This is a genomic window from Paraburkholderia lycopersici (assembly GCF_900096975.1).
Lineage (GTDB): Bacteria > Pseudomonadota > Gammaproteobacteria > Burkholderiales > Burkholderiaceae > Paraburkholderia > Paraburkholderia lycopersici.
On record NZ_FMYQ01000038.1, the window covers coordinates 1 to 57301 of the forward strand.

The following is a 57301-nucleotide window of genomic DNA, read 5'->3' on the forward strand; positions in this document are numbered from 1 at the left end:
ACGGCGTAGGCCGTGGTGATGTCGTCAGGGGCGATCTCGCCGCGCACTGGCGCAATCACCTCGCGCGACGCTTCCGCGTCGCGCAGGCGCGCGGCGAGTGCCGCGACGAGTTTCGAATCGGACATGATGATTCTCCGTAGTGCGTACTATCTATCAAGCCGCGTCGGGCGTGGCGTGCATGGTGGCGAAACCCGCGATCCACTCGGGAATCTCGCGGTAGTAGTCGAGCGAAGCGCGATACGGACCATAAGCGGCCAGTGCGCCGAAAGCCGCGACCCACGTGCGGATCTCGTGCGCTGACTTCCCGCCGTCGCGCGTGATGGCTGCGTTGGTCATGCCGTCCACGGCGCCCAGTTCGCCCGAAGCAAGGCACGCGAGAAATGCGCGGTCCCATTCAGGATTGAGCGGATGCAGCGGGCTGTCGCCCGCGGTGAACGACTTCGCGGCGGCCACGGTGCGCGCCTGGCGCGCGGCGCGCGAATCGGGCGTCGGGTTGCGGCCCGCGATCAGGCGCTCGGCCACTTCAGCGGTCGCGCCGCGCAGTTCGGGCACCGGCGGTTCGTGCGAAATGCCGCCCGAACCCACCAGGAGCACGCGCTTGCCGCTGCGCGAAAAGAAGCGGCCAATCGCATCGCCGAGCAGGCGCGCGCGGCGCAGCGTCGCCATCGGCGGCGCGACCGAATTGATGAACACCGGAATCACCGGATAGCGGTCGAGTCCGCCCGTGAGCACTTCCAGCGCCTGCGCGCAGCCATGATCGACCTGCATGCGGTACGAAAGCGCCACGTCGATGTCGGCGGCGAGCACGTTTTCCGCCAGCGTGTGCGCAAGGGCTTCGGGTACCGGCAGCGTGCCGGCCATGCTCCTGAAGTCGCCGATCGCCTCCGCGCGCGCGCCGATGCAGAACGGCGGCATCAAGTCATAGAAGAACCCGTTGTAGTGATCGGGTGCGAACGCAACGATCACGTCGGGGTTGAACGCTTCCACGCGCTCGCGCGCGGCGCCGCACACACGCTCGACCTCGGCCACTACTTCGGGCGCGGGATCGAAATAGCCGTGCAACGGCGTATGCGACAGACATTCCAGGTGAATCGGCATACTCATGCTCCTGCTGCATGCGCGACGGCCACGCCGCGCACGGGACGGATTTGCGGAGCCGCCGCGCTCGCTTCGCGCAGCGTGGCGTCGGTCATGCCGAGCTTGCCCGCGAGTTCAACGATCGCGTCGGAAACCTGCTGCGGCGTGCAAACGCCCGCGACGAAACGGTCCGGACGCAGCAGCACGACGGACTCGGGCAGGCGGCTGAACCACTCTTTCAGGCGGCCCTGCACGTCGCCGAGCGCAAGCACGCCCTCGGGCACGTCGTCGGCGTATTCGAGCTGCACGTCGGGCTTCACGAACACGAAGCGTGCGCCAAGGCGCTCCCACAGCACGCGCGCCTGCGGCGTCAGGCCGAAGGTCGGGTCCGCGCCCCACGCGAGCACCGCGAAGCCGTTGCCGATCGCATCGTCGAGGCGCACCACGCGGCCGTCGGCGAGACGCACGCGCGGCTGGATGAACATGCGGCCCACGGGCGAAGCGGCCAGCGGATCGCGGCCATACGCGAGACGGCCGATCAGCGAATCGCGCTTCTGGCTCATGAGGCCGAGCAGCCGCCCCGGCGCTGAGTTGCCCGAGCGCTCCAGCACGCGCGCGAACCATCCGCCCGTCTTTTGCGGCGGCGGCAACAGCACGACGCCCGCTTCGTAGCGCGGCATCGGCTTGAAGCGCATTTCCACGAAATAGCGCTTCACCGAAGGAAACACGTTCAGCCAGCGCACGAACGTGTCGCGAAAGCGCGCGCCGAAACGCGTGGTCGGCGCGAAGATGTCGCCCGCCACTTCGGAGAGGTGAATCATCGAGCGCGCGTGAGCGCGGCGCTCCACGGTATAGGAGTCGAGCAGGCGGCCATCGGCCTCGCCCTTCGCGACCATCGCGAGCTTCCAGCCCAGGTTGTTCGCGTCGCGAATGCCGCTGTTGTAGCCCTGGCCCTGCCACACGGGCATGATGTGCGCGGCGTCTCCCGCGAGCAGAACGCGGTCCACGCGGAACGTTTCTGCAAGGCGCGCGTTGTGCGTGTACACGCGCTTGCGGATGTAGTCGACCTTGTCGGGGTCGGCCACCACCTTGCGGATCAACGCGGCCATGTTCCCGGGCTTCGAGAGTTCCTCCTCGGTCTCGCCCGGCATCACCATGAACTCGAAGCGGCGAATGCCGTGCGGGAGCGCCGCCGAAACGTACGGCCGCTGATGATCGCAATGCATGTAGATGTGCGGCGAGCCGATCGGGTCGTTGCGCACGTCCACCACGATCCATTGATTCGGCTTCGTGCGGCCTTCGAAGGGCACGTTGAGCGCGCGGCGCACCAAGCTGTTGCCGCCGTCCGCGCCCACCATGTACGCCGCGCGGATCGTGCGGCGCTCGCCATTCGCGTCGCTCACGTCGATGGTCACGCCCTGCGCATCCTGCTCGAACGCGTCGACGGCGTGGCCGAACAGCACCTCCACGTGCTCGAAGCGCGCAAGCCCGTCGTAGAGCACGCGGTCCGCGAGCGGCTGGATGAACGCGTTGCGGCGCGGCCAGCCGAATTCGTCGGTGCGCGGCTCGATCGAGGCGAAACAGTGGCCGTCTTTCGTGACGAAGCGCATCCAGTGGTCGGGCGTGGTGTGCGGCAGCAGCGCTTCGGCAAGGCCGATCGACTGGAACACGCGCAATGCTTCGTCGTCCAGACCAATCGCGCGCGGGTAGTCGATGATCTGGTCGAGCTTCTCCACGAGCGTGACACGCACGCCCTGCAAACCGAGAATGTTGGCGATCATGAGGCCGACCGGACCCGCGCCGATGATGGCGACGTCGGTGGCGATCTGGCGGGGGCGGACGATATCCGTCTCCTGGGCGAGGGGGGTGTTCATGTGTCTCCTTCTCGCGCGACTTATGCGGCCGCTGCGGATGCTGTCAGGTCTTGCCTGCGTCGGATCACCGCGTCGGGGCGTTTTGCCGCAGTCCGGTGAATGGAAGCGAGTCTAGGGTCCGCCCGATGCGCGCTCAACATTTTTAGAGAAATGTGCATAGAATGCACATAATTGATTTTTAATAAATTTTCGATGACAAAGTATGCAAACGTGCGTGGCCTGGCGCGCGGCCTGCAGGTGCTCCAGGCGCTCAACGCCATGGAGAACGGGCGCGCGACGAGCCAGCAACTGAGCGAGGCGACAGGGCTGCACCGCACGACGGTGAGACGCCTGCTGGAAACCCTGGTCGAGGAAAAGTTCGTGCGCCGCAGCGCTTCGGACGACAGCTTTCGTCTGACGATGAACGTGCGCGGCCTGAGCGAAGGCTTCACCGACGACGAGCTGATCGCGACCATCGCACCGCCGATCATGGCGCAGATGCTCCAGCGCACGGTATGGCCGTCCGACCTCACGACGCCCGACGGCGACGCCATGGTGATACGCGAGACCACGCACCGCTTCAGCCCGCTGTCGTTTCACCGCGCGATGGTGGGCCGCCGTCTGCCGATACTGCTCACGGCCGCGGGCCGCGTGTACTTCGCCATGTGCCCCGAGGCGGAGCGCGAGGACATTCTGGAACTATTGCGCGCGGGCGCGGGCGGCGAGCAGCAGCAAAAGCTCGCCGCCGACGAGGCCTTCATCCGCAATCTCGTGCGCCAGACACGAGCGGACGGTTTCGGCTCGAATCACGGCGACTGGGCGGACCAGCGCAAGATCGGCGCGCTCGCCACGGCAATCGAGGCCCACGGGCGCGTGCTCGCGAGCCTGAACGTGATCTATCTGGAACAGGCCATCAACCCGGCCGAGGCGGTAAGGCGCTTCGTGCCCGAGCTGCAGCGGGCCGCGCAGGAAATGGTGAAAGCGCTCGAAGCGCAGGAGGAAACCACGAAGCGTTAAGCCTCGTTCTCGCGCACGAGTTCGAACAACGCTTCGAGTTCCGCCGAATGCGGCTCCTTGCGCGAGACCATCAGCAGGTCGATGGTGGGCGGCTCGCCTTCCAGCGGCCGCGTGCAGATCGCGCTGCTCGTGAGCGACGAAACGTACGCCGGTAGCAGCGCATATCCGAGCCCCATCCCCACCAGATTCAGGTTCAGCAGAATATTCGTCGCGACCTGCGCGACCTTGCGCTCGATGCCATGCGCCTCGCAATACGCCTCCACCACGCTATGCACCTGCCCCGAAAACTGCGGATGCGTGCTGATGAACGGCTCGCCGCTCAACTGCGCCGGCGCGATGCGCGGTAGCTTCGCGAGCGGATGGCCGCCTGGCAGCACGACGACAAGCGGCTCGGTCAACACGACTTCGCTGCGCAGCTCAGGCGAGAGAACCGGCCGCCGCATGAACGCCACGTCGATGTCGCCGCGCAGCAGCGCTTCTTCCTGCTCGGCCGTCGGCAGGCTGCGCAATTCCACGTTCACGTCGGGATAGCGCAACCGCAAGCGCGGCAGAATCACCGGGAAAACCCGGATTTCCGCGGCGGGCACGAAGCCGATCGTGACCGTCGCCCGGCCCTGCCCCACCTGGCGCGCACGTGCTACCGCACGGTCGGCCTGCGCCACCACGAGGCGCGCTTCGGCGAGAAATACCTTGCCCGCTTCGGTGAGTTCCACCTTGCGGCGCGTGCGCTCGAAGAGCGGCGTGCCCACTTCGTCTTCGAGATTGCGGATCTGCTGGCTGAGCGAGGGCTGCGCCGTGTGCAGCCGCTGCGCCGCGCGCGTGAAGCTCAGTTCGTCGGCGACGGCGATGAAGTAGCGCAGGTGTCTCAGTTCCATGCTCGGAGTTATCGTTCGAAAGTCTTAGTGCCAACAAACAAAATATTTCACAACGGGAAAGCCAGCAACGATCATCCGTCTGCGTTCTCCACCATAAGGAGAATGCTGCCACGGAGGAGACACGGATGTCCGCAATCATCGACATCGATGCACTCGTCGACGCGCAAAATGGCCGCGTCACGTCGTCGATCTATACCGACCCCGACATTTATGCGCTCGAGCTCGAGCGTATTTTCGGGCGCTGCTGGCTGTTTCTCGCCCACGTCAGTCAAATACCGAAAGCCGGCGACTTTTTCAATACCTACATGGGCGAAGACCCCATCGTCGTGGTGCGCCAGAAGGACGGCTCGATCAAGGCCTTCCTGAACCAGTGCCGTCACCGGTCGATGCGCGTGAGCCACGCCGATTGCGGCAACACGCGTGCATTCACGTGCCCGTATCACGGCTGGTCGTATGGCGTGGACGGCGCGCTCATCGACGTGCCGCTGGAGCCGCGCGCCTATCCGCAGGGCCTGTGCAAAGAAAAGTGGGGCTTGCAGGAAGTCACGCGCGTGGCCGTGTACAAGGGCCTCGTGTTCGGCAACTGGGACGCCGACGCGCCCGACCTCGAAACCTACATGGGCGACATCGCCTGGTATCTGGACGGCGTGCTCGACCGCCGCGAAGGCGGCACCGAGATCGTGGGCGGCGTGCACAAGTGGGTGATCGACTGCAACTGGAAATTCCCGGCCGAGCAGTTCGCAAGCGACCAGTATCACGCACTCTTCACGCACGCGTCCGCCATCGAAGTGCTCGGCGCGAAAGAAGGCGTGGCCGACAAGGCGCTCGGCGCGGGCCAAACGGCGCGCCCCGTGTGGGAGACCGCAAAAGACGCGCTGCAATATGGCCAGGGCGGCCACGGCAGCGGCTTCTTCTTCACCGAGAAGCCCGACGCCAACGTGTGGGTGGACGGCGAAGTTTCGCAGTACTTCCGCGACACCTATGCCGAAGCCGAAGCACGCCTCGGCAAGGTGCGCGCGATGCGCCTCGCTGGACACAACAACATGTTCCCCACGCTTTCCTGGCTCAACGGCACGGCCACGCTGCGCGTGTGGCATCCGCGCGGCCCGAACCAGGTGGAAGTGTGGGCGTTCTGCATTGCCGACAAGGCCGCTTCCGACGAAGTGAAAGCCGCTTTCGAGCGCAGCGCGACGCGCGCGTTCGGCCCCGCGGGTTTTCTCGAACAGGACGACTCGGAAAACTGGGCCGAAGTGCAAAAGGTGCTGCGCGGCAGCCGCGCGCGCAAGACGAAGCTTTGCCTCGAAATGGGGCTGGGCGGCGAGCGCTTGCGCGATGACGGCATACCTGGCATGACGAACTATATTTTCTCGGAAACGGCCGCTCGCGGCATGTACCGGCGCTGGGCCGACCTGTTGATTTCGGACACGTGGGAAGAAGTGAACGAGCGGACCGCACGCTACGAAGCGGAGGTGCTCAAATGAGTGACGTCCAGGAACTCGCTCCGGTTTTCACGCCTGCGCGCGTCGGCCTCGAACTGCATCACGAAATCGGGCAGTTTCTCTTTGAGGAAGCCGCGTTGCTTGACGAATGGCGCTTTCGCGCGTGGCTCGATCTGATGTCGAAGGACATCCGCTACACGATGCGCACCACGGTCAACGCGCAAACGCGCGACCGCCGGCGCGGCGTACAGCCGCCCACGACGTGGATCTTCAACGACACGCATTTTCAGCTCGAGCGCCGCGTGGCTCGACTCGAGACCGGCATGGCGTGGGCGGAAGAGCCGCCCTCGCGCACGCGCCATCTCGTGACGAACCTGCGCGTGCTCACCACCGAAACACCCGGCGAATACGAAGCTCGCCTGAACTACCTGCTCTACCGCTCGCAGAAGGAGCGCGACGAGACGTTCTACGCGGGCCGCCGCATCGACCGCGTGCGCCGCGTGGAGAGCGAGCAAGGCTGGCAGGTGTGCCGCCGCGAGATCACGCTCGACCAGGTGGTGCTCACTTCCCATAACCTGAGTGTGCTTTTCTGATCATGGCCCGTATTTTTGTCTGCCAGGACGACGCGTTGTCCGACGGCGAAGCGATCAAGGTGGACGGCCCGTCCGCCGCGATCGCCGTATTCAAGGTGAACGGCGAGCTTTTCGCGCTGAACGACCGCTGCTCGCACGGCAATGCTTCGATGTCCGAAGGGTATATCGAGGACGACGGCACCGTCGAATGCCCGCTGCATGCCGCGCGATTCTGTCTCAAGACGGGCGCGGCGCTGTGCCAGCCCGCAACGGAGGCGCTCAAGACGTTCCCCATTACGCTCGTCGACGGCGCGGTGTACGTCGACGTGCCGGAGGCGGCGTGATGAACGGCGCCAAAGGCTGGCTCGACAACGAAGTCGCGTTGATCACGGGCGGCGGCTCGGGTCTGGGCCTCGCGCTCGTCGAACGCTTTCTCGAAGAAGGCGCGCGCGTGGCCGTGCTCGAACGCTCGGCGGACAAGGTCGCGGCGCTGCAGGCGCGCTTTGGTGCGCAAGAGGTCGTCGCGGTGCAGGGCGACGTCACCTCGTACGCCGACAACGAGCGCGCCGTGCGCGCAGCCGTCGATGCGTTCGGCAAGCTCGATACTTTCGTCGGCAACGCTGCGATCTGGGATCACGCTTCGAGCCTCGTCGATCTCTCGCCCGAGCAACTCGACACCGGTTTTGGCGAGCTTTTCTCGATCAACGTGAAGGGCTATCTGCTTGGCGCAAAAGCGGCCGCGCGCGCGCTCATCGCGAGCGAGGGCAGCATGATCTTCACCCTCTCGAACTCGTCGTTCTATCCGGGCGGCGGCGGTCCGTTGTACACGGCGAGCAAGCACGCGGCCGTGGGCATCATCCGCCAGCTCGCCTATGAGCTCGCGCCCAGGGTGCGCGTGAACGGCGTCGGCCCATGCGGCATGGCGAGCGATTTGCGCGGCCCCGTTTCGCTCGGCCAGCAGGATCTGCGTATCATGGATTCGCGCTCGCCCGAGGCGATCGCAAGCATTCTGCCGCTGCAATTTTTCCCTCAACCTGCCGATTTCGCCGGCCCTTTTGTGATGCTCGCCTCGCGTGCGAACAATCGCGTGCTGAGCGGCGTGATGATCAACGCGGACGCCGGCCTCGGCATTCGCGGCATCCGTCACGCGGCGGGCGGACTGCACCTGTAACGGGAAACGCATCATGAAGGTTTCGACCATCGTCATCGTCGGGGCGGGCCAGGCGGGCGCGCTCGCCGCCGCCGAACTGCGCCAGCAGGGCTATGCGGGCCGCGTGGTGTTGATCGGCGAGGAAGCGCACGCGCCTTATGAACGGCCGCCGCTTTCGAAGGACGTGCTGCTCCAGCCGCAGACCGCCAGGTGCGCCATTCACGGCGAGGGATTCTATGCGGAGCAAAACATCGAGCTGAAGCTCGGCATGGCGGCGACCGCGTTGGACGCGCAGGCTCGCACCATCGCGCTCGCCGACGGCGAAACCCTCGCGTTCGACGCGTTGCTGCTGGCCACCGGCGCACGCGTGCGCCGCCTGCCGATGCTCGACGCGCTCGGCGAGAACGTCCATACGCTGCGCACGCTCGACGACGCGCAGCGCCTCCTGCCCGTACTGCAAGCGGGCAAGCGCGTGCTGCTGGTAGGCGCGGGCGTGATCGGCCTCGAACTCGCCTCGAGCGCGGTCGATCTCGGCGCGCAAGTCACCGTCGTCGAGCAGGCGTCGCGCGCGATGGCGCGCTGCGCTCCGCCGTTGCTGACCGATCATCTGTGCAACGTGCATCGCGCGCGCGGCGTGGCGCTGCATCTGGGGGCGCCGCTCGCGGCGGCCGCGCGCGAGAACGGCGAGATCGTGCTCACGCTCGAAAACGGCACGCGCCTCGCGGGCGACGCGGTGATCTACGGCATCGGCGTCGAGCCCGAAACCACGCTTGCACAAGCGGCGGGACTGCACGTGGACAACGGCATCGTGATCGACGCGCAGTGCCGCACCTCGCACGCGCACATCTACGCGGCCGGCGACGCCGCGAGCGAGCGGATCGAGGCAAGCGGCCACCATCGACGCCGCGAAACGTGGGAGAACGCGAACCGCCAGGCGCAAACGGCGGCGCGCACGATGCTGGGCCTCGCGCCCGAAGCGCGCGAGGCGGACTGGTTCTGGACCGATCAATGCGGCCTCAACATCCAGTTCGCCGGCGACATGGCCGCGCCCGAATGGATCGCGCGCGGCACGCTCGACGCGCCGCCTTGCGTGCTGTTCGGCCTCGATGACGACGGCGCGCTCGTGGGTGCGATCACCGTGAACCAGGGCCGCGACATGCGCAGCGCCAAGGCGTTGATCGGCAAGCGCGCCCGCATTGCCCGCGAAACGCTCGCCGATCCCGCGCAGAACCTGCGCAATCTGGCGCGCGAATTCGCATAGTTCCACGTGCCTCCACATGCATTTACGCGCCTTTGCGTACAAGCGCACCCGGACACAGGGCCCGTTTCATCCGATATGGGAAAAGCGCTTGCAAGCGCGCGCGAGTGTCTCTATAATTCGCGCCTCGACAGGCTCGTAGCTCAGTTGGTTAGAGCACCACCTTGACATGGTGGGGGTCGTTGGTTCGAATCCAATCGAGCCTACCAACGAACATGCAGTAAAGAAGCTGTACCTTGCAGCAACTTGTGAATGACGCATTCCCTCGCGGGTCTGCGTCATTTTCTTTGGGTGCCTTCTTTGTGCGCGCAAATCACGCGCATCGCTATCCATAGCATGCCAACGCACGCATAGCTTCGCAGAAATCGTCGGTTCTTCTCGCGGCGCAAGCCTGCTTGAATGGGCGCTCCACGTCCAGCCGAGGAGACTTTCGATGTCCGACGTTCAAACGCAGCGCCCCGCCGCCTCTGTTTCGTCCGCTCATCTGCATTCCGCCACGAATTCGCGTACCGACGCGAAGCTCGATCTCCATCAGGTCGCGGGCCGTATTGGCGCGCGCATCGACGGGGTGCGGCTTCACGCCGATCTCGATAGCGCCACGTTCGATGCGATCAGCGCCGCGCTGCTGCGCCACAAGGTGTTGTTCTTCCGCGGCCAGCAGCATCTCGACGACACCGCGCAGGAAGCGTTCGCGCGCCGCTTTGGCGAAACGGTCGCGCATCCCACGGTGCCCTCGGTGGAGGGCGGCAGCCTGCTCGAACTCGATTCGCTGCACGGCGCCCGCGCCAACTCGTGGCACACCGACGTCACCTTCGTGGACGCCTACCCGAAAGTCTCCATCCTGCGCGCCGTGGTGATTCCGCCGTTCGGCGGCGACACGGTCTGGGCCAATACGGCTGCCGCGTACGCGCAGTTGCCCGAGCCGCTGCGCGCGCTCGCCGACACGCTCTGGGCGCTGCACACCAACGCCTACGATTACGCCTCCACGCACGCGAACGCGGACAGCGCGCAGCTCAAGCGCTATCGCGAGGTCTTCACGTCGAAGCGCTATGAGACCGAGCATCCCGTGGTGCGCGTGCATCCGGAAACGGGTGAGCGCACGCTCGTGCTCGGCCACTTCGTGCAGCGGCTAAAGGGGCTTTCGGCATTCGACTCGGCGCACTTGCTGCAGGTCTTCCACGAACACGTGACGCGACTCGAAAACACGGTGCGCTGGAGCTGGCAAGCGGGCGACGTCGCGATCTGGGACAACCGCGCGACGCAACACTACGCGATCAACGACTACGGCGACGCGCGCCGCATCGTGCGGCGCGCGACCGTGCGCGGCGAAGTGCCGGTGAGCATCGACGGGCGTCAGAGCGTCGTCGTGCGCGAGGAAGGCGCGACGCTGCAATAACCGGCGGCGTATCAGCGGCCCGGCGCGAAGGCGTCGCCGTCGATCGGCAGTTCGCGCTCCGCCAGCAGATCGGCGAGCAGTTGCGCACTGCCGGGCGCGAGCGTGAAGCCGAGCGCGCCGTGCCCCGTGTTGAGCCACAGGTTGCGAAAGTGCGTTGCGCCGATCAGCGGCTTGCTGTCCGGCGTGGCGGGGCGCATACCGGTCCACGTCTGGATGGCGCCGTAGTCGCCGGCGGCGGGAAACGTGTCGCGCGCCTGGCGCGTGAGCAGCGCGATGCGGGCTTCGTCGGCGTGCGGGTTCATGCCCGTGAGGTCGACCATGCCCGCAACGCGCAGACGCTCGCCGAGCGGCGCGTAGACCACCTTGTGATGCGCATCCGTGACCGAGACGCGCGGCGCGCCGTGCGCATCGGCGTGGGGCAGCGTGAGGCTATAACCCTTGAGCGGATAGACGGGCACGTTCACGCCGAGCGAGGCCAGTATCGGCTGGCTCTGGAAGCCGAGGCACACGACAAAGGCGTCGGCCTCGATGTCCCCCCGCGAGGTTTGCGCGGCGAGCACGCGCAGCCCCTTCGTCCGCAGGCCCGCGAACTCGGTGGCGAGCTGCAGGCTCACGCCGTGGCGCTGCGCCGCGCGGGCAAGGCCGCGCGTGAACTGGCCGCAATCGGCGGCCTCCTCGCCCGGCGTGTGAATGCCGCCCACGATCTTCCCGCCGATATGCGCGAGCGCAGGCTCGAGCGCAACGCAAGCCGCGCCGTCGAGCGCATGCTGCACGCAGCCCAATTGCGCCTGATACGCTGCCTGGCTGCGCGCGCCCGCAAAGCTTTCCCGATCGCGATAGACCACGAGCTTGCCGTTGCGCACGTAGTCGAACGAGAGCGCTTCGCGCTCGACGACCTCGTGCATGAGGCGCTGACTGAGAAAGCCAAGCCCGAGCAGTTCGGCTGTGGTCGCGCGGCTGCGCGCGCGCGTGCAGGCGCGCAGGAACGCGAGGCACCAGTGCCATTGATGCGGATCGAGCCGCGGTACGAAGCGCAGCGCGGCGTCGCGCGAGAAAAGCCATTGCGGCAACTTGGGGAGCACCGAGGGATCGGCGAGCGGCGCGACATAGCTGTAGCTGAGCTGGCCGCCGTTGGCGTGGCTCGCTTCGCGCGCCACGTCCGCGTGGCGCTCGACCAGCGTGACCTCATGCCCATCGCGGGCAAGCGCGTAGGCCGTCGTCACGCCGATCACCCCACCGCCCAGAACGCAAACTCGCATAGTCCGTTGTTTCTCTTTCGCTTGCGGCCGAACCCTTGCGGCCTATGCCGCCAGTCTGGCCCGGAACGATGCGGAACTCAATTGCGTTTTTGCGCGCGCGGATAACCTCGGCTTAAGTCGTCGAACGTTGTCTCCGCAACGGCGCCGGAGCGCATGCTCAGGCCAGCGCAGGCGCGGCCCCGCGGACTGCCTGCGGGTCGGCGGCGGCAGGCGCCGGCCGCATGCCGGCCTGCCCCGCGCCGCCCAGACGGAACACGGCCACGGCCTCGCGCAGCACGTCGGCCTGCGCTTCGAGCGATTGCGCGGCCGCCGCCGCTTCTTCCACGAGCGCCGCGTTGCGCTGCGTGACCTCGTCGATCTGCGCGATCGCCCGGTTCACCTGCTCGATGCCGTCGCTCTGCGCGTGCGTCGCCGTCTCGATCCCGGTCATGATGCCGCTCACGCGCGCCACCGCGCTGCGCGCCTCGTCCATCGTGCGGCGCGCGTCCTCCACGAGGCGCGCGCCCGCGCCGACCGTCGCCACCGATGCGGAAATCAGTTCCTTGATCTCCTTGGCCGCCGTGCCCGAGCGCTGCGCAAGGCTACGCACCTCGCTCGCCACCACCGCGAAGCCACGCCCCTGCTCGCCCGCGCGCGCCGCTTCCACGGCCGCATTGAGCGCGAGAATGTTGGTCTGGAACGCAATGCCCTCGATGATGCCGGTGATCTCCTCCACCTTCTGCGACGAAGCCGTGATGTCGCTCATCGTCGCATTCACGCGCGCCACCACGTCGGCCCCGCGCGTGACCGTTTCGAGCGCCGCCTGGGCGAGGCCGCTCGCTTCCTTCGCGCCGTCCGTATTCTGGCGCACCGCCGCCGAAAGCTCCTCGATGCTCGCCGCCGTTTCTTCGAGCGCCGCCGCCTGCTGCGCCGTGCGGTCCGAAAGGTCGATGTTGCCCGACGCGATCTGCTTCGCGCCCTGCGTGATTTCGTGCATGCTGCCGCGCACGCGCGAAACGGTGCCGACGAGCCCGTCGCGCATCGTCTGCAGCGCGTTGAGCAGCTGCCCCATTTCGTTCTTCGAGCGCACCTTCACGTCCACGGTCAGATCGCCGGCCGCGATGCGCTCGAAGTGGCGAATCGCGTGGTTCACCGGCTTGACCACCGCGGCGGCGAGCCCCACGCGCGCGATCACGCCGATCGCCACGCCCACCACGGCGATCGCGCCGAACACGATGAGCGACATGCGAAAACGCAGCGCAGCCGTGTCGGCGTCCTGCTGCTGGCGCGCGGCTTGCCAGTTTTCGAGCGCCTCGATCGCCTTCGCGTACGCGCCGTAATAGCGGTCGGCGGTTTCGCCCTGGATCGTGCGGAAGGTGTTGAAGTCGTTGTCGACGAGCGCCCTGTACTCGGGCTCGAGCGCCTGGTCCACGAGCGCCTGGCGCGCGCTGCTCACGGCCTGCGCGAGGCGCGCCTCCCCGACGTCCTCGAACGGGCCGCCACCGTATTGCGCGAACTCCCGGTTCGAATCCACGAGCACCTTGTGCGCGTTCTCGAGCATGCCTTCGGTGGATTTGCCGACGCTGAAGAGCGTCTCGTAGCCGCCAAGCGCGAGGCGGACCTGGAGCAGGCGCTCGGAACTGGTCTTGAGGGCGTCGAGCGACTGCGCGCCGCGCTGGACATCGTGCAGGCTGTCGTTGGTGATCGCGAGCGCGCCGTACGACACGCCGATCACCGTCAGCAGGAACACGACGAAGATACCGATAACGAGCGTAAGTCCACGGCGAATGGTGATGTTTCCGAGCATGACGTCTCCGTAGCGTTTTTTATGTTCCAGCCGATGCGAATTCCGCGCGGCCCCATGCGCCTTCGCACCTCGTTTCGGGTATCGGCAGGTGCGACACAACGCTGCATAGGGGAAATCCATGAAGCCCGCACGGCTTCGCGGGTTGCGGCGAGAGTTTGCCGCAATGCGCTCGAAGCGCCGTCTGGTCCGGGTTGCGGCGTTGCCTGCGGGTTTGGCGCGAAGCCCGATCGCCTGCCCGGGAGGCGCCATCAGAACACGGGCGGCTAAAGTCGCGCGCGAAGCCCGCCCAGAGAAATGACGAAGGGCAAGGCGTTGCGCCTTGCCCTTTCCACACGATTCAGCGCTTTTACCGCAGCGCTCGTCTGCCTGGGTTTCCGCCTGACGGGGCGATCAGATCTTCAGACGCGAGACCTTGGTGCCCGCCAGCGAGACATCGGCCATGAGACCCGCGTTGGTGAGCACGAAGGCTTCCACCGGATTCGTGGCCGTGTTGGTATCGACCGTGCCGTTCGCGCCCACGGTCACGAGCGCCACCGAAGCGTCGGCGCCGGCCGCCCAGCCGTCCGTCGCGCGGAATTTGTCGAGCGCGTCTTGCGTCATGAAGGCAAAGATGAGCGCCTTCGATTGCGCGCCTGCCTGCAGGCCGAACGAACCGGACACGGTGCTGTAGTAACCCACCGTTGCGCCGCCCACGCGCAGCGCGCCCTCGCCATACTGCGCGCCCACGATGAAGCCGGCCTGCAGCACCTCGGGGAACACCAGCACGCCGCGCGACTTCGCGAGGAGCTCGTGCGAGCCGTGCACGGTCGAATAGAGCCGCGACAGGGTAGAGTCGACGGCCGAATCGATCGACTGCCGCTTTGACATGTTGCTCGACGCCGACGTATTCGAACCCGTGGTCGTGGTGCAGCCTGCGAGCGCGAGACCGCCCGAGGCAAGCGTCACCGCCGCCGTCAGCATGAAGTTGCGTCGTTGCATTTGGTATCTCCACACGAATGAGAGTGCGAGGAAGTCGCAGCAAACCGCATGCCCGACTTCTCCTCCAGTTGGCCAAAGCTGCTTTTCGGGCGACGCCGCCGGTCGCCTTGGCCTCGCCTTGGCCTGATTGTGCCCGAATAATGCGGTTAGCGTATATGAAGGCGCAATGTCAGCAAACACTGCGTCCGCACGGGTAGTGCGTTCGGCTCACGGTGTGGTGGCCTGCCACGACGCATCGGGATCGAACGCCTTGATCGCCGCCGCCGCTTGCGTGCCATTCGGCCCGAGGTTCTTCTGATAGAGCTGCCCGTCCTGGTTGACGATGAAGCTCATCACCCCGCTCTTGCCGTACTGCGCCGGCCAGGCCACGAGCGCGAAACCGCCGCTCAGCTCGCCGTTTTCGAGGTAACTGCGCGCGCCGCCGCCGGCGTGCGGTCCTTGCGCGGTGAGGATGCGGAAGTGATAGCCGTGATAGCCCTCCTTCGGCGTGATCTTTGCGTTATGCGGCATGGTTTGCGCGAGCGGCCCGAGCGGACTTTCGGCTTCGCCCGGCGCGGCTGGCCAGTAGAGCCCGTCGTGCGTGCCAGGCGTGCTTACCAGGCGCTGCGCGTAGTGCTGCGTGAGCTTGCGATAGTCGTTCTGCGCGTCGACGTAGGCGAGCGAGGTGAGCATGGCGGCCCGTTCGTTGCGGCCGATGCGGCGCGTGAGGATTTCGCTCGCGCCTTCGCGCGGGTCGAAACGCCAGCCCTTGCCCGTCTGCACGACGGGAATGGGCAGCGTCCAGCCGCTGTCGCCCACTTCGACGTGAGCACTCGCTTCGCCGGCAACGGGCGTGGCGTCGGGCACGATGCGATGACCCTTCGCCCAGGCGCCAAGATAGTCGTAGATATCGTCCTGACCGATGTTCCGGGTCGGAATGAATTCGGCGAAATCGTTGCCGAGGACGCGCTTCATGGCGCCCTCGTCATTGGTCGCGAGCGCGTCGGTGAAAGCGTTCGCGGCGGCCTCGGGCGTGGCGTAGACGGCTTGCGCGTACGCGGCCGCTCCGGCCAGCGGCGCCGGCAGCAGCACGGGCGCGGCAAAGAGCGCGAATGCCGTGCCGAACGCGAGCACGTAGTCGTGTGCGAGGCCGTGCAACAGGCAGCGTGCGGAAATGCGGATCATCGTGAGGCTCCTCATGAGATTCAACGTTATCGACGGCCGAAGTGACGTCCACCGCCGCCGCCACCGCCGCCGAACCCGCCGCCGCCAAAGTTCGCGCGAGGCGCCTGCGCCATGCCGCCGCCGCTGAAGCCGCCGCGATTCTGGAACGCTTCGCGGCTTTGCTGGCCGCGTTGCTGTTCGAGGCGCGCATTGGCGCCGTCGCCCGCGCCGCGCAACGCGTTGTCGCGGTTCATGTTCTGCGCGCGGTTGTTGAGATCGTTGGCCCGGTTCGCGTTTTGCGCGCCGTTTGCCGCGCGGTTGTTGAACGCGTTGCCGCGGTTTGCGTCGCCGTTTTGCCCGCGGTTGTTCAATTCGTTGCCACGATTGCCGTTCGGCCGCCCGCCGCCATTTGCGCCGGTGCGATTGCCGCCTTGCTGGATGTCGTGCAACCGCTCGCTCGCGTTGCCGCCCATGTTCTGGCCCGTGCGGTTTTCCAGCGTCTGCATGGCCTGCGCGCGCGACGGGTCGTAGCCGCGGTACGCGTTGCGCTGGCCGTTCATGTTCGCGTTGTTGAAGTTCTGCTGGCGACGCTCGACGTTGGCGTTGCGATTCCAGTTCGACGTTGCGTTATTCGTATTGATGCGGTTGTTGACGTTGATGTTGTTGTAGCGATTGACGTTGATGTTCACGTCGTGGTTGTTCCAGTTGAAGCCGCCCCACAGCGAGTTCGCCACCGCCACGCCCGCGCCGAACGCCAGCCCGCTCACGAAACCCGCTGCAATGGCATAGCCCGGAGGCGGCGGCATGTAGACGGGCGGATAGGCCGGATACGGCCAGGCGCCGTAAACCACGGTGGGGTTATAAGTCGGCACATAAATCACCTGCGGATTGGCCGGCTCGATCACGATGGTTTGCGTCGACGATGTGCTGGAGGCCGGTTGCACCACGACTTTCTGCTGCTCGTTCGACTTGAGGTTGCCTGCCTTCTGCGCCTGCGCGCGCAAGCGCTGCACCGAATCCATCACGTCGTTGGGCTGCGCGAGAAACGCATTGCCGATCTGCTGGACCCACTCGGGCTTCGAGGCCATCGTGGCGAGCACCTGCGGGAAGGCAACGAGCGATTGCACGCTCGGGTCCCACGGTTCGGAAGCCACGGCCTTCACGGCCGCGTCGCCCTGCAGGTTCGGATTGGACTTCGCCCACGCGGCGGCCGCCTGCACGTCCTGTGGAAACGTGGCGGCCATGAGCACCTGCGCGAGCAGCGCGTCGGGATAGAGCGCGACAGGTGCAGTGAGCGAATCGAGCTGCTGGTTCGAAAGGTGGCCCGCGTTCTGGGCCGACGCGGGCGTGGGTTCAGGCAGTCCGACGAAAAGCGGCGCGCCCGCGAGCGCGGCGCACACGAGCCAGGCAAGACGCTGGCTTGCACCGGATGTTTTCACGTGATTCCTCCCGCTTACGGAACGATGTGCCGATAGGTGCAGCGACCGGATATTTGCAAACCATCCGATTAAAAATGCTACGGGGTGCTACATAAAATAAGAGAGCGGGCCTTGCGGTGTCAATGAAAGACAAGGTTGCAGCACCATGATTACGCGACGCGCATCAATCGCGAACGAAACGACATCGAGCGCAACAATCGGCGCATTCGCGACAGCCGCATCAATCGCCGGCGTATCGGTCAGATCGCCCTGGAATGCGCCTGCGACTCGTGCGCACCCAGGTGCATGCGCACAAACCCCACATGTTCGCGCAGCACGTAAAACGCATCGGCATACGCGAGCGGCATGCGTAACGTGTTGAGCGAACGCTCGATCTCGTCGAGCTCATCGAGGAGCACGCGGCGTTGTTCTTCGTTCGTATGCTTGAGCGCGTCGCGCTCGATCGCGATGAGCGCGCCGTAGTAGCGATAAATGCGCGAACGCACGCGCCATCGATACAACGCCGGTATCGCGCGCAATGCGGGAATCACGAGCACCGCTACCGGCAGCAGCAGCACGAGCAGGCGATCCGTCACGCTTGCGAGCCAGAACGGCAACGCGCGATAGAGAAAGCTCTTGCCCGACTTGTAATAGCGCATAGCGTCTTCGCTGATGCGAAAATCGTGCACCGCCGGGCTCGGAAATTCGCCTTCTCGCTGCATGAGTCCAGGCGCGCCGTTCACCTCGCCCGCTGCTTCGATGAGCAGGTCGGAAAGCGCCGGATGCAGCGTGTCGCGCGCAACGAGTTCCACGGTCGGGCCGATGAGATGCACGGTTTCGCGCGGCTGCCGTCTGCGAAGGTCGAGCACGCCGGGCGGCAGGTCGATGTCTTCGAGGTAGGGAAAAAGCCGCGTATAGGCCGCAGCTTCGTCGAAACTCATCACCGAAACGCCGGGTATGTCGAGCAGACGCAGCATGAGCGTGCGCGTGGTCGAATCGCCGCTCAGCATGGCCGCTTCGACGCGACCGGAAACGAGCGCCGTAGCCGCCTCCATGCCGTCGAGCGGCAAGAACGTGGAGTCGCCGCCCGGCTCGATGCCGTTCGCGGCGAGCAGCTTGAGCGCGAGCTCGCGCGTGCCGCTGCCCACGCGGCCGATGGCGATGCGCTTGCCGTCGAGGTCGGAGAGTTGCGTGAGGCCCGAGCCGCGATAGAACACGACGATGGGCAAATAGGCCACGTTGCCGAGCGACATGAGCGAGCGCGTATCCGCGCCGTCGGCCACGCCGCCCTGCACGAACGCGAGATCCACGTGCGCCTTCGGATCGAGCAGGCGCTGCAGGTTCTGCACCGAGCCGTCCGATTCGAGAATCTTCAGCTTCACGCCGTTGCGCGCGAGGATCCTGCGATAGGCCTCGGCCATCTGCATGAAGGAGCTGTCGGCGGGACCCGCGCTGATCGTGATCGTGCGCGGCGGCGCCGGGTCGACGAGCCAGAAGACCAGACCGATGACGACTGCGCAGAACGCCGCTACGGGCAGCGTGGTCAGCAGGACATCGCGCCAGGCGGGATGCGCGTGGTCACGCAGAAAATTGGGCGGCGGCGGTCGATGTCGTCTCATGAGAACGCGGCGGCAAGCGTCAGACTCCGAGAGCCTGGTCACATGACAGGCCCGGCGTTCTCATGATGCCATTTTCGCGCCAGATCTGATCGCTGGCTTGCCGCCGTGCGCGAAGCGCTCACGACCCCCCGATACCGTAAGCCGCGCGTCAGCCACGCCTCCCTCGTGAGCATGAACAGCTCGGCCTGCCGCAGCGCAAAACGGTTGCATTCCTCGCGCGTTACCCGCTTTGTCGCCGTCATCGTCGTCCTCGCCCCTTCAGTCGGCCCGAAGTGGCACGGCCGTCATACTTTCCCGAAGGCGAGCGCGATACCCTGGCCGCCGCCGACGCAAAGCGTCACGTCGCCTTCGAGCTAGCGTGTCTGCGATCTCGCCGGCGCACGCGAAGTGGATAACGCCCGCAACGTTACGGCGCGGCCGTGAAATCCGCCCGGTTCGGCTGCGCGAACCGCCTTCATCGTTTCGGGCGCAAGGTCCGCGAACTTGCCCGCCAGCGTGTGCGCGGCAAGACAGTAGTCGCAACCCGCCACGTCGCTCGCCGCGAGTTCGATCGCTTCGATGCGACGCCTCGACGTTGGGCTTGTATATGTATATGCGCAGGTCAGCCGGTAATCGAACCTCGAACAAGCTTGCGCGCGGCATCACACTCTGGCCGCGCCGGCCATAACCACCTCACAGCCTTCATTCAGTCTTCGGCTTCGGGGGCGCCTCGCGCATCATACCGTCGAAAAACGCCGTGGCGTGGTCGATAAACGCGCGCACCTTCGCGGGCAGCAGCGTGCGCGTGGTGTAGGCGAGGCGAATCTCGATCTGCATGTCGACGATCGGGTAGCCGTCGAGCAGCGTCACGAGCTTGCCCGCCTCCAGTTCCTCCCTCACGAGCGCGGTGGGAAGAATGCCGATGCCGAAGCCTTCCAGCACCATCTCGCGGTTGAACTCCGGGTTGTTCGAGGCGATCTCGTGACGCAGCGGGATGACGATTTCCTCGTCGCCCTCGCGAAAGGCGATGGAGGGCTTGCGCATGGAAGGCGGCATCGGCACGAACACATGGTTGGCGAGGTCGGCGGGACGCTTCGGCGTGGAATGGGCGGCTAGATAGGCGGGCGTCGTGACGAGCGCGAGCGGAATGCGTTCGAGCAGTCGCGTGACAGTGGAGTCGTTGTTGAGCATGAACGGCAGCACGAGGCCGAGGTCGTAGCCGTCTGCGATCAGGTCGACGGGGCGCTCGGTGAGAATGACGTCGAGCGTCACTTTCGGGTGCGCGCGCTTGAAGCTCGCGATGAGCGGCACGAGGCGGTTGACGGTCGCCGTGGTGTGAGCGACGAGGCGCAGCACGCCGTTCGCTTCGCGCGTTTGCACGGTGGCGTCGGCCTCGAGGGCGTCGAGGTCGTCGAGCACGCGGCAGCAGCCTTCGTAGAAGCGCTCGGCCGTCTCGGTAAGCGACACCGCGCGCGTGCTGCGGTGAAAGAGCCGGCTGCCAAGGCGCTTTTCGAGCCGCGCGATCGCGCGCGAAACGACCGGCGTGGTGAGGCTATGCATGTCCGCGGCGCGCGTGAAGCTGCGCGCCTCGACGACGGAGCGGAAAATCCGCAAGCTGTCGATATAGTCCATGGTCGTGAGGCAGGTGGCGTTGGCGTAGCTTATGGCGTGGCGGGCGCGAATCGAAGCGGGGCGCGGTGCTACCCCTCGCCGAACACCCCTTCGCAAAACGCGCGGCCCTCGTCGGATAGGCTTGCCGTCCCCGTTCCGTCCTCGGCGTGCGTCGTCACGACCAGGCCGCTGTCCACGAGCGCCGTCAATTGTCTGCGCAATCCGCTCATCGGCACACCGGCTTGCTTGGAAAGCCTGGCGAGCGACCACGCGCGCGCCGGCTTCCCAGGCATTGCGCGCGCTTCGCGCTCTGCACGCCACAACTGTTCGAGCACGGCGACCAGCACAGGATCGACGCCCGCGTCGTCGGCTTCGCCATTGCGTTGTTCATCTGCGTTCATCGTCCGCCTCCTTGCTCATCTTCGCGACCATCTCGCCGAGCGTCTTCAGCGCCGCCTCGGTCTGCGCGGTCCATGGGTAGCTGTAGTTCAGCCGAATGTAATGGTGATACTCGTTGCGCATCGAAAACATGTAGCCGGGCCCGATGGTAATGCCCTGCGCGAGCGCCGCCTGATAGAGCCGCATCGAATCGACGCGCGGCGGCAATTCCACCCACAGCACGTAGCCGCCCTGCGGCTCGGACGTGCGCGTGCCCGCAGGAAAGAAGCGCTCGACCATCGCGCGCATGAGCCGGGCCTGTTGGCGATAAAAGCGCCGCACGCGGCGCAGATGCCGATCATAGCCGTCGTGACGCAGATAATCGGCGAGCGCTACCTGCGGCACGGAAGCCGTGGTGAGCGTATTGAGGAACTTGAGCTTCTCGACCTGCGCGCGATAGCGTCCCGGCAGCGCCCAGCCAATACGATAGGATGCCGAAAGACTTTTCGAAAACGACGCGCAATGCAACACGAGGCCGCGCGTGTCGAACTGCTTGAGCGTGGAAGGCCGCGTCTCTCCGAAGTAAAGCTCCTGATAGACGTCGTTCTCGATAACGGGCAGGTCGTGCGTCCCGGCAATCGCGACGAGCCGCGCCTTGTGCGCGTCGGGCATGCGAAAACCGAGCGGATTCTGGAAGTTCGGCATCACCATGCAGGCGGCCACTTTCTGGCGCGCGAGCACGCGCTCGAGCGCGTCGAGGTCGATGCCGGTGTCCGCGTGCGTACTCACTTCGATGGCGCGCATGCCAAGGCGCTCGATGGCGTGCAGCATCGCGTAGTAGGTGGGCGATTCCACGGCCACCGTGTCGCCCGGCTTCGCCACGGCCTGCAGACTCAGGTTGATCGCCTCCGTCGCGCCCACGGTAATGACGATTTCCTCGGGATCGACGCCGACGCCGTTTTCCGCGTAGCGCCGCGCGATCTGGCGAATCAGTTCGGGATTGCCGGGCGGCAGATCGTCGATCAGATTCCAGCTCGCGTGGCGGCGGGCGATGGCGTTCGCGTACTGGTTGATGCGCCGCCAGGGGAACAGCGCCGGGTCAGGATACGGCGAGCCGAGCGGCACCGCGTCCTGCGCGCCAATGCTGCGCAGGGTGGAAAGCACGAGGCGGCTCACGTCCACGTTGGCCGGCACGGGCTGCCTCGGCGCGCTCGCGCGGCGCGGCTTGCCTGTGAGCATGGCGTGGGCGCTCTCGTTGCCTGGCGTGCGGCGCCCGTGCGAGGCATCCATGCGCATCCGCACGAAATAGCCCGATTGCGGCCGCGACTCGATCACGCTGCGGCTCTCGAGCAGCGCGTAGGCGTGCAGCACCGTCTTGATGCTCACGCCGTATTGCTGGCTCGCGCGGCGCACGGAGAGGATGCGCTCGCCGGGGCCGAACACGCCGCGCCGCACGGCGGCTTCGATATCGTCGGCGAGTTGTTCGTATCGGGTCACGTTCGATTGAGCGAAAAGATTAGACCGCGCGAGCGGTGTCGATCCCCGCAAGTCTATGACAAAACGCCGCAACTGTATCCCTTGTCTTTTGGTTTTTCTGTGATCTCCGGGAGCACAGGAACACAGTAGCCTTGGCTCATCGGGCAAACCGCCCTTCGCATCGAAAGCCAACCGCACCACATCATGAAGAAGCCGCAAGGTCGCATCGAGCCGTATCACCACCCCGCCGCCGGCTGGGGCGCGCTCAAGCAGGTCGCCATCAACCTCATCAAGGAAAAGGTGACGGGCGGCAATTACCGCACGCTGCTCAAGCAGAACCAGCCCGACGGCTTCGACTGCCCCGGCTGCGCGTGGCCCGACCGCGAGCACGCCTCGACGTTCGAGTTCTGCGAGAACGGCGTAAAGGCCGTCGCGGCGGAAGCGACGAGCAAGCGCGTGACGCCCGGGTTCTTCGCGCAGCACACGGTCAGCGAGCTGATGGCGCAAACGGACTACGAGCTGGAGCAGCACGGCCGCCTCACCGATCCGCTCGTCTACGACGCCCTGCAGGACCGCTACGTGCCGATCGAATGGGACGCCGCGTTCGAGCTGATCGCGAAGCACCTCAAGGCGCTCGACGATCCGAACCGCGCCGCGTTCTACACCTCGGGCCGCGCGAGCAACGAAGCCGCGTTCCTCTACCAGCTATTCGTGCGCATGTACGGCACGAACAACTTCCCCGACTGCTCGAACATGTGCCACGAAGCCACGAGCCGCGGGCTGCCGGGCACGGTGGGCATCGGCAAGGGCACGGTCACGCTCGACGACTTCGAGCACGCCGACACGCTGCTCATCTTCGGCCAGAATCCCGCGACGAACCACCCGCGTATGCTCGGCGAACTGCGCGAATGCGCGAAGCGCGGCGCGACCATCGTCTCGATCAATCCGCTCAAGGAGCGCGGGCTGGAGCGTTTCGCGAGCCCGCAGCACACGCTCGACATGCTCTCGCCCAAGGGCGTGCAGATCAGTTCGGTGTTCATCCGTCCGCGCGTGGGCGGCGACTTCGCGCTCATCAAGGGCGTGGCCAAGCGCGTGATCGAACTCGACGACGATGCGCTCGTCAACGGCATCGAACGCGTGCTCGACGTCGATTTCATCGCGCAGCATACGGTGGACTTCGACGCATTCGCCGCCGACCTGCGCGCGGAATCGTGGGACACGATCGTCGCCGAAGCAGGCGTGCCGCTCGAAGACGTGCTCAAGCTCGCCGACATCTACGTGAAGGGGAAGGCCGTCATCTCGACGTGGGGCATGGGCCTCACGCAGCACAAGAATTCGGTTCCGACGATCCAGCTGCTGTCGAACCTCATGATGATGCGCGGGAACATCGGCCGGCGCGGCGCGGGCCTGTGCCCCGTGCGCGGCCATTCGAACGTGCAGGGCGACCGCACGGTGGGCATCGAGGAGAAGCCGACCCCGGCGTTCCTCGACCGTCTCGGCCAGGCCTACGATTTCGAGCCGCCGCGCAAGCACGGCTACGACGTCGTGGAGACGATCCACGCGATGCTCGAAGGCCATGTGAAGGTGTTCATCGGTCTCGGCGGCAACTTCTCGATCGCCACGCCCGACACGCCGCGCACGTGGGACGCGATGCGCGCCTGCGCGCTCACGGTACACGTGACGACGAAGCTCAACCGCAGCCACCTGATCCACGGCCGCGACGCGCTGATCCTGCCCACGCTCGGGCGCACCGAAATCGACCTGCAGAACGGCGTGCCGCAGGGCGTGAGCGTCGAGGATTCGATGAGCATGGTGCACATCTCGTACGGCATGAACCGGCCCGCCTCGCCGAACCTGCTTTCGGAGATCGCGATCGTCGCGCGCATGGCGCACGCCACGCTCGGCAGCGAGAAGGTGGACTGGCTCGGCCTCGCCGCCGACTACGCGAAGATCCGCGACGGCATCGAAAAAGTATTCGACGGCTTCGAGAACTACAACGAGCGCCTGAAGCATCCGGGCGGCTTCCACCTCGGCGTGGCCTCGCGCGAGCGCGTGTGGAAAACGCCGAGCGGCAAGGCGCAGTTCGTCGTGCATCCGATCGCGCTCGACACGCCGATCCACCGCGCGCGCGCCGCGCACGGCGAGCGCCTCATGACGCTCATGACCACGCGCTCGCACGATCAGTACAACACCACGATCTACGGTCTCGACGACCGCTATCGCGGCGTGTACGGCCTGCGCCGCGTGCTGTTCGCGAACCGCGACGACCTGACGATGCTCGGCTTCGAGCCGGGCCAGCACGTGGACATCACGAGCGTCTGGGACGACGGCGTCGAACGGCACGTCGAGGACTTCCTGCTCGTGGAATACGACATTCCGCGCGGCTGCCTCGGCGCGTACTACCCGGAGACGAACCCGCTCGTGCCGCTTTCGTCGGTCGCGGACGGCGCGGGCACGCCCACGTCGAAATCGATTCCGGTGCTGTTGAGCCCCGCCCGAGCTTACGCCGACACCCCGGCCATCGCAGCCTGAGCATCGGCGGTTCGTTCGCGCGCCCCGGCCATCGCGCCTGGGCCGTCCGCATTCGCGGCAGTTAGCCCGCGAGCTTGCGGAACGTCTCCAGCACGGCCTCGCCCTTGAACGGCTTCACGATCCAGCCGCGCACGCCGGCCGCCTTGCCGCGCTCCTTCATCGCCGGGCTGCTTTCCGTGGTCAGCATCACGACGTTCACGGCCGTATTCGCGAGTTCGCCGCGAATTTTCTCGACCATCGTGAGACCGTCCATGTTCGGCATGTTCACGTCGCTCACCACGAGCTTCACGCCGGGGTTCGAGCGCAGCTTGGCGAGACCGTCCTTGCCGTCCACCGCCGTGTCCACGTCGAGACCGTTCTTGCGCAGAAAACCCGCCACTTCGTCGCGCACCGTGCTCGAATCGTCCACCACCAGAATCTTTGCCATGCTGTCCTTCTCCTTCGCGCCGGGTGTGGCGCGTCTTTGATCAAAATAATTCGAGTTCGCCGCTGGCCTGTTCTTCTTCGGCAGCGGCGGCGGCCTGCGCGGCCGTTTCGTCAAACCCTTCGCGCGACCAGCCGAGGCTGAACACGAAACGCTGGTCGATGACCACCTCGCGCCCCGTGTCCGGGCACGTGAGCCGATACTTGATGCACAGTTGAGGATTGTCGGAACCAAACGACAAATAGCGCCGCCGATGATTGATGAGCAGCGGCACCTGCACCGGCGCGCGGCCCCAGCCCGCCTCGCCGGCCGCGAGCGCATTGCCCAGATAGCGGTTGCGGAACGCGCCCCACACGAGGTTCGTGAGTTCCGCGAGCACGCCGTTCACGTCGCGGAAGTCGCTGGCCTCGTCGCGGCCCGCGCGCGGCGGCAGCAGCTCGATCAGCGGGGCCTCCTCGGTCTGCATGAGGAGCCAGCCGCGGCACCATGCCGTCTCGATCGGAATGAGCGTGAGCACTTCGCCGAAGATGATGCGGTCGCGCACGATGCCCGGCACGTCCCAGTTCACGTCCAGCCCCGGAAAGAGGCCGCGCAGGCGGCCGAACGTCATGTCGGTAATGCCGTCCACGAGCGGGTCCGGATAGTCGTGCGAGAACACCTGTTCTTCGAGCACCGTGACGAGCGTTTGCGGATCGCTGCCGAACCAGACCCCGCACGGCACGCGCCGCAGCGGCTCGGGCAGCGCGTCGCTGTGCTCGTGCGAGGCGCGCCGCAATACGATCGGCAGTTCGGGGCGCTCGGCTTCGAGCGCGACGGCCACGGCCGCCGCGGCGTCGATCGAGCCGCCGAAGTCCTCGCCGAGCAGCACCCCGCCCAGGTCGTAGTGCATCTTCAGCGCCGCCGAAAGCGCGTCGCGCCGCACCGGCACGCATACGCAATTCAGTGCGGCACAGGTTTGCGCAATCGCCTCCGCGCGCGCGGCATCGCTTTCCAGCAGCAGCAGTTTGCTGACCGGCTTGTTCGCGTTCATGTTTCCCTTCCCCGCTTTCGACTGCTTCAACTCATCCGCGCACGTCGTGCGCGCCTAGAACAATTCGAGTTCGCCTGCACTGTCATGAACCTCGACCGCAGCGGTGCTCGCCACGAAATCGAGCGGCGTATGCGTGCAGACGCACAGCGTCGCGCCGAGCCGCACGTCGTGATCGATCGTGAGCGAATACGACCGAACGTGATCCGGTTTCAATTCGCGCAAATACGGCAGGCAATCGCTGCTGAGCGCATAGGGTGTGGACATGCCGAGGTCGGGAAAATGCTCGACCAGTTGCTGGTTCATCGCCCCGCAGCACAGGTTGCCGAACTCCATGAAGCATTCGGTTAGCGCGCGCGCGGCATCGCCCACGTAGTAGCGTTGCGTGCGCGGGTCATCTTCGAAGTGCAGGAGCAACAGCAGGCGAAACTGCATCGACGAAATCGTCAGGACGACCAGGTGGTCGCCTTGCGCCGCGTCGCCCGTGCGCGGCTCGATCTCGCAACTGTGCTGGGCATCGGTCACGAGGCGCGTACGCGCCGCCGCAAAGAAAATGCGCTCGATGCTGTCCTTCGCGTGCGCGCCGATCATGCCTGCGCCCCGGCGTACGCCGCTTCGAGCTGAACCTGCAACTGGTTCGACGAAGCCTCGACGCTCGCCAGCGTCGCCGCGATCATCTTGCCGCCCGCCTGGATGTCCTGGAACGTCGCCGTCGTAATGAGGTCGTTGCGGTTCAAGCTGTCGCGATAGCTCTTCGAAAGCTCCTGCGAACGCGTGGCGAGCGAGCGCACCTCGCCGGCGACGATCGAGAAACCGCGCCCCGCGGCACCCGCGCGCGCCGCTTCGATCGACGCGTTCAGCGAAACGATCAGCACATGGCTCACGATCGACGACAGCTCCTGATTCTTCTTGTGCATGTCGTTGTTTTCCGCCATCAGCGAGATCATCTGCTCGTGCCAGCGCTCGAACGTCGACGACATCGATTTGAGCCGCGCCGCGTCGCTTGCGATACGCGCCGCGTGGTGCATGGCGTCGTCACGATGCGCGCGCTCGCTCGCGAGCGCCGCTTCGAGCGCGTCCGCCAGGGATTTGCGCTGCGCAAGCTCCGCCCGCAGCGACTCGATTTGCGCGGCCAGCGCCTCGTGTTCGCGCGCGGCCTCTTCCTCGTGCGCCGCGTGGCGCGCTTCGGCCTCGGCAAGCGCAGCAGTGTGCGCCGCCTCCTGCGCGTGCGCCGCGTCCCGCGCCTGCTTTCGCGTTCGCCCGCGCCACGCCACACCGGCGCCGGCGGCCAGCGCAACGAGCGCCGCGCCTTCGATCAAATACGGTAAGACCACTGCCACCCCCGCGACGCGCTAGCTATCCAGCGCTTCCTCTTGCTTTGCCTGCGTTGCATTGCCGATCTGCACGGCCCACTGCAGCGGCAAACGCACGATGGTCTGAAAATGCCGGTAATCGGCGCCCCGAAGGTCGTCGGTGAAACGCAGCTCGATTGCGCCACCCTCGCGTTCGAGGAAATCGCGCACCGCGTCCATGCCCACGCCACGGCCCGAGACTTCCGTCACGTTCGTCGCCGTCGAGAAGCCTGGGCGGAAAATGAACGCGGCGATCGTCTCGTCGCTCACCGCTTCGTACGCGTCGATCCAGCCGCGCTCGACGGCGATGCCGCGAATACGCGCGAGCGCGAGGCCGCGGCCGTCGTCGGCGAGCGTCATCTGCATCGCGCCGCCGTGCACGTTCACGTCGATATCGATATGGCCCGCTTCGTCCTTGCCGAGGGCGCGCCGCTGCGCCGGCATTTCAATGCCGTGGTCGAGCGAATTGCGCAGCAAATGCATGAATACGTTCTTCACCGTGCCGGCGGCCTCGCCGCGCAGACGATACCCGTTGTCCTCGATGTGCACGGCCGGCTCGGTCTTGCCGAGTTCCAGCGCGAGCGACGACAGCGAACCGGTCACGCCCGAGAGCACGTCGGCGACGCGCTCCGTGCCGATGGCGCGCAGCGTGTCGCGCAATTCCGCGCGCATGGCGCGCAGCGCGGGCAGATCGCTTTCGTCGGTTTGATCGATGATGCGCAGCGTCTGTTCGATCGCTTCGTGCGCAACGGTAAGGCTCGCGTCGCCGTCCTGCATGCCGGACGCACGCGTGCCGCGTCCGAGGCTCACTTCGTTGATGTTCGAATAGTTCTCGAGGGCCGCCTTTACGCGCTCCAGATCGGCGATGAGCGCCTGCTGGTCCCACGTGTGGCTCGTGTCTTCGCGGCGCAGCGCGTCGTAGCGCTGCTCGACTTCGTGCACGACGCCCGTGAGATGCTGCAGGCTATACGTGCGCGCATTGCCCTTGATCGTGTGCATGTTGCGGAACAACGCGGCAATGGCGCCCATGTCCGCGCAATCGTGCTGGCGAATGATGTGCTCGTTCTCGTGAATGAAGCTCGTCGAACTGTCCACGAAGTGCTGGAACTTCTCTTCGCTCACAGCGAGGATTTCGCCGATCATCTCCAGGCGGCGCTTTTGCTCGCCCGCTTCGGCCGCGAGTTCGCGCAGTTCCGTCACGTCGCGCACGCAGAGCATGAGGCGCACGACCACGTCGTTTTCGTCGGTGATCGCCGACCAGCTCAGGTCGAGCACCTTCGTGCGGCCGTCGGGCATCGTGCGCGTGATTTCGTTCACGAGCAGGTGCTGGTTGAACGCGAAATTCACGTCGTCTTCGCCGAGGCACGCATGGACCGCGGCGTCGATCTGCGCGAGCGTGTCGGCGTCGAGATCCGTATGCGAGAACACGAGGTCCATGAGCGGTGCGCCCGCAATCTCGTTCGTTTCGAAAATCGCTTCCAGATACGCCGAATATTCGTTGTGGATCGTCGCGCCCTCCACGACCGTGAGAATGCCCTGCTGCATGTTCTGCAGCATCGCCTGAATGTCGGCGGTCTTGCGCTTGAGCTGCGCGGAGCTCTGCTGGATCTTTTCGATCATGCCGTTGAAGGCGACGATCGAATGGCCGATTTCGTCCATGCGGCCCACGGGCACGCGGCGCGTGAAATCCTGGTTCGACGCGATCTCGCTCATCATGGCCTGCATGCGCGAGAGCGGCCGCGTGATCTGGCGATAAAGCAGCGCGCCGATCACCGTGAGCAGCAGCACCGCGCCCCCCGTTACGCCTGCGATGGCGCTCGTCGTGGTATCGAGCGTGCCGTTGAGCGTGCGGATCGCGTCGTCTTTCTGGCGGTTCTTTTCCACGCGCATTGTCGTGACGATGCCTTCGAGTTCGTCGCGATACTGCGCGACGTTCGCGAAGAGATACGCCTGCGCGAGCTCGTTCTTGCCGCTCGCCTTCATCTTCGCGGTGTCGTCGATCGCGGAGAAGTAGTTCGCGAGGCTTTCCTGCGCCTGCGCGACGAGGCCTTCCTGTGCGTGGCTCGCGGCGGCCTTGCGTTGCACGTCGAGCGCGGCGCGCAATGCGGCTTCTTTCTCCTTGAGCTCGTTTTGCGCGAGCGACGCGACCGTGGCGTCGGGTGCGTAGACGAGCGTCATGGTGGCGAGCTGCACGTCCTTCACTAGCGCGACCAGGTCCGACGATGCGAGTGCGCTGGGCACGACGCCCTGGGTAACCTGGCGGACGTCGGTGGCGCTGTGACGGGCCTGATAAACTGCGTAGCCGCCGATGGCGGACAACGCAACGAACATCAGGACGATGAGTAGCGTGATGCGGTGACGAATGGTCATGTCGAAATCCCCGAGCCCTCGTCGTGCCGGCCGCGCTATGGCTGCGCGGCTCGGGACACGATGGCTAATTTATTCGCGGTGGATTATCGGCGTTCAGGTATGACGAAATGATGAACGTACCCGAATCTGTCGCGCGCGCGGGGCACTTTGCCGCAGTTGACTGCCGCGCTGAACCGGGCACTGCCGGTTCTTCGGGAAAGCACGCCAAGAGTTCGTGGTCGGCGTACCCGCCGTCGATGCCCTGCCGGTGAAAAAAGGGAGCTCGAATGGCAAAACCCGGCACGTCCCCAATTTCCGCCTTGCGCCAGGATGCAATTCGCGCCGCGCAGCATTCGCTGCGGTCCCCTTTCCGAGGTTCAGCATGCCGCACGCCGTAACGCCCGACACACAGCCCTCCTTCTGGCGCGACCCAGCCCTGCCTTTCATCGAAGTGCGCGCGATCGCGGACGGCCGCAAGGTCCGCTACGGTCGCCACGCGCACCGCACGTTCTCGATCGGCGCGGTCACGGGTGGCCGCAGCACCTACCTGAACGGCGAGACGCTCGCGCACGTGAGGGCGGGCGCGGTGGTCGTCATCAACCCCGAAGTGGTGCACGCATGCAACCCGGCCGCCGACGAACCGTGGGCCTACCGCATGTTTTATCTCGACACGCAGTGGCTTGCAAAGCTGCAGCACGATTCCGGCTTCGGAGCAAACGAAGGGTTCCGCCCGTTCGAACAAGCCTTGACCTGGCAGCCCGACCTGTTTGAAGGGCTCAACGCGCTCTATGAATTGATCGTCGATCCAAGGCAGTCAGCCTTGCGCAAGGAATGCGCGATCGTGGCGTATTTCACGAAGCTGCAGCAGTCCCTCAACCCCGCGCCAGTCAGCGCGCGCGAACCGAACCAGCGGCTCGCGCGCGCCGCGGAATTCATCGACGACAACTACACGCGCGCGCTCAAGCTCGAAGAGATCTGCGCTGCCGCCGATCTTTCGCCCTCCTACCTGATACGTGCGTTCCGCGAGCGGTACGGCATGACTCCACACGCATACGTCGTGAACCGGCGCATCGAGTTCAGCCGCACGCAGCTGCGCCGCGGGCACGCCATCGCCGATGTCGCGGCGCAAGCCGGTTTTGCCGATCAGGCGCATCTGCAGCGCGTGTTCCGCCAGTTCGTCGCAGCTACGCCTGGGCAGTACCGCGGCTAGCGCGAGCGGCGCGGCCTCACGCTGGCAATAGCCAGATCGCGCTCGCCGCCAGCAGCAGCGCCATCGTGCGATTCACGAAACGCACGCGCGCCGGTTCGCGCAAAGCCTGGCGCAGCGACGCGCCCGCCCATGCCCAGCATGCAACCGACATGTAGCACACGACGAAATAAATCGCGGCGAACTGACAGACGAGCGTATTTTCGCCGGAAGCCGCATAAACACCCGTGCCCGCCACCGAGGCCAGCCACGCTTTCGGATTGAGCCATTGCATCGTCGCGCCGACCATCAACGAAGGGCCGCGCGCGGCGCCTACGGCATCGATACGGCCGTCGTCCATGGCGAGGCGGTAAGCGACGTAGAGCAGGAAGGCCACCCCCGCCCATTCGATCGCGCGCGTGAGAAACGGCCAGCGGGCAAGCAGTTCATGCATGCCGAGGCCGATCAGCAGCAACAGCAGCGCGAAACCCACCGTCGCGCCGGTAACATGGCGCAGACTCGCGCGCAGCCCATAGCGCGCGCCCGCGCTCAGCGCAACGATGTTGACGGGACCCGGGGTGATGGAAGTGGCCAGCGCGAAGGCGGCCATCGACAGGACAATGCTCACGGTTTTCCTCGCTACGCCCATTGGCGATCGACAGGCATCGAGCGTAAATGCCCGCTTCGCCGGTGTATTGAAGAAAATTGCCTATGGTCCCCGGACGCGGCGCGCGCCGAACTCGCGCTATCATTGCGCCGCTCAACGCGAAGGCATCGAGCCACCCGACGACTTCCCCTGCGGAACTGAAACGTGAAAAAGATCCTCATCATCGGCATCGGCGCGGGCGACCCGAAGTACCTGACCGTGCAGGCCATCGACGCGCTCAACGCCGCCAATGTGTTCTTCGTGATGGACAAGGGTCCGGCCAAGGAAAAGCTCGTCGCGCTGCGCAAGGACATCTGCGCGCGCTTCATCAAGGACCACGACTACCGTATCGTGGAGGCCGCGAGCCCCGAGCGGCGTCGCGACGAAGGTCTCGACTACAAGGCCGCCGTGGATGAACTCAACCGCGACAAGCAACGCGTGCTCGAGCGGCTGATCGAAAATGAATTGACCGACGGCCAATGCGGCGCGTTTCTCGTCTGGGGCGACCCGTCGCTCTACGACAGCACGATCCGCATTCTCGATTCGATCCTCGCCGAAGGGCGGATCGCGTTCGACTTCGAGGTAATTCCCGGTATCAGCAGCGTGCAGGCGCTCGCGGCGAAGCATCGCGTACCGCTCAACTTCATCGGCAAGCCGGTGAGCATCACGACGGGAAGACGGCTCGCGGAGAGCGGCTTTCCGCAGAATGCGGAAAGCGCGGTGGTCATGCTCGACGCCCAGAACGCGTATGCGCAAATCGAGGGGGAAGAACTCGATATCTACTGGGGCGCCTATGTGGGCACCCCCGACGAGATCCTGCTGTCGGGCCGTCTGGAAGACGTGAAAGACGAAATCGTCCGCGTGCGTGCGCAGGCGCGCGAAGCGAACGGCTGGATCATGGACACCTATCTGCTGCGCAAGCGCGGCGTGAAGGACTGAAACGAAACGGGCGCGCAATGCGAATCAAGCCAGTCCCACGCACACCGCCACGACAATCGCGCCGAACAGCAATACGGCGCCGACTGTCTTGCGCTTGTTGAGCTCTGTCCAAAGCAGCACGCCCGTAAGCGAAAGCAGAATGAGCGCGCCCGCAAAGCTGTCGATGAACAACACCCAGCCCACGCTCATCCCCACACCCTTGTGCAGGTTCGTGATCGTCGCGACGAGCGAATTGTCGTTGCGCTTGAGCGTGAGCCTGTCGTCGCCCACCCAGTACTCGACCATCACGCTCTCGCCCGGCGACGAGAACATCATCTGCCAGTGCTCGGGCTGCACGACTTCGCGATCTCCCCAAGCCACGTTGTGCTCCGGTTCCTTTTGCACGCGGCCCATACGCGCCGGCAGCCTGAGATCAGGTTGCGAGCGCAACCATTTGACCATCTCGCGCGGCGTATCGGGCGCGGGATCGGGCACGGCGAGCTGCATGGTCGAAACTTGCGGCGTGCCTGGCGAAATGCGCAACGGTTCCGCGCGATGGTTGAGCACGAAGCCGGTTGCGCCGAACAGCAGGCCGAGTGCCGCCCCCCATAAACCCACCCAGCCGTGCACCTTGCGCAGCCACTTGATGAAGGTCGCGCGACGTGATCGCGTGGCGCGCTCCTCGCGTCGCCCCGCGTCGGCAGGCATGCGCGGCGCGGCGGGCGCGTCGATCTCGGTGGCATCGGGAAAACTCATGTTTCGCTCCAGAGTCGCAGTAGATTGTGATAGCAGCCCACGAGGCTGCGCCGAGCCTGGGCGTCGGCGTCGCTCGCGTTGAGGCGCTGAATGGCCGTGTCCATGTCGAAGAGCAGTGCGCGTTTCGTGTCGTCGCGCACGAGGCTTTGCACCCAGAAGAAGCTCGCCACGCGCGCGCCGCGCGTGACCGGCGTCACCTGGTGCAGGCTGGTGGCGGGATAGACGATCATGTCGCCGGCCGGCAGCTTCACCTCCTGCACGCCGTAGGTGTCCTCGACCACGAGTTCGCCGCCGTCGTATTCGTCAGGCGACGAGAGAAAGAGCGTGCACGAAACATCGGTGCGCAGCTTCACGCCGCTGGGCAGCACGCGCACCGCGCCGTCGACGTGGGCCCCGAATGTCATGCCGCCTTCATAGCGATTGAAGAGCGGCGGATACACCTGATTGGGCAGCGCCGCGCTGATGAAGAGCGGATTGCGCTCGATGGCCGCGAGCACCATGTCGCCCAGCTCGCGCGCCACGGGCGTATGCTCGGCGATCTGCTCGTTGCGCTTCACAGGCGCGCCGGACCATCCCGCCGTGGCGCGGCCGTCCACCCACGCGTCGCCGGCGTTGTCCAGCCGCGCGCGCAGCGTGCGCACCTGCTCGGGTGTCAGTACGTTGGGGACATGAACCAGCATCGTCGTTTCCTTCGTTGCGCGGCGCCAGCGGCCGCATTCGCGCACAGACGCGCCGTTACGCAAAAAGCCCGCGCTATGCGGGCTTCGCGTGACGGCACGCAAAAAGCGCGGTAATCAGAAGCGGTAGTCGGCCGTCGCGAGGAACGTGCGGCCGATGCCCGGCACGGAGCGCCCTCCGTCAGACGGAACAAGCGCGTCAAAGTAGAACTTGTTGGTGATGTTCAGCAGATTCAGCCGCACGTCCCACTTCTTTTCGTGGTACGCGGCCATCGCGTCCCAGCGGGTGTAGCCGCCCGTCTCCACATAGTTCGTGTTCGACGCGTAGCGCGCCGACATGTAGGTCGGGCCGCCGCCGATTTCCCAATGCGGCGTGAACGCATACGTCGTCCACAGCGTGAACGTGTTGCGCGGCGTGTTGGCCGGCGTGTGGCCCTGGGTGCCGTCGAGCGCCTTGAGGATCACGCCGTCCATGTACGTGTAGCCCGCGAACACCTGCCACTTGTTGGTGATGTGTCCCGTCGCGCCCGCCTGGAAGCCACGCACCCGGATATCGCCCGAGAGCGTGTATTCGCCCGTCGACGTTTGCGTGCGCGCATTGTCCATCTCCTGCTGGAAGAATGCCGAGGTAAGCGAAAGATTCCCGCCGAGCAAGTCCCACTTCGCGCCCACTTCATACGACTCGGTGTGCTCGGGCGCGAGATTCTGCGTATTGTTCGTGACCGTGAGCGCTTCGAGCGACGGGTCGAACGACGTGCCATACGAGAAGTAGTACGACTGCCAGTCGGTCGGCTGATAGATCGCGCCCGCCCGTACGCTCGTGAACGTGTTGGTCTGGTCCGCGTAGCTCGGCGCGCTGATCGTGTTGGCGATGTGCGCCTGGAAGCGATCCCAACGCACGCCGCCGATGAGCTTCCAGTGCTCGCCAATCGACATGGTCTCGTTGAAGTACGCAGCGAACGTAGTCGCGCCCGACTCCGCGTGATTGCCGACCGTCGTCGTGACGTTCGAGGGCGTCGAAATATAAACCGGGTCGAGCAGCGAAAGAATCGGCAGGTTGTTGCGCGTATAAGCCTGATTCGTGTAGCTGTCGTGCCCGATCTCGATGCCCGCGAGCATCTCGTGCTTCAGGAAACCCGTGCTGAACTTGTACTGCGCCATCGTGTCGTTGTAGATCGAGTGGTTCTCGATCACGCGGTCGTGGCTCGCAAGCTTGATGTAGAGATCTTCGAGCGGCAGGTTCGTGAAGTTGCCGTTCTTGAGCGCCGTGCTCGACGAGAGCGGGCCCGTCAGCACCGCCCCGGGCGCGGTTTCGCGCGCATCGGTGAGTGAGTGCGAAAACTGCGTCTGGTTGCTGATCTTGAACTGATCGTTGAAGCGGTGCTCCACGCGCGCCGAAACGGTCTGCACATCCTGAATCGTGCGGTCGTCGGTGAGGCCGTAGAACGTGCCCTTCGAAGGCGCGAACGGATGGCCGTTGACGGCCTGCACGCCGTAGTCCGGCATGTCGTAGTTGTGCTGAATGAGCGCCGAGATCGTCACTTCGGTCGGCGTGCCGATGCCAAAGCGCAACTCGGGCGCGAAGCCATAGTCCTTGTTCTTCATCACGTCGCGCGTCGAACCCATCGACTGGCCGAACGCGTTCAGACGAAACGCAGCGTGGTCGCCGAGCGGACGGTTCACGTCGAGCGTCGCGCGATAGCGGTCGTCGGTGCCGATGGTGGTGGACACTTCCGTGAGCGGCTTGAGGTTGGCCTGCTTCGTGACCTGGTTGATCACGCCGCCCGTGGAGCCGCGGCCGAACAGCATCGACGACGGGCCGTATAGCACTTCGATCGATTCGAGATCGAACGTGTCGCGGTAATACTGGTTGCGGTCGCGAAAGCCGTCGAGATAGATGTCGTTTTGCGCCGTGAAGCCGCGCAGGTTGATGTTGTTGCCGATCTGGCCGCCTTCCGCGCCGCCGATGGTGATGCCGGGCGCGTTGCGCAGCGCGTCCTGAAACGACGTGGCGCCCTGCGACTGCATCACCGCCTTGTTGATGACCGTGACCGACTGCGGAATGTCGCGCAGCGCCGTGGGCGTCTTCGCGCCTACGGTGGAACGATCTGCCTGGAAGTCCTGAGCATCGCTCTGGCCCGAAACGGAAATCGTGGGCAGCGTGGCGTTCCCGGTTGCCGGCGCCGCCTGAGCGGTCTGCATAGCCGGGTCTTTCTGCGTGGCCGCCGCCGCGGCGGGTGCCCCCGAAGCGGCAGTCGCGGCGGCGGGCGCGCTCTGGGCGAGCGCGGTCGAAGCGAAAGGTACAGCAAAGGCCAGCGCGAGCGCACTCGCGAGCGGCGTCCTGTTCAGCATGATGTCCCTGTGCAAGGCAAAAACCGGCCGTACGACGCGCAACGCAGGCGCGGACGACGCGGGTTCATTGGCTGGCTGGCCGCCCCGAAAGGACCGAGGGAATCGACGCTAGGCTGGCTGGTGTTGTTGTTTGGCCGCGGATGGATTCGCGGGAATGAGAATCGCTATCATTCCACATGTTTCATTCTGTTTCAATCTCTATCGGCATTTCAACAACACTTCATCGGGTGCAGGAAGGAAAGCGCTGAGCGACGCCGAGGATTTCCTCGCCACGCACGACATGAAACGTTCCGGGCACCGGAATTTGTCCACAAATTTAGTGGGCAGCCCTGTGCGTAACCCAGGGAATACCGCATCAAGTCCTTGATGTGCTTTGGTTAACCCGGAGCGTTCCCAATCGCAGCAACGCGCCCTCGAACGCCCGCAAAACCCGTTCGTGTTTTCCACAGATTTCGTTCATAGCCTTGTGCACAAGCTCTGGACAGCGCACGTAAGTCCATGATCGCAAACGTCAATGCCCCACGCGACAGAGAAGTTGCACGTTTTGCAGGCACTGCATTTGTCCACAGTTGAAGTGGGCAAGTCTGTGCATACGACCCCCAACATCGTGCCCAATCCCTTGATAGCACAACGGATTTTCGCGTTGCCCGCGCACCGCGCCCGGCCGTGCAAGTTCCTAAAGTTCATAAGGAAAATGCCGTTATCAAACGCAGTGTTGTTGGGTCTCAAGCGGCCCCATCGAAGGAACTCATGCGCAACAATCAGCCCGTCACGCAACAAGAATTCGACTATCCCGCTTCGCAGATGCTCGTCTCGGCCACCGATCTGAAGGGCCGCATCCAGTACTGCAATCCTGCGTTCGTCGCGGTATCCGGCTTCTCGAAAGAAGAATTGATCGGCAAGGCGCATAACATCATTCGCCATCCCGACATGCCGGCCGAAGCGTTCGCCGACCTGTGGGAGACGGTTCGCGAGGGCCGCCCGTGGACCGCGATAGTCAAGAACCGCCGCAAGACCGGCGACCACTACTGGGTGCGCGCGAACGTTACGCCGGTCTCCGAGCAGGGCACCGTGGTCGGCTATCTGAGCGTGCGCGTGAAGCCCACGCGCGAGGAGATCCGCAACGCCGAGGCCTTCTACGCACAGATGCGCGAGGGCCGCCTGCAGGGCGTGCGCCTGCGCCATGGCGTCGTGGTGCGCACGGGCGTGATCGGCGCGCTGCAGTCGCTGTTGCGCGTGCCCATCGCCACGCGCATCGCGTTCGGCTACGGCGCCGTACCCGCGGTGTTCGCGGCGGCCGGCTTCGCCGCCTGGCAAGGTCTGCCGCCGCTGCCGTTCTGGGGCGCGTTCGGCGCGGCGTGCGTCTGCGCCGTCGGCGCCTGGCGCCTCACGACGAGACATCTCGGTGCGCCGCTCTCGCAGATGACCGCCGCCTCCACGCGCATGGCCGCCGGCGACCTCACGGCCACGCTCGCGATCGCCACGAACGACGATCTCGGCGACGTGCTCCAGGCGCTCAACCAGTTGCAGGCCAATCTCACGGCCATCGTGTTCGACGTGCGTTCGCAGATCGACGGCATGCTCGACGCCGCGCACGAGATTTCGAGCGGCAATCTCGACCTCTCGCGCCGCACCGAAATGCAGGCCGCGTCGCTCGAAGAAACCGCCGCCACGATGGAGCAGTTGACGACCACCGTGCAGGCCAACGCCGACGCCAGCACCCGCGCGCTCGATCTCGCGCGCGACGCCCAGGCCGCCGCCGCCGAGGGCGGATCGATCGCCGCGCAAATGGAGCGCACGATGGTCGGCATCACCGACGCGTCGCAACGCATCGCCGACATCACCGGCGTGATCGACGGCATCGCGTTCCAGACCAACATCCTCGCGCTCAACGCCGCCGTCGAGGCCGCGCGCGCCGGCGAAGCGGGCCGCTCGTTCGCCGTGGTGGCGGGCGAGGTGCGCATGCTCGCGCAGCGCTGCGCCGCATCGGCGAGAGAGATCAAGCACGTGGTGGACGCCAGCGTGAGCGAGATCGCCGAGGGCACACGGCTCGTCGGCACCACGACGGCGCAGATGCGCTCCATCGACGAAGCCGTGAGCCGCGTCTCTTCGATCATCGTCGAGGTCGCGAATGCGAGCGGCGAGCAGGCCGAGGGCATCCGCCAGGTCAATCAGGCCGTCGCGCATCTGGACAGCGCAACGCAGCAGAACGCCGCGCTCGTTGAGCAGGCCACCGCCACGGCGCAGCGTCTCGCCGAACAGGCCGACGTGCTCGATGAAGCCATGCGCCTCTTCACCGTGGCGGGCCCCCAGGCGAGAACGCGCACCAAGGCGCCCCGCGCCCCCGCCGCGCGCCGCCAGCCGTCCGGCGGGGCGAACGTCGGGGCCGAAGCCGCCGGGGAAATCGCGGCATAACCCGGCCTGAGCGCCGCGACGGCGCAGACCGGTCGTGCCGCACCGCCGATTGGTCTGAGAGATCGGCGTTAGTCCCATCTCGACAATGCGGCAGACGGGCGGCACCATGCAAACCGTCAGCGGGCCGTACCCCGGCTGGCTGACCCGAGTAACAACGGCGTTTCAACGGCTCGTCCGGCCTGCCCGGGCGAGCCGTTTTTTCTGGCGCGCGGCCTGGCACCCCTTTGCTTCGCAACCATGACAGCGGTGCAATGCGCAACGCATTTCGCATGGCCCGTTGCGGGGTGCGCAAAAATGGCCGTCGCGGCGACGAGTCGCGTTAAACTGGCTGGCCAGGGTCGCGGCATGGCGATCTCGCTGTGTGCGTCCGCGCTCACTTGCAACGACACGCCGCGCGGCCGACCCCGTACAATGGCTCGACCACCCAACGCACGAGGACAACATCAATGCGCACGACCGGGTCTTCCGGAAACATGACCCTGCTCACCGAGCATGACGACGCAACCGGGCGCGAACTGCGTTCACTGCGCCTCGAATCGGCGGCCGACGGCAAAAGCCTCTTGCTGATCGAAGTCGACGAGCGCAAGCCGGGCATCCATCGCGAAGTGCGTTACGAAATCACGCCGGCCGAGCTGATCGCGGCGATTCGCGCGCAGGGCGCCGAGCTGCCCGGGGAATCGCACACGCGTTAACCGCGCTCAACAGGCAGCGAAAAGCGGGGCGCCCGCGGGTGCGTGCCGCTTTCCTGCCGCCTTTCCTCTCTGTCGCAGCCTTTCAATCCGGCGCTTTTTTCACGTGCCTGCTGCACACAGCGGTTACGGACACACGCCGAAGCACGATCGATCGTGATGCGTCGTTCGCGGCGGCGCGCAGCTTCGCGTGTCGCTCAAGGCGTGCGCACGGCCTTGCTTGCACGCGTTCGAAATGCGTCCATAATCTTTACGTTACCCTCCTGTCTTTCCCGTCTCCTCAAGCGAAGCAACGGAAGTAAGCCGATGCTACACGACCTCATCGCGCAATACGGGCCTGCGCTGGTGTTCATTAATGTGCTCGCCGGATCGCTAGGGTTGCCCGTGCCCGCGATGCCCGCGCTCGTGTTGTTCGGCGCGATGGCGGCCATGCATCCGGGTTCGATCGGCCAGCAGGTCGCGCCGGTGCTCGTGCTCTCCATTTTCGCCATGCTGATCGGCGACAGCGTGTGGTTCCTGGCCGGGCGTCTCTACGGCGGCAACACGCTCAAGACGCTCTGCAAGCTCTCGCTCTCGCGCGACACCTGCGTGAAGAAAACCGAGCGCTTTTTCGGCCGCTGGGGCGTGCGCGTGCTCGCCGTCGCCAAGTTCGTGCCGGGGCTGTCGCTCGTCTCCGTGCCGATGGCGGGCGCCATGGGCGTACCCTATCGCCAGTTCGTCGGCTTCGACGGCGTCGGCGCTGCGCTGTGGTCCGGCACCGGTCTCCTGATCGGCGTGCTGTTCGCGCCGCAGATCGACATGCTGTTCGCCGGCGCGAGCCGGCTCGGCCGTCTCACCGCCGTCGTGGTGGCCGTGCTCCTGCTGCTCTATGCGACCTACCGCTGGCAACGCCGCCGCCAGCTCATCAAGAAGCTCGCGAACGCGCGCATCACGGTGGAGGATCTTTACCGCGCGATGAGCGGCAAGCCGCCGCCCGTGGTGTTCGACATCCGCTCCGAGGAGAAACGCAAGCTCGACCCGTACATCATTCCGGGCGCGCTCTTTGCCGACGAGCGCAAGCTCGAGGAAATCGTCGGGAAGTATCCGGCCGACCAGAAGCTCGTGATCTACTGCTCGTGCCCCAATGAGATTTCCGCTGCCTGGATGGCGAAGCAGCTCGCCGAGGCAGGCTTTACCGACGTAGTGCCGCTCCTCGGCGGTCTCGACGCGTGGCGCGACGCGGGCCGCACGCTCGAATCGCTGCAGGTGCAGGCGCCCGCCGAAGTCCCGGTCAACATCACGCCTAAAGCTGTTTGATCCGGGCGGCCCGCTCCCGAGCCGCCCGCACGAGGAGAACCGCCAGATGGGCACGATCACCGAAGCCGAGGCTCGCGATTACGCAGCGCCGCCTTCCGCGAGCCGCCACGCCGACACGCAGCCGCAACCCGCCGATGCGCCGTTCTCGACGCTCTCCACACGGCACCACCAGATGTTCCCCGAGCTCACCGACGACGAAATCGTGCGCCTCGCGCGCTTCGGCGAACAACGCCACTGGGCCGCGGGCGAGCTGCTTTTCCGCACGGGCGAAACCGGCCCCGGCATGTTCGTGCTGCTCTCCGGTTCGGTCAAGGTCTTCCAGCGCGACGGGCTGGGCCGCGAGCGGCGCATCGTCGAGCACGGGCGCGGCCATTTTCTCGCCGAAGTGGGCCAGCTATCGGGCGGCCCGGCGCTCGTGGACGGCGTGGCACTCGAACCCGTCGACGCGATCCTGATTCCGCCCGAGCGGCTGCGCGCGGCCATCGTCGCCGAGGCGGAACTCGGCGAGCGCATCGTGCGCGCGCTGATCCTGCGTCGCGTCTCGCTGATCGAAAAGGGCGCGGGCGGGCCGATTCTCGTCGGCAAGCACGACGATCCCGCACTCGTTTTGCTGCAAGGCTTCCTCTCGCGCAACGGGCATCCGTACTCCGTGCTCGACGAGCGCGACGAAAGCACGCTCTGCGTGATCGAGCGCTTCGCCGCGCGCTGCGAAGACCTGCCGCTCGTGATCTGTCCCGATGGCACGGTGCTGCGCCAGCCCAGCGCGCCGGAACTGGCCACCTGCCTCGGCATCCTGCCCGAGCTGGACGGCGAGCGCGTTTATGACGTCGCCGTGGTCGGCGCGGGCCCCGCCGGTCTCGCGACGGCGGTCTACGCGGCCTCCGAAGGCCTTTCGGTGATCGTGCTCGATTCGCGCGCGCCGGGCGGCCAGGCGGGCGCGAGTTCGCGCATCGAAAACTATCTCGGCTTTCCGACCGGCATTTCGGGCCAGGCGCTCGCGGGCCGCGCGTTCGTGCAGGCGCAGAAGTTCGGCGCGCACGTCGCGATTCCCGTGGCCGTGCGCGCGCTGCGCTGCGACGAGGAACCGCGCCGCCTCGAAACCTGCAGCGGCGACGTGCGCGCGCATACCGTCGTGATCGCGAGCGGCGCGGTGTACCGCAAGCCCGCCATCGAAGGGATCGATCGCTATACGGGGCACGGCGTCTACTTCTGGGCCTCGCCGGTCGAAGCGAAGCTCTGCAAGCACGAGGACGTCGTGCTCGTGGGCGGCGGCAATTCGGCGGGCCAGGCGATCGTCTATCTTTCCACGCACGCGCGCCAGATCGACGTGCTGATCCGCAAGGCCGGCTTCGAGTCGACGATGTCGCGCTATCTGATCGACCGCATCGCTTCGCTGCCGAACGTGCGGGTGCATCCGCGCAGCGAGATCGGCGGCCTCGGCGAGGACGAAAGCGGGCTCGCGTCGGTGCGTCTGAAGACACCGTGCCCCGAAGGCATCGACCATTTCGATTCGCGCCACCTGTTCCTCTTCACGGGCGCGGACCCGAACACGGACTGGCTGCGCGCATGCGGCGTGGCGCTGGACCCGCACGGCTTCGTGGTGACCGGCGAAAACGAGTCGTGCAGCCTCGCCACGTCCGTGGATGGCGTGTACGCGATCGGCGACGCACGCGCGGGTTCGACCAAGCGCGTGGCGGCGGCCGTGGGCGAAGGCGCCGCCGTGGTGGCGCAGATTCATCAACGGCTCGCCACATTGCGGCCGGCGACGGTGGTTGCGGGCGTCCATGCGTGAGCGCGTCGCGGACATTGGAGAAGCGCCCGCGCCCGCTGAAGCCGGCGCGATCGCGGCCACCCCGACGCTGACACTGCCGCTCGCGGCGGCGCGCACGCTGCATCTCGCGGCGCAAGGACTGCTCGCGCCGCCGCGCCGCAAAGCCACGTCGGACGACGTGCTCGACGCCATCCGCCGCATGACGCAACTGCAGATCGACACGATCCACGTGGTCGCGCGCAGTCCTTACTTTGTGCTGTTCAGCCGCATCGGCGCGTTCGATCCCGCCTGGCTCGACGCCCATCTCGCCGAAGGCCGGCTCTTCGAATACTGGTCGCACGAGGCGTGCTTCCTGCCGATCGAAGACTATGGGCTGCTGCGCCACCGCATGCTCGATCCTTCCGGCATGGGCTGGAAATACGCGGCCGGGTGGCACGCCCAGTATCGCGAGGAAATCGACGCGCTGCTCGAACGCATCCGCGCCGAAGGCGCCGTGCGCTCCGCCGACTTCGCGCGCGCGCCGGGCGACAAAGGCAGCGGCTGGTGGGACTGGAAGCCGGAGAAGCGGCATCTCGAAGTGCTGTTCGCGACCGGCGCGCTGATGGTGGCCGAGCGGCGCAACTTCCAGCGCGTGTACGACGTGGCCGAGCGCGTGCTGCCGCACTGGAACGACGCGCGCGACCTGCCGCCGCGCGCCGATGCGGAACGTGAGCTGCTCTTGCGTACCTGCCGCGCGCTCGGCGTTGTTCGCGCGGATTGGGCCGCCGATTATTACCGGCTGCCACGTCGTCCGTATGGCGAAGCGCTGCACGCGCTCGCCGATGCGGGCGAGGTGCTGCCGGCGCGCGTGGAAGGCTGGAAGCAGGACGTGTTCGTGCACCGCGACTACGCCGCGCTCGTCGACGATGCGGCGAGCGGCAAGCTCGCGTCCACGGTCACCACCCTGCTCTCGCCCTTCGATCCCGTGGTGTGGGACCGCAAGCGCGCGCTTGCCCTGTTCGACTTCGACTATGCGATCGAATGTTATCTACCCGCCGCGAAGCGCAGGTACGGTTACTTCGTACTGCCAATCTTGAACCGCGGGCAGCTCATCGGCCGCATCGACGCGAAAGCGCATCGGGTACAACAGGTGTTCGAGGTCAAGTCGCTGCATATGGAGCCCGGAGTGCGCATGAGCGGCCGTCTGATGGCCGACTTGCGCCGGGCGCTGCAGCGTTGCGCGGACTGGCACGGCACGCGCGAGCTGCGCATCGGCGCCGCGCCGGACGGCCTGGCGGCCGCCCTGCTGGCTTCGTGAGCGTGCGGCTGCGAGCGCCGCACGCGCTAACCACAGTTAGTGCTCGAGCTTCGCGCGCAACTCGCGTGCAGCTTCGAGCAGCCCTTCGTAGCCGGACCGCGCGTGCTGCGGCAGGTCGGGGTCGCCAACCAGCGCGCCCAGCGTTTCGACAAGGCTGAAGACGAGGCCTCTCGCCGCGCCCGCCGCGATCTTGCCGGATTTCACGCCTTCATCGACGTGGGTAAAAGCTGCGTTCAGATTCTCCAGATCCGGCTGCGGCGCACCGCCGCCAGGCTTTTGAGCGTCCTGCTTTTGCGTGTCGTCGCTCGTCATGATGAACTTGATCTCCCTTGGTGAGCTGTAGTCGAAAATATCCCGCACTTCTTTGAGTTATATACCGATCGCGCGCGGGCGTCCATCCGGGGCGGGACAACGGACCGCGCCGCAGATAACGACCGGCAAGGCGGAGCGTGCTCCCGAATCTTCTCACCTTTGCTGTCCGCACGCAGAGGCCGAGAGCGCGGCGGCTTGTCGCCTGGTCACTCCATCTAACGGGAAAAAGCCTTGAAATCAGGGATAAAGTTGCGTCTGCACGATTGATTTGCCGGAGCCGTCATCCGCTTCTCGTACCCGCCATGGTTTCGCCAAAGGCGCTCCCGCAAACGCTCACCTTTGCGGTAAAGGAGGAGGATCCGCGCCGGTCCAGGTGCGGCGGGAAAAGGGAATGCGCTCACCTCGTCCCGGGAAAGACGGCGGTTTTATCCTTGTTTTCAAGGCATTCTTCGCGCAGTGGCGTGCCGCGCGCATGCGCGCGCGAGTCAACGGTGCGTCGGTTCGCGCGACCCTTCTCACTCCCGAAAAGACTCACCTTTGATCTTCGCGCGCAATCGAATCGACGGCGCCGGCCGCCATCGGCGAGCGCCTGAACGATACCGCGCGATGCGGTATCGTATGAGGACGCCAATGCGAGGAATACGAGGAATCACACGATGAACTACGCACCGAATGCGCCCGCGCGCAAGGAAATCGACGCGCTCAGCGGACCGGCCGTCATTGAATTCGGCACCGACTGGTGCGGCTATTGCCAGGGCGCGCAGCCATTGATTGGCGCGGCTTTCGAGCGCAATCCGCAAGTACGCCGCCTGAAAGTGGAAGACGGTCCCGGCCGCGCGCTCGGCCGCTCGTTTCGCGTGAAGCTCTGGCCCACACTCATTTTCCTGCGCGACGGCGCCGAGGTCGCGCGCGTGGTGCGCCCGCAGAGCGCCGCCGAACTCGACGAAGCCTTCGCTGCGCTCGGCTAGTCCAGCGCGGGCGGTCCGTGCCATCCGCGCGGATCGCCCCCGAAAAAGCTCACCTTTATCCGTCGACTCGCGGTCCGCGTTCATTCCTCCATGCCCGCGAGCAGATCGTCGATCGCGCGATACACGCGCTCGACCACCTCCGGCCCCACCTGCGCTTCGAGCGCCTTGTAACGCGACTCCAGTTCCTTCGAAATCGCCTTCACGAGGTGATGGCTCTTCTTCGTGAGCGAGACGAGCACGCGCCGCTGGTCGTCGGCGAAACGCTCCTTCGTCACGAGGCCGAGCGACTCCATGCGCGCGAGCACGCCCGCCATGCTCGGGCTGGAAATCGTGCAGAGATCGGAAATCTGCCGCGGCTCGAGCGGCCCGCTTTCGTTGAGCGCGCGTATCACGCGCCACTGCTGCTCGGTAAGACCATGCGACGTGATCAGCGGGCGAAAGCGCTCCATCATCTTTTCGCGCGCGCGCAGAAGCAGCATGGGCAGATTGCGGTGCGTAACGCGAGTGTTCGGACGTGACGTATCGGGCATGGCGGTTTCGGCAAAACGGGAACGCGGGCGCGCCCGGCAGATCCCTGGGGCAAACCCGCAAATTCTTCAGCGAAGATTGACGACGGATGATGGCAGGCGCACTATCGCTAACATATTAGCGTTTCCGGCAGGCCAATCCAAGCCATGTTTTCCGTTGCCGATCATCTGCTTCACATCGAAGGCGACGCGTTGCCGCTCGACGTGGATGCCGCCTCCGTGCGCACACTGCTCGCCGGCGGCGCGGCGTGCCGCGCGCCTGTAAGCGGCGCCGTCTACGGCACGCTGCTCAACGACCGTCACGCGCTCGAAGCGATGGGAGACGCCGTGAACGCGCCCCCCTACAAAGCGCCGCCGCGTGCGCCCATTCTCTACCTGAAGCCGCGCAACACGCTCGCGGGGCACCGTGCGCGCGTGGCCGTGCCGGGCAGCGAAGGCGTGCAGGTGGGCGCATCGCTCGGCATCGTGATTGGTCGCGCCGCCACGCGCGTTGCCGCGCGCGAAGCATTCGACTACATCGCGGGCTATACGCTCGTCGCCGATCTGTGCGTATCGCACGCGAGCGTCTATCGCCCCTCGGTACGATTTCGCGCCCGAGACAACTTCTGCGTGGTGGGCCCGGCCGTGATCTCGCGCCGCCATGTGCCCGATCCCGACCGCCTTCCCATCGCCGTGAACGTGAGAGGCCGGGCCATGTTCAGTGCGACAACGGCCACGAACGTGCGCGGTGTCGCACGATTGCTTGCGGACGTCACCGAATTCATGACGCTCTCCCCCGGCGACGTCATCACGCTCGGCGTACCGCATGGCGCGCCGGTGGTCGATGCCGATGCGCACGCAACGATCGCCATTGGCGACTGGGCGCCGCTCGAAATCGAATTCGTCGCGGGGCGCGCGGCACAGGGAGCACGAGCATGATGCGCGGACGCGTTGCCTACGCAGGCGCGATACACGACGCCGCGCCCGAAGACACGAACGGGAGCGGCCGCGTGCGACTCGCCGACGGCCGCGTGCGCGAGGAGCACGAAGTCGTCTGGCTTGCGCCGTTCGAGCCCGGCACGATCTTCGCGCTTGGCCTGAACTACGCCGCGCACGCGAAGGAACTGCAGTTCTCGAAGCAGGAAGAGCCGCTCGTGTTCCTCAAGGGACCGGGTACGGTACTCGGCCATCGCGGCACGACGCGACGCCCCGCCGATGTCGCGTTCATGCATTACGAGTGCGAGCTCGCCGTCGTGATCGGCCGCACGGCGCAGAACGTGAAGCGCGAGGACGCCATGCAGTACGTGGCGGGCTATACGATCGCGAACGACTACGCGATCCGCGACTATCTGGAGAACTACTATCGCCCGAACCTGCGCGTAAAAAACCGCGACGGCGGCACCGTGCTGGGACCGTGGCTCGTCGACGCCGCCGACATTGCCGACGTCAACGCGCTCGGCCTGCGCACTTACGTGAACGGCGAACTCAAGCAGGACGGCAACACGCGCGATTTCGTCACCGGCATTGCCGAACTGATCGAGTATTTGAGCGGCTTCATGACGCTCGCTCCCGGCGACGTCATCCTGACCGGCACGCCCGAAGGCGTCGTCAACGTGAACGTGGGCGACGAAGTGGTATGCGAGATCGACGGTCTCGGTCGCCTCGTCAATACGATCGCAAGCGACGCCGAGTACGGGCGTTGATCCGCAAACGAATGGAACCCCGGATAAGTTAGCCATGCGAATCGACCACCTCATCGACGGCCGCGCCCATGCCGGGCGCGACTACTTCGAAACTGTGAATCCGGCAAACCAGGACGTGCTCGCGGAAGTCGCGCGCGGCGGCGCGCAGGAAGTCGATCTTGCGGTACGCGCCGCAAAAAGCGCGTTCCCTGCGTGGGCGGCCAAGCCCGCCGCCGAGCGCGCGAAGGCCATCCGCAAGCTCGGCGAGCTGATCGCGAAGAACGTGCCGGAGATCGCGCGGACCGAAACGATGGACACGGGCCAGACCATTTCGCAAACGGGCAAGCAGCTCGTGCCACGCGCCGCCGACAACTTCAGCTACTTCGCCGAAATCTGCGCCGCAGTAGATGGCCATACCTATCCCACGACCACGCACCTGAACTACACGCTGTTTCACCCGGTGGGCGTATGCGCGCTCATTTCGCCCTGGAACGTGCCGTTCATGACCGCCACGTGGAAGGTCGCGCCGTGCCTCGCGTTCGGCAATACCGCCGTGCTGAAGATGAGCGAGCTTTCGCCGCTCACGGCCTCGATGCTCGGCCAGCTCGCGCTCGATGCGGGCATTCCGGCTGGCGTGCTCAACGTCGTGCACGGCTACGGCAAGGAAGCGGGCGAACCGCTCGTCGCGCATCCCGACGTGCGCGCCGTCTCGTTCACGGGCTCGACCGCCACCGGCAATCGCATCGTGCAGGCCGCCGGCCTCAAGAAATTTTCGATGGAACTCGGCGGGAAGTCGCCATTCGTGATCTTCGACGACGCCGATTTCGAGCGCGCGCTCGACGCCGCTGTATTCATGATCTTCTCCAACAACGGCGAACGCTGCACGGCCGGCTCGCGCATTCTCGTCCAACGCTCCATCTACGCGAGGTTCGCGCAGCGCTTCGTCGAACGCGCGAGGCGCATCACCGTAGGCGATCCGCTCGACGAGAAAACGATCGTCGGCCCAATGATCAGTCAGGGACATCTTGCGAAAGTCCGCAGCTATATCGAACTCGGACCGAAGGAAGGCGCGACGCTTGCGTGCGGCGGTCTCGACACGACCGCGCTGCCCGGCGCGATCAAGAATGGAAACTTCGTTCAGCCAACCGTTTTCGTCGACGTCGACAACCGCATGCGCATCGCGCAGGAAGAGATCTTCGGACCTGTTGCGTGCCTGATTCCTTTCGACGACGAAGCAGAGGCGATCCGTCTTTCCAACGATATCGCCTACGGCCTCTCCAGCTACGTGTGGACCGAGAACACCGGGCGGGCGCTGCGGGTAGCGGCCGCCATCGAGGCAGGCATGTGCTTCGTGAACAGCCAGAACGTGCGCGACCTGCGCCAGCCGTTCGGCGGCACGAAGGCCTCGGGCGTGGGCCGCGAAGGCGGCACATGGAGCTACGAGGTGTTCCTCGAGCCGAAGAACGTCTGCGTTTCGCTCGGCTCGCATCACATTCCGCATTGGGGCGTGTAATGGGCAAACTCGCGCTGGCGGCGAAGGTCACACATGTGCCATCGCTGTACCTTTCCGAACTCGACGGCCCCCACAAGGGCTGCCGGCAGACCGCTATCGACGGACATCATGAGATCGGCCGCCGCTGCCGCGAACTGGGCGTCGACACGATCGTCGTGTTCGACGTGCACTGGCTCGTCAACAGCGAATACCACATCAACTGCGCGCCGCGCTTCGATGGCGTCTACACGAGTAACGAGCTGCCGCATTTCATCAAGAACATGCCGTACGCGTATCCGGGAAACCCGCAACTCGGTCACCTCATTGCCGACGTCTCGAACGAGATGGGCGTGAAAAGCCGCGCGCACAGCGAAACGACGCTTGATCTGGAGTACGGAACACTTGTTCCGATGCGCTACATGAACGGCGACGAGCGATTCCGCGCCGTGTCGGTGGCGGCCTGGTGCATGTGGCACGACCTCGCCACGAGCGCGCGTTTCGGCCTCGCCGTGCGCCGTGCGATCGAGGAGCGTTATGACGGCACGGTGGCGATACTCGCGAGCGGGTCGCTCAGTCATCACTTCGCGAACAACGGCACCGCCGAGGAATACATGCACAAGGTATGGGACCCGTTTCTCGAAGCGGCCGATCGCAGCGTGATCGCGCTGTGGGAACGCGGCGACTGGCAGACCTTCTGCAGCATGCTGCCGATGTACAACGAAAAATGCTGGGGCGAAGGCGGCATGCACGACACTGCCATGCTGCTCGGCGCGCTTGGCTGGGACCGCTATGAAGGACGCGCGGAGATCGTCACCCCGTATTTCGGCAGTTCCGGCACCGGCCAGATCAATGCGATTTTTCCGGTTACGCCACTGCCGGCTTGAATGACGGGAGAACGCCATGCCCCACCTCACCCTCGAATACAGTGCGAATCTCGGCGACGCGAAAAGCATTGGTCAGCTTTGCGAAACGCTTGCTCACGTGCTCGACGCCCAGCGCGACGAAGCGGGCGCACGCGTCTATCCGCGCGGCGGCATCCGCACACGCGCGCTGCGCTGCGAGCAATACTTCGTTGCCGATGGCAATCCCGAGAACGCGTTCATGCACGGCTGCCTGAAGATCGGCGCGGGCCGGCCGCCGGCCGTGCGCAAGGCAACCGGCGAAGCACTCTTCGAAGCGATCAAGCAGCACTTTGCACCAACCTTCGCCACACGCGGTCTCGCGCTGTCGCTCGAAATCGTCGAATTCAGCGAGGACGGGTCGTGGAAGCACAACAACCTGCACGCCCGCCTCAAAACGTGAGTTCATGATGCTAGATCAGCAAACCATCCGCGAGCTGGCCATGCAGCTCGACGAAGCTGAGCGCACGCGTACGCAGTTGCGCCACTTTTCGCGCACGCATGCCGGCATGACGATCGACGACGGTTACGCCATTCAACGCGAGTGGGTCAAGCTCAAGCTCGCCGCGGGCCATGCGATCAAAGGCCGCAAAATCGGCCTCACGTCGCGCGCGATGCAGCGCGCCTCGCAGATCGACGAGCCCGACTACGCGCCGCTGCTCGACAGCATGTTCATTTCCGCGGGCAGCGATATATACGCCGATCGCTTTATCGCGCCGCGCGTCGAGGTAGAACTTGCGTTCGTGCTGAACCGGCCGTTGCAAGGACCGGACGTGACGCTCTTCGATGTGCTCGACGCGACCGCGTACGTCACGCCGGCCATCGAAATCATCGACGCGCGCATCGAGCAGTTCGACCGGGAAACCAAGGCGCCGCGCAAGGTATTCGACACGATTTCCGATTTCGCGGCCAACGCAGGCGTGGTACTGGGCGGCCGTCCTGTCAAACCGCTCGACGTGGACCTGCGCTGGGTGGGCGCGCTGCTCTACAAGAACGGCGCCGTGGAGGAAAGCGGCCTGGCGGCGGCGGTGCTCAACCACCCGGCAACGGGGGTTGCATGGCTTGCCAACAAGATTGCGCGCCATGACGAGCGCCTCGAAGCCGGCGACGTAATCCTGAGCGGCTCGTTCACGGCCCCGATTCCCGCGCGCGCGGGCGACACGTTCCATGCCGACTACGGTCCGCTTGGCGGCATCGGCTTCAATTTCATCTGATCTGGTCAGGATGCCATAGGCGTGCCCACACCCGCGAACCCGTTCAAGCGCGCCGCGTTTGGCGCCGCGGCGCACCTCTCACTCGTCCTCGTTCCCGTTCGCCACGAGCTTCGCGAGCGCCACCGCCAGCACCTCGCGCTCGTGCTCGCTCAACGCCGCGAGAATTGCGTCGTTGGCCGACTTCGAAATCGACGCCGCGCGCCGGTAGGTGCTGCGGCCTTGCGCCGTGAGCGCCACGAGCACGCCGCGCGCGTCCGCCTCGTTCGAGGTCTTGGCGAGCAGACCCTTGCGCTCCAGCACATCGGTTGCGCGGCTCGCCTGGCTGCGGTCGAGATTCGACACGCGCCCAAGGTCCGACACCGACAACGCCCCGAATGCCCCCACGCTCAGCAGCAAGCGCGCCTCCGTGAGCGAAAGCGAAAGCGCTGCCTCGAACGCGTCGCTCATCGAGCGGTCAGTCTGCTTCTTGAGCACATGAAGCCGGTATGTGAACAGCTCTTCGATGTTGTACTTCCCCTTCATTCGCCTTCCCGCCTGAGTTCGCCGGCCGTAAAACTACGACCACGCCGTTAGAATAGCATCGCCGCAAGCCCTTTTCTTAAGGCATTTCGTGAATAATTTGATGCTTGCACACGCATTTACTTGAGCGTAGGATCGGCGTCATCACTGCCTGCAAGGGAGGAGACCGTCATGAATGAAAACATTCGGCGCGCGCGCCCCGAATGGTGCGACCCCAAGGAATGGGACGCACGCATGCAGCTTGCAGCCGTGTATCGCGTGTTTCATCTCATGGGCTGGACCGAGCTGATCTTCAACCACATCACGCTGCGCGTGCCCGGGCCGCAAAAACACTTTCTCATCAACCCGTTCGGACTCGCATATGACGAAGTCAAGGCATCGAATCTCGTCACGGTCGATCTCGACGGCAACGTCCTGAGTCCGGGCGACTATCCGGTCAACCCCGCGGGCTTCGTCATTCACAGCGCCATCCACGCGAACGTCGAAGACGCCCATTGCGTGATGCACACGCACACCACGGCAGGGCTCGCGGTGGCGTGCATGGAAGGCGGCCTCGCGTACACGAACTTCTACTCGGCGCAGTTGCACGACATGGTCGCGTATCACGACTTCGAGGGCATCACCGTGCATGCGGACGAGAAGTCACGCATCCTGAAGTCGATGGGCGACAAGCGTCTGCTCATTTTGCGCAATCACGGCCTGCTCTCGCATGGGGTGAGCCTCGCGCACGCGTTCGCGCTGCTTTGGACGCTCAACCGCGCCTGCGAGGTCCAGGTCGTGACCGACTCGATGCGCGGCCAGACGCTGCCCATCTCCGCGGCCATCACCGAACGCGCCACGCGCGACGCGCTGCAGTTCTCGCCTGAGCACGGCGCAGGACAGAACGTGCTCGACGCGCTGATCCGGCGTGTAACGCGCCTCGACCCTTCCTGGCAGGAGTAACGTTTGAACACCCCGAGTCAAAAGATTACCGTCGTCGGCGCCGGTGCGATCGGCGGCCTGATCGCGGCGCGCCTTGCGCGCGTGGGCATCGCGGTTAGCGTGCTCGCGCGCGGCGCGCATCTGGACGCCATTCGCCGCGACGGCCTCGCGGTTGTCGAAGGCGAGGCGCGCTATACGGTAGCCGTCAACGCCACCGATAACGCCGCCTCGCTCGGCGCGCAGGACCTGGTTTTCATCTGCCTGAAGGGCCAGGCGCTCGCGCAGGCCGCGGCGTCGCTCGCGCCGCTCGTCGGTCCGCACACGCATATCGTCTCGGCGATGAACGGCGTGCCCTGGTGGTTCCTCCACGCATTCGGCGGCGCGCATGCGAACGGGCGACTCGAAGCGGTCGATCCCGGCGGTGCCGTCTCGGCGGCGCTGCCGCCTGCGCAGGCCTCGGGCTGCGTCGTGCATCTGTCGTCGTCGATCTCGGGGCCGGGCGTAATCCGCAAGGGCAAAGGCAATGAACTGATCGTCGGCGAAGGCTCGCCGCACATGGCCGCGCGAGCACGGGAAGCGCGCGATCTGCTCGTGCGCGCCGGCTTCGACGTCACGGCCGCCGCCCCCATCCAGGTCGATATCTGGGCGAAGCTCTGGGGCAACATGACGATGAACCCCATCAGCGCGCTGACCCGCTCGAGCGCCGACGTGATTCTCGACGACCCGCTCACGGCGGGGCTAGTCAGCGCAGTGATGGCCGAAGCGCGCGCGATCGGCGAAGCGCTCGGCATCCGCCTTGCGTTGACCATAGACGAGCGCAACGCGATCACACGCAAGCTCGGCGCGTTCAAGACTTCAATGCTGCAAGACGTGGAAGCGGGCCGCGCGCTCGAAGTCGAGGCGCTCGTAGGCGCGCCCTATGAACTGGCGCAGCGCGTGGGAATCGCGGCGCCATCGCTCGGCATGCTCTATGGTCTCGCACGCCAGCTCGACGCGAATCTCGAAGCCGCGCGCGCGGCGCGGCCGTGATCAATCGTCGAGCGGCCTGCCCGTGAGGTCGCGAATGAACGGCAGCGCGAGGCACGAGAGCGCCACGCATGCCATCACGTACCAGGCGGGCGAGAGCAGATTGCCTGTGGTCTTCACAAGCCAGGTGGCGATGGTCTGCGCAAAGCCGCCGAAAATCGCCACGCCGATGCTGTAGACGATCGCCATGCCCGTCGCGCGCACGGCGCGTGGAAACATCTCGGGCAGCATCGTGATGGAGGGCGCGGCCTGCAGCCCGAGCAACACGCTCAGGCCGCCCACGGTCACGAGCAGGCGCGCGGCGTCCGGCCCGCTCGCGAGCCAGAGGAACGCCGGGTAGATCAGCAGCAAGACGCCCACGCGCGGCCAGAAGATGAGCATGCGGCGGCTGAAGCGGTCACAGAGCAGCCCCGAAACCGGCGCGACCACGAAGGTCACCACGCCCGAAACGAGCCCCGCCAGCAAGGCCGTGGGCGCGGGCACCTTCAGCTCGTGGATCGCGTAGGTCGGCATATAGAACGTGACGACATAAGCCGTGACCGTGGTGCCGATCGTCAGCAGAATGCCGAGCGCGGCGCGCCGCCAGTGGTCGCGCACCACGGCAAGCACGGGCATGCGCACGGGGCGCGCGTGCCCGGGTGCCTGCTCTTCCAGACGCCGCCGGATCCACATGCCGAGCGGCGCGATCGCCACGCCCATGAGGAAGGGCACGCGCCAGCCCCACGCGAGCAGTGTGTCGGCGGCGAGAAAAGTCGTAAGGAGTCCCGCCATTAGCGCGCCGAGCGAGACGCCCAGCCCCTGGCTCGCGAACTGCCAGCTGCCGAGCAGGCCGCGATTGGCGGGCGTGCCCGCCTCGATCAGCAGGGTGGTGGACGCGCCCACTTCGCCGCCAGCGGAAAAGCCCTGCAGCAAGCGCGCGAACACGATCAAGACGGGTGCAGCCACACCGATCTGCGCGTAAGTGGGCGCGAGGCCGATCAACAGACAGCCCAGCGCCATCATGAAAATGGTGAGCGTCATGGCGGGCTTGCGTCCGGCGCGGTCCGCGTATGCGCCGATCACGACGCCGCCCAGCGGACGCATGACAAAACCCACGCCGAAGGTTGCCACCGAGGCCAGCAGTTGCCCATAACTCGACATGGTGGGAAAGAACAGCTTGCCGATGGTCAGCGCGAAGAAGCTGTAGACGGTGAAATCAAAAAATTCGAGCGCGTTGCCGATCGTCGCGGCGACGATCAACTGCGCGCGGCTTAGTTTGCCCTTCTGCACTCCGGTCATGCTGACGCTGTTCATGGGCTCTCCTCGTCGGCCTCCGGCGGGTCCGGATGGTGGATCACGCAACGGTAGCACTCGCCAGGGCGCTCGCGCCACTGATCAAAACCCGTGCAGGCGGCGGGCGTTACGCGGGTGTTACGCGGGTTCGCGTCAGCCTCGAACCGATCCCCTTTATTCGCGAGCCGTGCGCGTCACGTCCGCGTTCGCGCATCAAAAGAGGCATACTCCGAGGCATAGCCAGCTCATACGTTTCGCGCGCCGCGCCGTTTGCGGCCCCCGCAAACGCCATGTCGCCCAGATGCCAAACATGGGCACAAAACTTGCGCCAGCGCGTCGAATACTCCGACGAATCTGGCGACGGCAGCGTTTTCGCCGCGCCCGGGCGCGCTTCCCGAGCCGCGCGTTTCGTCCTGCTGTCTTTCATTCCGCCGCCACTGAAGGGTCGTCGCTGTCGCGACCCGTAAGCCAATGACAAGGATGCTTCTTTCTTTCGCCTTTCCGTCACCGCGCACGCCGCGCCTGCGTGCCCTGCTCGCCGCTCCCGGCGTTCTCGTCTGCGCGACGCTCGCGCTCGGCGCATCGAACGCGACGGCGGCGACGCCCGCCGCCTTCGCCGCGGCGCTACCGTCCGCCGCAAGCCAGTCACATCCCGCCCAGCCCGCTGCCCACGCGCCTGACCCCAACGCGCACGCGAGCAACCCCGCCGCACCCGTAGCGCTCACGCCCAGCCAGGCGCAGGCGGCCCTGCAGGTCCTCGACGACCCCGTGCAGCGCGGCCACATGGAAGACACGCTGCGCGCCATCGCCGCCGCCGGTGCCCTGGCCACGCCCGCCTCGGCGAGCGCGGCGGCCAGCGCACCAGCCGCCGCATCGGGCGCGTCGGCAGCCGCGCCGGCTTCCGCGCCGCTCGCGGGCGCGCTGCGCTCCAACGGCCTCGTCGTCCAGATCGCCGATCACGCCGCGCACGGCGCCCGCATGATCGGCCGGCATCTGAACCATACGTTCGCGACGCTGCTCGGCCTCTGGTCGACGCGCAACTGGTGGCAGGAACATCTCTCCACGCCGCAGGGCCACGCACTGCTGCTGAGCCTGCTGCGCGTGCTCGTGCTCACGCTCGTGCCCGCGCTCGCGCTCGCGACGCTGTTGCGCCGCTTCGTCGCCGCGCCGGAACGCGCCATTGCCACGCATCAGGCCGAGAAACAGCGCGAGGACGGCGATCCCCCGCCGGACGGCGCGCCTGTACCGCAGCCGCAAACGCCGGAGGCGACGGGCACGAGCGTGGCGCTCGCCGCGCAAGCGACAACCGACGCGCAGCAAGACGCCCTGCGCGAAGCCGCCGGCATGGAAGCGGCGGACGCCCAGGGCACGAAGGAGAACGACCCCAACGCCGGCCCCAACGCCAATGCGCGCGCCAACGCGGCGGCGCGCGCCACGGTCACGGCCGCCCAGCAGGAGGACGACGCCTCCCCGAAAAGCGCGGCCCAGCGCGCGAAGGAGGCGTATCACGCGCTGCGCGGCGTGCATCACTGGCGCTTGCTGCAGCGTCTGCCGGGCGCCCTGCTCGTGATGCTGCTCGAGGTCGTGCCCGTCGTGGGCTTTGGGCTGTGCGCCGCGGGCGTGCTCTCGCTCTTCGGCCCCGACGACGCCGCGCCCGCCGAAGCGGTGGGCCAGATCGTCGATACCTATGTGATCTGCCGCGTCGTCGTCATGTTAGGCAAGCTGCTGTTCGCCCCCGACGCGGCCGCGCTGCGCCTTGTGCCGCTCGGCGACGACTGGGCCGCCTACGCGCAGCGCTGGCTCGTGCGCCTCGCCGTCATCGGTGGCGCGGGCGGCGCCCTTAGCGCCGCGGTGCCGCTCGGCATGACCGAAGACGCGCAGCTCGCGCTCGTGAAAGTCGTCACGCTGATCGGCCACCTCGCGCTCGCCGTGATGATCCTGCAGTTGCGCCGTCCCGTGGCCAACGCCATGCGCACGGCGGCCGGGCGCCACGGCTCCTATGCGTGGTTCATGCAGTGGTTCGCCGACATCTGGGTCGGCGTGGCGCTGTTCGTCGTCCTCGCGCTGTGGTTCGTCTGGGCGCTCGATCTGCGCGGCGGCTACGCCGCACTGCTGCGCTCGGGCGGTCTTTCGCTCGTCGTCCTGCTCGCCGCGCGCGTGAGCGCCATCGTGCTGCTCGGTGCGTTGAGCCGGCTGTTCGGCTTGCGCGACGATCACGACAAGATGAGCTTCGGCCAGCGCCGCGCCTATCGCTATTACCCGGCACTGAGGCGCATCGTCGTCGTGGCGATCTGGCTCGTGACGCTCGATTTGCTGTTGCACATCTGGGGCCTGCGTCCCGCGCGCATTCTCGCGCTCGCGCCCATCGGTCACATGCTCGGCTCCGCGCTGCTCACCATCGTGATCGCCATCGTCGCCGCCGTCGCGATCTGGGAGTTCGCGAACGGCGCGGCCGAGCGGCGCCTGAACGCCTGGACCGACGCCGGCGACTTCGTGCGAGCCGCGCGCCTGCGCACGCT

The 57301-nt window shown here is 66.0% G+C and carries 50 protein-coding genes, 1 tRNA gene and 2 pseudogenes (1 of these 53 cut by a window edge); 26 read left to right on the forward strand and 27 right to left on the reverse strand.

Translation table 11 applies throughout. The annotated features are described in order from the left end of the window. From BLU17_RS34655 to BLU17_RS28765, 3 genes and pseudogenes are all read right to left on the reverse strand, one after another. Positions 1 to 125: pseudogene (locus tag BLU17_RS34655) on the reverse strand (2-keto-4-pentenoate hydratase); the annotation flags it as partial. Positions 126 to 153: 28 nt separating this feature from the next. Beyond that, positions 154 to 1098 (reverse strand): 3-carboxyethylcatechol 2,3-dioxygenase, encoded by a 945-nt coding sequence (locus BLU17_RS28760; protein ID WP_092004990.1) that lies wholly within the window; start codon positions 1096 to 1098, stop codon positions 154 to 156. A gap of 2 nt (positions 1099 to 1100) precedes the next feature. Further along, positions 1101 to 2951, reverse strand: coding sequence for a bifunctional 3-(3-hydroxy-phenyl)propionate/3-hydroxycinnamic acid hydroxylase (locus BLU17_RS28765; RefSeq protein WP_092004993.1), 1851 nt, complete (start codon positions 2949 to 2951; stop codon positions 1101 to 1103). A gap of 192 nt (positions 2952 to 3143) precedes the next feature. On the opposite strand from BLU17_RS28765, the gene BLU17_RS28770 reads away from it, so the two are divergent. Continuing rightward, a complete protein-coding gene (locus BLU17_RS28770; RefSeq protein ID WP_092004996.1) occupies positions 3144 to 3947 on the forward strand; it encodes a DNA-binding transcriptional regulator in 804 nt (267 codons plus the stop codon). On the opposite strand, the gene hcaR is transcribed toward BLU17_RS28770, so the two are convergent. Then, positions 3944 to 4822: a DNA-binding transcriptional regulator HcaR gene (gene hcaR / locus BLU17_RS28775; RefSeq protein ID WP_092004998.1), complete on the reverse strand. Its 879-nt coding sequence runs from the start codon at positions 4820 to 4822 to the stop codon at positions 3944 to 3946. The genes BLU17_RS28770 and hcaR overlap by 4 nt on opposite strands. A 125-nt stretch (positions 4823 to 4947) precedes the next feature. On the opposite strand from hcaR, the gene hcaE reads away from it, so the two are divergent. The 7 genes from hcaE (at position 4948) to BLU17_RS28810 (ending at position 10637) form a co-directional block, all read left to right on the forward strand. After that, a complete protein-coding gene (hcaE, locus tag BLU17_RS28780; protein ID WP_092005001.1) occupies positions 4948 to 6303 on the forward strand; it encodes a 3-phenylpropionate/cinnamic acid dioxygenase subunit alpha in 1356 nt (451 codons plus the stop codon). Next, positions 6300 to 6854 (forward strand): 3-phenylpropionate/cinnamic acid dioxygenase subunit beta, encoded by a 555-nt coding sequence (gene hcaF, locus BLU17_RS28785; protein WP_092005004.1) that lies wholly within the window; start codon positions 6300 to 6302, stop codon positions 6852 to 6854. Before hcaE ends, hcaF begins: the two co-directional genes overlap by 4 nt. A gap of 2 nt (positions 6855 to 6856) precedes the next feature. Continuing rightward, the gene (gene hcaC, locus BLU17_RS28790; RefSeq protein ID WP_092005006.1) at positions 6857 to 7177 is read left to right on the forward strand and encodes a 3-phenylpropionate/cinnamic acid dioxygenase ferredoxin subunit; all 321 of its coding nucleotides are present in this window, start codon (positions 6857 to 6859) and stop codon (positions 7175 to 7177) included. Continuing rightward, positions 7177 to 8004, forward strand: coding sequence for a 3-phenylpropionate-dihydrodiol/cinnamic acid-dihydrodiol dehydrogenase (gene hcaB, locus BLU17_RS28795; protein ID WP_092005009.1), 828 nt, complete (start codon positions 7177 to 7179; stop codon positions 8002 to 8004). The genes hcaC and hcaB overlap by 1 nt, the downstream gene beginning before the upstream one ends. Before the next feature lie 13 nt (positions 8005 to 8017). Continuing rightward, positions 8018 to 9244, forward strand: a complete 1227-nt coding sequence (gene hcaD / locus BLU17_RS28800; protein WP_092005012.1) for a 3-phenylpropionate/cinnamic acid dioxygenase ferredoxin--NAD(+) reductase subunit — start codon at positions 8018 to 8020, stop codon at positions 9242 to 9244. Positions 9245 to 9373: 129 nt separating this feature from the next. Continuing rightward, positions 9374 to 9450: transfer RNA gene (locus BLU17_RS28805), tRNA-Val, on the forward strand. 224 nt (positions 9451 to 9674) lie between these two features. Then, complete coding sequence (locus BLU17_RS28810) at positions 9675 to 10637, forward strand: TauD/TfdA dioxygenase family protein (RefSeq protein ID WP_092005015.1); 963 nt, start codon at positions 9675 to 9677, stop codon at positions 10635 to 10637. A gap of 11 nt (positions 10638 to 10648) precedes the next feature. Here the strand turns inward: BLU17_RS28810 and BLU17_RS28815 are convergent. The 10 genes and pseudogenes from BLU17_RS28815 to BLU17_RS28860 form a co-directional block, all read right to left on the reverse strand. Next, positions 10649 to 11899, reverse strand: a pseudogene (locus BLU17_RS28815) (D-amino acid dehydrogenase); the annotation flags it as partial. A gap of 154 nt (positions 11900 to 12053) precedes the next feature. Beyond that, a complete protein-coding gene (locus BLU17_RS28820) occupies positions 12054 to 13682 on the reverse strand; it encodes a methyl-accepting chemotaxis protein (protein WP_092005022.1) in 1629 nt (542 codons plus the stop codon). Between the two features lie 390 nt (positions 13683 to 14072). After that, the gene (locus BLU17_RS28825; RefSeq protein ID WP_092005025.1) at positions 14073 to 14660 is read right to left on the reverse strand and encodes a BPSL1445 family SYLF domain-containing lipoprotein; all 588 of its coding nucleotides are present in this window, start codon (positions 14658 to 14660) and stop codon (positions 14073 to 14075) included. Positions 14661 to 14867: 207 nt separating this feature from the next. Then, positions 14868 to 15824: a DUF2950 domain-containing protein gene (locus BLU17_RS28830; RefSeq protein ID WP_092005028.1), complete on the reverse strand. Its 957-nt coding sequence runs from the start codon at positions 15822 to 15824 to the stop codon at positions 14868 to 14870. Positions 15825 to 15850: 26 nt separating this feature from the next. After that, positions 15851 to 17242: a DUF3300 domain-containing protein gene (locus BLU17_RS28835; RefSeq protein ID WP_092005031.1), complete on the reverse strand. Its 1392-nt coding sequence runs from the start codon at positions 17240 to 17242 to the stop codon at positions 15851 to 15853. 239 nt (positions 17243 to 17481) lie between these two features. Further along, positions 17482 to 18840: a TAXI family TRAP transporter solute-binding subunit gene (locus BLU17_RS28840; protein ID WP_092005034.1), complete on the reverse strand. Its 1359-nt coding sequence runs from the start codon at positions 18838 to 18840 to the stop codon at positions 17482 to 17484. A 353-nt stretch (positions 18841 to 19193) separates the two neighbouring features. Next, positions 19194 to 19445 carry a carboxymuconolactone decarboxylase family protein gene (locus tag BLU17_RS28845; protein ID WP_092005037.1) on the reverse strand — a complete coding sequence of 84 codons (252 nt, stop codon included), beginning with the start codon at positions 19443 to 19445 and terminating at the stop codon, positions 19194 to 19196. Between the two features lie 76 nt (positions 19446 to 19521). After that, complete coding sequence (locus BLU17_RS28850; protein WP_092005040.1) at positions 19522 to 20451, reverse strand: LysR family transcriptional regulator; 930 nt, start codon at positions 20449 to 20451, stop codon at positions 19522 to 19524. Between the two features lie 68 nt (positions 20452 to 20519). After that, positions 20520 to 20831 carry a helix-turn-helix domain-containing protein gene (locus BLU17_RS28855; RefSeq protein WP_092005044.1) on the reverse strand — a complete coding sequence of 104 codons (312 nt, stop codon included), beginning with the start codon at positions 20829 to 20831 and terminating at the stop codon, positions 20520 to 20522. Then, on the reverse strand, positions 20818 to 22305 hold the full coding sequence (locus tag BLU17_RS28860) for an aminotransferase-like domain-containing protein (protein WP_092005047.1): 1488 nt from the start codon (positions 22303 to 22305) through the stop codon (positions 20818 to 20820). The genes BLU17_RS28855 and BLU17_RS28860 overlap by 14 nt, the downstream gene beginning before the upstream one ends. Before the next feature lie 183 nt (positions 22306 to 22488). Here BLU17_RS28860 and BLU17_RS28865 point away from each other — a divergent pair, with 183 nt between their 5' ends. Next, positions 22489 to 24816 (forward strand): FdhF/YdeP family oxidoreductase, encoded by a 2328-nt coding sequence (locus BLU17_RS28865; protein WP_092005050.1) that lies wholly within the window; start codon positions 22489 to 22491, stop codon positions 24814 to 24816. Between the two features lie 61 nt (positions 24817 to 24877). Here the strand turns inward: BLU17_RS28865 and BLU17_RS28870 are convergent, their stop codons facing one another. From BLU17_RS28870 to BLU17_RS28890, 5 genes are read right to left on the reverse strand one after another with little or no spacing between them, the layout of a single operon-like run. Next, entirely contained in the window at positions 24878 to 25243 is a 366-nt protein-coding gene (locus tag BLU17_RS28870) for a response regulator (RefSeq protein ID WP_092005052.1), read from the reverse strand. Positions 25244 to 25283: 40 nt separating this feature from the next. Next, positions 25284 to 26270 (reverse strand): chemotaxis protein CheX, encoded by a 987-nt coding sequence (locus tag BLU17_RS28875; RefSeq protein ID WP_092005055.1) that lies wholly within the window; start codon positions 26268 to 26270, stop codon positions 25284 to 25286. Positions 26271 to 26324: 54 nt separating this feature from the next. Beyond that, complete coding sequence (locus BLU17_RS28880; protein ID WP_092005058.1) at positions 26325 to 26858, reverse strand: hypothetical protein; 534 nt, start codon at positions 26856 to 26858, stop codon at positions 26325 to 26327. Then, positions 26855 to 27601 (reverse strand): methyl-accepting chemotaxis protein, encoded by a 747-nt coding sequence (locus BLU17_RS33550; protein WP_092005061.1) that lies wholly within the window; start codon positions 27599 to 27601, stop codon positions 26855 to 26857. The genes BLU17_RS28880 and BLU17_RS33550 overlap by 4 nt, the downstream gene beginning before the upstream one ends. 18 nt (positions 27602 to 27619) lie before the next feature. Continuing rightward, complete coding sequence (locus BLU17_RS28890) at positions 27620 to 29989, reverse strand: HAMP domain-containing protein (protein ID WP_092005064.1); 2370 nt, start codon at positions 29987 to 29989, stop codon at positions 27620 to 27622. A gap of 361 nt (positions 29990 to 30350) precedes the next feature. On the opposite strand from BLU17_RS28890, the gene BLU17_RS28895 reads away from it, so the two are divergent. Next, the gene (locus BLU17_RS28895; RefSeq protein ID WP_092005066.1) at positions 30351 to 31178 is read left to right on the forward strand and encodes a helix-turn-helix transcriptional regulator; all 828 of its coding nucleotides are present in this window, start codon (positions 30351 to 30353) and stop codon (positions 31176 to 31178) included. A 16-nt stretch (positions 31179 to 31194) separates the two neighbouring features. Here BLU17_RS28895 and BLU17_RS28900 read toward each other — a convergent pair whose 3' ends face one another. Further along, positions 31195 to 31782, reverse strand: coding sequence for a LysE family translocator (locus BLU17_RS28900; RefSeq protein ID WP_092005129.1), 588 nt, complete (start codon positions 31780 to 31782; stop codon positions 31195 to 31197). Between the two features lie 183 nt (positions 31783 to 31965). Between BLU17_RS28900 and cobF the strand changes: the two genes are divergently transcribed. Further along, positions 31966 to 32739: a precorrin-6A synthase (deacetylating) gene (cobF, locus tag BLU17_RS28905; RefSeq protein WP_092005068.1), complete on the forward strand. Its 774-nt coding sequence runs from the start codon at positions 31966 to 31968 to the stop codon at positions 32737 to 32739. Positions 32740 to 32763: 24 nt separating this feature from the next. On the opposite strand, the gene BLU17_RS28910 is transcribed toward cobF, so the two are convergent. From BLU17_RS28910 to BLU17_RS28920, 3 genes are all read right to left on the reverse strand, one after another. Then, entirely contained in the window at positions 32764 to 33474 is a 711-nt protein-coding gene (locus BLU17_RS28910) for a PepSY-associated TM helix domain-containing protein (protein ID WP_092005071.1), read from the reverse strand. Further along, positions 33471 to 34154 carry a Fe2+-dependent dioxygenase gene (locus BLU17_RS28915; RefSeq protein ID WP_092005132.1) on the reverse strand — a complete coding sequence of 228 codons (684 nt, stop codon included), beginning with the start codon at positions 34152 to 34154 and terminating at the stop codon, positions 33471 to 33473. Before BLU17_RS28915 ends, BLU17_RS28910 begins: the two co-directional genes overlap by 4 nt. A gap of 114 nt (positions 34155 to 34268) precedes the next feature. Continuing rightward, positions 34269 to 36503, reverse strand: a complete 2235-nt coding sequence (locus tag BLU17_RS28920; protein WP_092005074.1) for a TonB-dependent receptor — start codon at positions 36501 to 36503, stop codon at positions 34269 to 34271. 750 nt (positions 36504 to 37253) lie between these two features. Here BLU17_RS28920 and BLU17_RS28925 point away from each other — a divergent pair. From BLU17_RS28925 to BLU17_RS28945, 5 genes are all read left to right on the forward strand, one after another. Further along, positions 37254 to 38918: a methyl-accepting chemotaxis protein gene (locus BLU17_RS28925; protein WP_092005077.1), complete on the forward strand. Its 1665-nt coding sequence runs from the start codon at positions 37254 to 37256 to the stop codon at positions 38916 to 38918. 446 nt (positions 38919 to 39364) lie between these two features. After that, positions 39365 to 39610, forward strand: coding sequence for a hypothetical protein (locus tag BLU17_RS28930; RefSeq protein WP_092005080.1), 246 nt, complete (start codon positions 39365 to 39367; stop codon positions 39608 to 39610). 303 nt (positions 39611 to 39913) lie between these two features. Then, the gene (locus tag BLU17_RS28935; protein WP_092005083.1) at positions 39914 to 40903 is read left to right on the forward strand and encodes a DedA family protein/thiosulfate sulfurtransferase GlpE; all 990 of its coding nucleotides are present in this window, start codon (positions 39914 to 39916) and stop codon (positions 40901 to 40903) included. Between the two features lie 46 nt (positions 40904 to 40949). Beyond that, positions 40950 to 42695: an FAD-dependent oxidoreductase gene (locus BLU17_RS28940; RefSeq protein WP_092005086.1), complete on the forward strand. Its 1746-nt coding sequence runs from the start codon at positions 40950 to 40952 to the stop codon at positions 42693 to 42695. Then, entirely contained in the window at positions 42688 to 43971 is a 1284-nt protein-coding gene (locus tag BLU17_RS28945; RefSeq protein ID WP_092005089.1) for a winged helix-turn-helix domain-containing protein, read from the forward strand. Before BLU17_RS28940 ends, BLU17_RS28945 begins: the two co-directional genes overlap by 8 nt. Positions 43972 to 44007: 36 nt before the next feature. Here BLU17_RS28945 and BLU17_RS28950 read toward each other — a convergent pair whose 3' ends face one another. Further along, positions 44008 to 44283, reverse strand: coding sequence for a hypothetical protein (locus tag BLU17_RS28950; RefSeq protein ID WP_092005092.1), 276 nt, complete (start codon positions 44281 to 44283; stop codon positions 44008 to 44010). 656 nt (positions 44284 to 44939) lie between these two features. Between BLU17_RS28950 and BLU17_RS28955 the strand changes: the two genes are divergently transcribed. Beyond that, a complete protein-coding gene (locus tag BLU17_RS28955) occupies positions 44940 to 45251 on the forward strand; it encodes a thioredoxin family protein (RefSeq protein WP_092005095.1) in 312 nt (103 codons plus the stop codon). Between the two features lie 80 nt (positions 45252 to 45331). On the opposite strand, the gene hpaR is transcribed toward BLU17_RS28955, so the two are convergent. Further along, positions 45332 to 45730, reverse strand: a complete 399-nt coding sequence (gene hpaR / locus BLU17_RS28960) for a homoprotocatechuate degradation operon regulator HpaR (protein WP_092005098.1) — start codon at positions 45728 to 45730, stop codon at positions 45332 to 45334. A gap of 195 nt (positions 45731 to 45925) precedes the next feature. Between hpaR and BLU17_RS28965 the strand changes: the two genes are divergently transcribed. From BLU17_RS28965 to hpaH, 6 genes are read left to right on the forward strand one after another with little or no spacing between them, the layout of a single operon-like run. Beyond that, positions 45926 to 46696: a fumarylacetoacetate hydrolase family protein gene (locus BLU17_RS28965; protein ID WP_092005101.1), complete on the forward strand. Its 771-nt coding sequence runs from the start codon at positions 45926 to 45928 to the stop codon at positions 46694 to 46696. Further along, a complete protein-coding gene (locus tag BLU17_RS28970; protein WP_092005104.1) occupies positions 46693 to 47460 on the forward strand; it encodes a fumarylacetoacetate hydrolase family protein in 768 nt (255 codons plus the stop codon). Before BLU17_RS28965 ends, BLU17_RS28970 begins: the two co-directional genes overlap by 4 nt. A 34-nt stretch (positions 47461 to 47494) precedes the next feature. Then, positions 47495 to 48952, forward strand: coding sequence for a 5-carboxymethyl-2-hydroxymuconate semialdehyde dehydrogenase (hpaE, locus tag BLU17_RS28975; RefSeq protein WP_092005106.1), 1458 nt, complete (start codon positions 47495 to 47497; stop codon positions 48950 to 48952). After that, entirely contained in the window at positions 48952 to 49815 is an 864-nt protein-coding gene (gene hpaD, locus BLU17_RS28980; protein WP_092005109.1) for a 3,4-dihydroxyphenylacetate 2,3-dioxygenase, read from the forward strand. The genes hpaE and hpaD overlap by 1 nt, the downstream gene beginning before the upstream one ends. Positions 49816 to 49831: 16 nt before the next feature. Further along, positions 49832 to 50233, forward strand: coding sequence for a 5-carboxymethyl-2-hydroxymuconate Delta-isomerase (locus BLU17_RS28985; RefSeq protein ID WP_092005112.1), 402 nt, complete (start codon positions 49832 to 49834; stop codon positions 50231 to 50233). Positions 50234 to 50240: 7 nt separating this feature from the next. Beyond that, entirely contained in the window at positions 50241 to 51044 is an 804-nt protein-coding gene (gene hpaH, locus BLU17_RS28990) for a 2-oxo-hept-4-ene-1,7-dioate hydratase (RefSeq protein ID WP_092005115.1), read from the forward strand. Between the two features lie 78 nt (positions 51045 to 51122). Here hpaH and BLU17_RS28995 read toward each other — a convergent pair whose 3' ends face one another. Beyond that, a complete protein-coding gene (locus BLU17_RS28995) occupies positions 51123 to 51566 on the reverse strand; it encodes a MarR family winged helix-turn-helix transcriptional regulator (RefSeq protein ID WP_092005118.1) in 444 nt (147 codons plus the stop codon). Positions 51567 to 51734: 168 nt separating this feature from the next. Here BLU17_RS28995 and BLU17_RS29000 point away from each other — a divergent pair, with 168 nt between their 5' ends. Beyond that, positions 51735 to 52505, forward strand: coding sequence for a class II aldolase/adducin family protein (locus BLU17_RS29000; protein WP_092005121.1), 771 nt, complete (start codon positions 51735 to 51737; stop codon positions 52503 to 52505). 3 nt (positions 52506 to 52508) lie between these two features. Continuing rightward, entirely contained in the window at positions 52509 to 53513 is a 1005-nt protein-coding gene (locus BLU17_RS29005; protein ID WP_092005124.1) for a 2-dehydropantoate 2-reductase, read from the forward strand. Here the strand turns inward: BLU17_RS29005 and BLU17_RS29010 are convergent, their stop codons facing one another. Beyond that, positions 53514 to 54803, reverse strand: a complete 1290-nt coding sequence (locus BLU17_RS29010) for an MFS transporter (RefSeq protein ID WP_092005126.1) — start codon at positions 54801 to 54803, stop codon at positions 53514 to 53516. Positions 54804 to 55262: 459 nt separating this feature from the next. Here BLU17_RS29010 and BLU17_RS29015 point away from each other — a divergent pair, with 459 nt between their 5' ends. Next, a protein-coding gene (locus tag BLU17_RS29015; RefSeq protein ID WP_245747063.1) for a mechanosensitive ion channel family protein crosses the window boundary here: on the forward strand, positions 55263 to 57301 show its 5' portion. The gene runs 841 nt beyond the window's last position; 2039 of the gene's 2880 nt are visible here — the first part of the coding sequence; the start codon lies at positions 55263 to 55265; its stop codon lies beyond the right edge, outside the window.

Coding starts and splice junctions, on each gene's coding strand:
- BLU17_RS28825 (WP_092005025.1), bottom strand. CDS start 14,660: ATGCAACGACGCAACTTCATGCTGACGGCGGCGGTGACGCTTGCCTCG.
- hcaR (WP_092004998.1), bottom strand. CDS start 4,822: ATGGAACTGAGACACCTGCGCTACTTCATCGCCGTCGCCGACGAACTG.
- BLU17_RS28855 (WP_092005044.1), bottom strand. CDS start 20,831: ATGAACGCAGATGAACAACGCAATGGCGAAGCCGACGACGCGGGCGTC.
- BLU17_RS28915 (WP_092005132.1), bottom strand. CDS start 34,154: ATGCTGGTTCATGTCCCCAACGTACTGACACCCGAGCAGGTGCGCACG.
- hcaC (WP_092005006.1), top strand. CDS start 6,857: ATGGCCCGTATTTTTGTCTGCCAGGACGACGCGTTGTCCGACGGCGAA.
- BLU17_RS28895 (WP_092005066.1), top strand. CDS start 30,351: ATGCCGCACGCCGTAACGCCCGACACACAGCCCTCCTTCTGGCGCGAC.
- hpaE (WP_092005106.1), top strand. CDS start 47,495: ATGCGAATCGACCACCTCATCGACGGCCGCGCCCATGCCGGGCGCGAC.
- BLU17_RS28940 (WP_092005086.1), top strand. CDS start 40,950: ATGGGCACGATCACCGAAGCCGAGGCTCGCGATTACGCAGCGCCGCCT.
- BLU17_RS28965 (WP_092005101.1), top strand. CDS start 45,926: ATGTTTTCCGTTGCCGATCATCTGCTTCACATCGAAGGCGACGCGTTG.
- BLU17_RS28945 (WP_092005089.1), top strand. CDS start 42,688: ATGCGTGAGCGCGTCGCGGACATTGGAGAAGCGCCCGCGCCCGCTGAA.
- BLU17_RS28930 (WP_092005080.1), top strand. CDS start 39,365: ATGCGCACGACCGGGTCTTCCGGAAACATGACCCTGCTCACCGAGCAT.
- BLU17_RS29000 (WP_092005121.1), top strand. CDS start 51,735: ATGAATGAAAACATTCGGCGCGCGCGCCCCGAATGGTGCGACCCCAAG.
- BLU17_RS28910 (WP_092005071.1), bottom strand. CDS start 33,474: ATGAGTTTTCCCGATGCCACCGAGATCGACGCGCCCGCCGCGCCGCGC.
- BLU17_RS28770 (WP_092004996.1), top strand. CDS start 3,144: ATGACAAAGTATGCAAACGTGCGTGGCCTGGCGCGCGGCCTGCAGGTG.
- BLU17_RS28810 (WP_092005015.1), top strand. CDS start 9,675: ATGTCCGACGTTCAAACGCAGCGCCCCGCCGCCTCTGTTTCGTCCGCT.
- BLU17_RS28840 (WP_092005034.1), bottom strand. CDS start 18,840: ATGAGACGACATCGACCGCCGCCGCCCAATTTTCTGCGTGACCACGCG.
- hpaR (WP_092005098.1), bottom strand. CDS start 45,730: ATGCTGCTTCTGCGCGCGCGCGAAAAGATGATGGAGCGCTTTCGCCCG.
- BLU17_RS28820 (WP_092005022.1), bottom strand. CDS start 13,682: ATGCTCGGAAACATCACCATTCGCCGTGGACTTACGCTCGTTATCGGT.
- BLU17_RS28850 (WP_092005040.1), bottom strand. CDS start 20,451: ATGGACTATATCGACAGCTTGCGGATTTTCCGCTCCGTCGTCGAGGCG.
- BLU17_RS28955 (WP_092005095.1), top strand. CDS start 44,940: ATGAACTACGCACCGAATGCGCCCGCGCGCAAGGAAATCGACGCGCTC.
- BLU17_RS28870 (WP_092005052.1), bottom strand. CDS start 25,243: ATGGCAAAGATTCTGGTGGTGGACGATTCGAGCACGGTGCGCGACGAA.
- BLU17_RS28920 (WP_092005074.1), bottom strand. CDS start 36,503: ATGCTGAACAGGACGCCGCTCGCGAGTGCGCTCGCGCTGGCCTTTGCT.
- hpaD (WP_092005109.1), top strand. CDS start 48,952: ATGGGCAAACTCGCGCTGGCGGCGAAGGTCACACATGTGCCATCGCTG.
- BLU17_RS28950 (WP_092005092.1), bottom strand. CDS start 44,283: ATGACGAGCGACGACACGCAAAAGCAGGACGCTCAAAAGCCTGGCGGC.
- BLU17_RS28880 (WP_092005058.1), bottom strand. CDS start 26,858: ATGATCGGCGCGCACGCGAAGGACAGCATCGAGCGCATTTTCTTTGCG.
- BLU17_RS28830 (WP_092005028.1), bottom strand. CDS start 15,824: ATGATCCGCATTTCCGCACGCTGCCTGTTGCACGGCCTCGCACACGAC.
- hcaD (WP_092005012.1), top strand. CDS start 8,018: ATGAAGGTTTCGACCATCGTCATCGTCGGGGCGGGCCAGGCGGGCGCG.
- BLU17_RS28890 (WP_092005064.1), bottom strand. CDS start 29,989: ATGACCATTCGTCACCGCATCACGCTACTCATCGTCCTGATGTTCGTT.
- BLU17_RS29010 (WP_092005126.1), bottom strand. CDS start 54,803: ATGAACAGCGTCAGCATGACCGGAGTGCAGAAGGGCAAACTAAGCCGC.
- BLU17_RS28925 (WP_092005077.1), top strand. CDS start 37,254: ATGCGCAACAATCAGCCCGTCACGCAACAAGAATTCGACTATCCCGCT.
- BLU17_RS28875 (WP_092005055.1), bottom strand. CDS start 26,270: ATGAACGCGAACAAGCCGGTCAGCAAACTGCTGCTGCTGGAAAGCGAT.
- hcaF (WP_092005004.1), top strand. CDS start 6,300: ATGAGTGACGTCCAGGAACTCGCTCCGGTTTTCACGCCTGCGCGCGTC.
- hcaE (WP_092005001.1), top strand. CDS start 4,948: ATGTCCGCAATCATCGACATCGATGCACTCGTCGACGCGCAAAATGGC.
- hcaB (WP_092005009.1), top strand. CDS start 7,177: ATGAACGGCGCCAAAGGCTGGCTCGACAACGAAGTCGCGTTGATCACG.
- BLU17_RS28760 (WP_092004990.1), bottom strand. CDS start 1,098: ATGCCGATTCACCTGGAATGTCTGTCGCATACGCCGTTGCACGGCTAT.
- BLU17_RS28765 (WP_092004993.1), bottom strand. CDS start 2,951: ATGAACACCCCCCTCGCCCAGGAGACGGATATCGTCCGCCCCCGCCAG.
- hpaH (WP_092005115.1), top strand. CDS start 50,241: ATGCTAGATCAGCAAACCATCCGCGAGCTGGCCATGCAGCTCGACGAA.
- BLU17_RS28935 (WP_092005083.1), top strand. CDS start 39,914: ATGCTACACGACCTCATCGCGCAATACGGGCCTGCGCTGGTGTTCATT.
- BLU17_RS28985 (WP_092005112.1), top strand. CDS start 49,832: ATGCCCCACCTCACCCTCGAATACAGTGCGAATCTCGGCGACGCGAAA.
- BLU17_RS28970 (WP_092005104.1), top strand. CDS start 46,693: ATGATGCGCGGACGCGTTGCCTACGCAGGCGCGATACACGACGCCGCG.
- BLU17_RS28995 (WP_092005118.1), bottom strand. CDS start 51,566: ATGAAGGGGAAGTACAACATCGAAGAGCTGTTCACATACCGGCTTCAT.
- BLU17_RS28865 (WP_092005050.1), top strand. CDS start 22,489: ATGAAGAAGCCGCAAGGTCGCATCGAGCCGTATCACCACCCCGCCGCC.